This is a genomic window from Methylolobus aquaticus (genome assembly GCF_054172105.1).
Genome location: NZ_JBSYXP010000011.1, coordinates 57,672 through 115,171, shown reverse-complemented (window position 1 = coordinate 115,171; position 57,500 = coordinate 57,672). Strand labels below are relative to the sequence as shown.

The window sequence follows — 57,500 nt, the reverse complement described above, 5'->3', positions numbered from 1 at the left end:
CCCGCACTTGGCAGCCTACGACTGCGGCGCCTGCAGCGGACGCCACGGCGGACCGAACGCGAGAGCCTTCGCGGCCATGGTCAATCGTCCGCAGACCCGACAAAGCCTGGCGGAGCGAGGCATCACGATTCCCGACGGAACCTGGTTCGTCGGCGCCGAGCACGACACCTGCAACGACGCCGTGCACTGGTTCGATGTCGAGGATTTGCCGCCCGTACTGCGCCCCGTGCAGCACGCCTTTCGCAAGGAACTGGACCTGGTCTGTCGCCTGTCCGCCCAGGAGCGCTGCCGCCGCTTCGCCTCGGCACCGCGCACGCCTGATCCCGGTCAGGCTCTGGCTCATGTCGGAAAGCGGTCCGCCGACTTCAGCCAGATACGCCCTGAGCTCGGACATGCGACGAACGCGGCGGCCTTCATCGGACGACGCGCGATGAGCCAGGGCGTTTTTCTCGACCGCAGAGTCTTCCTGATCTCCTACGATCCGACGGCGGACGACGACGGATCGTTGCTCGAGGGAATCCTGCTGGCGGTCGGACCCGTCGGGGCGGGCATCAACCTCGAATACTATTTCTCGACCGTCGCGGCCGATCAGCTCGGCTGCGGCAGCAAGGTACCGCACAACGTAACCGGGTTCTTCGGCGTCATGGACGGGGCGTTCAGCGACCTGCGGACCGGACTGCCGCGCCAGATGACCGAGATCCATGAACCCATGCGGCTGCTGATGGTCGTCGAGCAAAGGCCCGAGGTCCTGACCGCGATCTGTGAACGCCAGGCGCCTCTGCGGGAGTTGATCGCCAACGGCTGGATCGTCCTTGGCTGCCGGCATCCGCTCGACGGCTCGCTATGGCTGTTCGAGGACGGCTCCGGCTTCGTGCACTGGCGGCGACCCCAGGGTCAGACGCCGGTGTGCGCGGGCTCGGCCGATTGGTACTCAGGCCACACCGAGCCCTTGCCTCCGGCCCTGATTCGCGCGGATGCCGCAGCGGCGGAGAACCCGCGCCATGCTTGAAGCCCTGGCTGCCGGCATTCCCCTCTTTCCGCTCGTGGCCGCGCTGCTGATCGCAGCCGGGATGATCTCCGGACGATTGGGCGGAGAAGCCGGCGAGTGTTACACACGCCGCCTTGCCCTGGGCGCCGCGATGAGCTCGGCCATCGCGCTGCTGATCGTCATCGGCCTGCGCACCCGCGTAGCCATGCTGCCGCACCTGCGCCTGGGCACCTGGATCGCCAGCGGCCGGCATCGGATCGACTGCAGCCTCACACTGGACGCGCTCAGTCTGAGCTTCGCGATGCTGATCCTGCTGCTCGGTATCGCGGTGTTGCGCTTTTCGGGCAGCTACATGCACCGTGAGCCGGGTTTCCACCGCTACTTTCTGGTGATGAGCCTGTTCATCGGAGCGATGCTGATCCTCGCTCTCGGCGGCAACGGCCTGTTGACTTTCGCCGGCTGGGAAATTGCCGGCGTCTGTTCCTTCCTGCTGATCGGCTACACCCATGAGCGGCCGGTGGCCGTCGCAAATGCCAGCCGCGCCTTCCTCACCAACCGTGTCGGCGACATCGGCTTCCTGCTCGGACTGCTGCTGGCGGTGGTCTGGATCGGCGATCTGGAATGGCCGAAGCTGTTGCACGCGGCGCGCAAACTGCAGCCGCTCGCCGCCACCGGGCTGGCCTTGTGCTTTCTGCTGGCGGCCGCAGTCAAGTCGGCGCAGTTACCCTTCACTCCCTGGGTCACCCGGGCCATGGAGGGTCCGACCCCATCCAGCGCACTGTTCTACGGCGCGGTGATGATCCACGCCGGCGCCTTTCTGGTGCTACGCCTGCAACCGCTGTTCGAGCACTCGGTGCCGGCCATGTCCTGCCTGGTGGCGGTGGGCGCGCTGACGGCCTGCTACGGCTTTTTGACCGGTCTGACCCAGACCGACGTCAAGTCCTCGCTGATTTTCGCGACGGTTGCCCAGATCGGGTTGATCTTCCTGGCCTGCGGTCTTGGCTGGTGGACCTTCGCCACCGTGCATTTGTTCGCGCATGCCGTCGTGCGCGGTTTCCAGTTCCTGTCGGCACCGTCGTTGATGCACCGTGTCGCGGCGCGTCCAATGCGGCCGGTGCCCGCCTTTCTGGCTCACCGTCCCGGCCTTTACCATGCGGCCCTGCAGCGCTTCTGGATCGAAGCGGCCACCGACCGCTGGATCGTTGCCCCGGTGCAGCGCATCGCCGCCGATGTCGAGCGTTTCGACCGGGAGGTGGTCGAGCGCATCGTCGGCTTGCCGGTACCCGCGCTCGGCAGTTTATCGTCGGCCGCAGCCTGGGAGGAAAGCCGGCTGGCCGCGACGGGCGGCTCGGGACCGGACGCGCGCGAAGCCGGCGGCGTGATCCGCTGGATGGCCCATCAACTCGCGGTGGCGCTGCACTGGTTCGAGGAGAAACTGGTGCTGCAGGGGGTTGGAGCCGACCTCTGGAAGGGTTTCCGGCGCTTCGGTCAGCGTCTACGCGCGGTTGACGAAGCCCTTTGCCGGCCGCGGTATCTGATCCTGCTGGTGATCGCCACGCTGTTGTCCGTGAAGTAAACGAGATGACCGTCGCCGAAATTGGCTGGAAGACCCAGGCCGCATTGCCCGTGCTCAGCGCGCTGATCGCCACGCCCGTGGCCGGGTCTATCGTCGCGCTGCTGACCCGCAGTGGACGCCAGGCCGCGCTCGCCGGTCGGGTGACCAGCGCCGTCGAGATCGGGCTGGCCGTCATGCTGGCCTGGCGTTTCGACCGCTCCGTCGATGCGCTGCAGTTCGTGGAACAAGAGCGGCTCCTCGGACTGTTGCCTTTCCACCTCGGCGTCGACGGCATCAGCCTGCTGTTCGTACTGTTGGCCGCGCTGCTGCCATCTCTGCTCGTGCTCTACGAGGAAATCGTCCACGAACGCCCGCCAGGCCGTTATATCGCGCTGGTACTGGCCTGGCAGGCCCTGCTGATGGGCTTGTTGCTGTCCCTGAATCTGCTGCAGTTCTGGCTGTTGGCCTGCCTCGAAGTGCTGCCGCCCTTGCTCATCCTGAGGCACTGGAGCACCGGCGACGACAAGCGCACGCCGACGCGTCTGTACGGCCTGTTCCAGAGTGGCGGGCTGCTGATGCTGCTCTCGGGAGTGCTGCTGCTCGGCTGGAACCATGTCCGGATGGCGGACCACTGGTCGCTCGATTACCGCGATCTGCTGGCGGTACCCATCGCCGACTCCTGGCAGAACTACGCCTTCGTGCTGCTGTTCTACGGATTTGCCGTGCGGCTGGCACAGTTCCCGTTCCACGGATGGCTGCCACCCGTCGCACAGCACGGCACGCTGGCCACCGTGCCGGTGTTGGTCGTCGGGATCAAGATCGGCCTGTACGGCCTGCTACGCTTCGTACTGCCGCTGCTGCCGAATGCCGTGCTCAACTGGCAGAACTTCGTCGTGGGGCTGGGGGTCGCCGGGATCTTCTACGGTGCCGGTCTCGCGTTGATGCAGTTGGGTCTGCGGCGTCTGCTCGCCTTTTCGGCCATCAGCCAGACGGGCATGCTGCTGGTGGGCGTGTTCACGCTCGATCGGGAGGGACTGACCGGAACGCTGCTGCTGTCGGCCAACTTCGGTCTGGCAGCAAGCGGGCTGCTGTTCGCGACCGGGCTGGTGCACCGTCGCGCCGGATCGACGCTGCTGCCCCGACTGGGGGGCATGTTCGAAGCGATGCCGCTGCTCGGCATCACGTTCCTGCTCGCGGCCTTGAGTACGATGGCCATGCCCGGGACCCCCGGATTCGATGCCGCGCATCTGCTGCTCGACGGCGCCATCGGGGCCAGCGACTGGGGCATCGCCGCAGCGGTCGCGCTGGGGAACGTGCTGACCGCCGCGTTCCTGTTATGGGCTTTCCAGCGTATCTTCCTGGCCGAACGGAAGCGGCCGGCGGCCTGCCGGCCCGGCATCCCGCTGACACGGCCGGAGTGGCTGCTCGCCTCGATCGTGTGCCTGGCGCTGCTCGCCATCGGCTTTCACACGGAGCCCTGGGTCGCCATCGTCAGCAAATCGGTGGGCGGTCTGACAGCCGCTTACGCAGCACCGACGCACGGACCCTTACCGTGAGCGGCGCCCTGAATCCACCGTACGTCAAAGCCACGGATCCGCATTGATGGTTACCGGCTTGCCCCTCATTTCCCTATTGATCGCGTTCCCTTGCGTGAGTGCCGCCGCGCTGCTGCTGGTGAGAGAGCCCCATGCGGCCAGGGTCTGGGCACTCGTCGCGGCACTATGCGAGGTGCTGCTCGCGGGCTTGGTGCTGTTTTCCTTCGACGGCCAGTCGGACAAGTTCCAGTTCGTTGAACAGCACGCGTGGATCCCCAGCCTGCAGATCGACTACCTGGTTGGGCTCGACGGCTTGTCGGTGTTGTTTCCGGCCTGCACTGCCCTGTTGACCGTCGCCGTCATCGTCGGCTCGTGGACCAGCGTGCCCTCGATGGCCCGGCTGTATTTTGCGCTGATCCTGATGCTCGAAGGCATGACGATCGGAATCTTCTCCGCGCTCGACACCGCGCTGTTCTTCCTGTTCTGGGAGCTGAGCCTGGTACCGATCTACTTCCTGGTGAGTCTGTGGGGCTCGGGCCCCCGGCGGCGCTTCGTGGCCACGCAATACGCGCTGTACATGCTGATCGGCGGCATTCCAATCCTCTTCGCCTGTATCATCCTGGCGCTGCAGCATGCGACCAGCGACGATTTGCCCATCCCTGCGGGGCTGACGTTCAACTACCTGTCGCTGTTGTCGACACCCGCGGACACGGTCACTCAGACTCTCGTGTTCGTGCTGTTCTTGCTCGGCTTCGGGATCAAGATCCCGCTCGTGCCGTTCCACAGTTGGCTGCCCGGCATCGCGATGGAGGGGCCCGCCGGGTTGACCGCAATGATCACCGGTATCAAAGTCGGCGCCTATGGATTGCTCCGCCTGGGCATCCCCTTGGCACCGGAAGCCGCGCTCCATTTCGCCCCCTGTTTGACCGGGCTCGGCATCGTCGGCGTGTTTTATGGCGCGCTTTTAGCCTTGCGGCAACACAACCTGCGTACACTGCTGGCCTACGCGAGCATCAGCCATGTAGGGCTGGTTGTCGTCGCGATGTCGATCATGAACCTGTATGGGATCCAGGGCGCGGTGTTTCAACTCGTCAATTTCAGCCTGGTGTCCGGCGGACTCTTTCTGGTCGCCGGGTGCCTGCAGCAGCGTCTGGGCTCGACCGACCGGGTCCATCTCGGCGGGCTGGCCAGCCCGATGCCGCTGCTGACCGGCTTTGCATTCCTGTTCCTGGTGGCCGGGATCGGCATCCCAGGGACCAACGGCTTCATCGCCGAATGGCTGATGCTGCTGGGGATCTTCGAACACCATGGCGGTCTCAGTCTGGCCCTGCTGGTCGGCACCGTGCTCAGCGCAACCTATTCCTTTGGCTTTTTCCGGGTGGCCTTTCTCGGCCCTGGGATTCGACCCGGGGTCAGGCAGGCCCAGGATCTACGTCCTCGCGAACTGTTGCTGTTTGCCGGTCTCGCCGTGCTCGTAATCTGGCTGGGCGTGTACCCGCGCCCGCTGATCGCTACGCTGGATGCCGCGGCCGCGACGTGGGTCAAACAGGTTGGCGGCGGGCTCCTGGAGCAGCCCAGTCAGTTCGCGTCGGCCGCGCTGAACGATTGATGGTTTCGATACGATCCTATATAAAGGACTTTGGACAGCCGCTGTTGCCTGTTGGGATGGCAATACCTCGCAGCATCCGGCGATGCCAAACTGCGACCGGCTCGTAAACTACGGAGAAATCACGTGAAGGCTTTCGAAAGACTATTGCTAGAAAACAAGGCCTGGGTGGACGAGAAGGGCATCCAGGAACCCGAATTTTTCCGCCGACTGTCAAGGGAGCAGCGGCCGGATACGCTGTGGATCGGGTGCGCGGACAGCCGGGTTCCGGCCGAGATCATCGTCAATGCTCAGCCGGGCGAGATCTTCGTGCACCGGAACATCGCGAACCAGATCATCATGACCGATTTCAACAGCCTGAGCGTGTTGCAATACGCCGTCGACGTGCTTAAGGTCAGCGACGTGATCGTCTGCGGGCACTACGACTGCGGGGGCGTCAAGGCGGCGCTCAGCAAACAGAGCCCCGAACTCGTGGTCGTGAACAAATGGCTCATGCACATCAAGGATGTCTACCGATTGCATCGGGATGATATCGAGAACTACGCGACTGACAAGGAGAAAGCCAATCGCCTCGTCGAACTGAATGTCATCGAACAAGTTGTCAAGCTGACGCACACCTCGATCATTCAGCAGGCCTGGCGCCAGCACAATCGCCCCGTTCTGCATGGTTGGGTCTACGGCCTGGACGATGGCATGCTCAAGCAGCTGATCATGCTGCCGCCCGACACCCCGATCGAACCGATCTACCAGTACACCGAGACACTCCTGGCGTGAATGCCGGCGGACTCTGCGCAGCTTACCGAGAGCGGCACTGAGCGCGCGGATGACCCACGACGGTCCTTTGGAGCAAGCCGATGAAAGCGATCGAACGATTACTGCTGGAAAACAAGGCGTGGGCGGAAGAACACCTGTCAGCCGATCCGGAATTCCTGAACAAGCTGGGAATCGAACGGGAATGTGAAATCTTCTGGATCGGGTGTTCGGACAGCCGGGTACATGCCGATGAGATCACGAACAGCGAACCAGGCAGCATCTTCGTCCACCGGAATATCGCCAACAGCGTGATGACGACCGACATCAATCTGTTGAGCGCGCTGGAATATGCGGTCGACGAACTGCGTATCCGCCATGTCATCGTGTGCGGCCATTATGAATGCGGTGGCGTGCGCGCCGCCTTGAGAAAGACCCGTCCCGGACAATTCCTGCTGAACAAGTGGCTGAAGCAAATCAAGGACGTGTACCGCTTGCACCGGGCCGAGCTGGACGCCCTTGCGACGGAACACGAACGACAGCGGCGTCTCGTCGAGCTCAACGTGATCGAGCAGATCCATAACCTGGCGCAGACCTCGACCATCCAGCGCGCCTGGACGACCCGCAAGGCGCCGGAGCTGCATGGCTGGGTTTACGGCCTCGACGATGGCATCATTCGCGAGATCGCCCACATGGATGCCGACACCCCCCTCGATCCGCTCTACGAGTTCGAACTCGGTCCGCTGGCCTGACGCATTGTCCTCATTCACGCACTTTTGCCCTATGTCATACTTGAAACACTCACACTTGCCTTTACTGCCCCTGCTGGGGCTCCTGATTTCAACTCCGCTGGCCGCCAAGGAAACCCCCAAGATGACCGAACCGACCCAAGTCAAACTCGAAACGAGCCTGGGCACCATCACGGTGCAACTGGACAGTGCCAAAGCACCGGCTTCCACCGAGAATTTCATCGCCTACGTGAAGAGCGGGCATTACGACGGCACGATCTTTCATCGCGTCATCCCGGGGTTCATGGCGCAGGGCGGAGGTTTTACGGCCGACTTCAAGCAAAAGCCGACTAATGCACCGATCAAGAACGAGGCCGACAACGGTCTGAAGAACAAGCGCGGCACGATCGCGATGGCGCGTACCTCGGATCCCCATTCGGCCACCGCCCAGTTCTTCATCAACTATGTCGACAATGGCTTCCTGGACTACAAGAGTTCGACCCCGTCGGGGTGGGGCTATGCCGTATTCGGAGAGGTGACCGACGGGATGGACGTAGTCGATCAGATGGCCAAGGTACCGACCGGACCCGGCGGACCGATGCCAACCGATGTACCCAAGACAGCCATCGTGATCCAGAAAGCGACGGTCGTCACGCCCTGACCGTCCCTCCCTCTTGCATTCCTTCGCACTAGGCGTTGGTCCCCGAGCGGGGTGGTGACCCGGCTCAAGTCTTCGGCCGGCGCGCCGCCCATCGCAGGGTGGCCCCGGCCGTTGCCCTTTACCCGATCTACCGTCTTTGCTTGCGTGCGGTCGACGAAACTGCTATTTATACGCAATTTTTCGAGGCGCTTCAGGAGTCGAGCATGTCGAACGGTAACGCAACAGCCCCTCAGGTGGCTCCTTTCAGCTGTGTTCCGTACCAGCCGTCGGAAGGCGAAGAATATATGAGCGAAGGGCAGGTCGAGCATTTCCGCAAGATCCTGCACCAATGGAAAGACGAGTTGATGCGTGAAGTCGACCGTACCGTCCATCACATGCAGGACGAGGCGGCCAACTTCCCGGATCCGAACGACCGGGCAACGCAGGAATCCGAATTCAGCCTCGAACTGCGGACGCGGGATCGCGAGCGCAAGCTGATCAAGAAGATCGAGGAATCGCTGGAGAACCTCGAACGCGGGGAGTATGGCTACTGCGAAACGTGCGGCGTCGAAATCGGCCTGCGGCGCCTCGAAGCGCGTCCTACCGCGACCCAGTGTATCGACTGCAAGACGCTCGACGAACTGCGCGAACGACAACTTGGTTGATCAACGGCAGCCGCCCGGCTGCCCTGCACCATCCCGCTGCAAACCGCCACTCGCCCTCTGACCACCCGTTATCTGGGACGTTTTGCGCCCTCGCCTTCCGGACCTCTTCATCTAGGCTCCCTCTATACCGCGCTGGCCAGCTTCCTGCAGGCGAAGAGCCAGGGCGGGCAGTGGATGCTGCGCATCGACGACATCGATCCGCAGCGATCCCGGGCGTCGGCGGCCGACGCCATACTGCGAACCCTGGAAAGCTTCGGTCTGCTGTGGGATGGGGAGGTGGCGTTCCAGAGCCGGAACACCGGGCGCTATGCCGAGGCCCTCACGCAGTTGCAGGCGATGTCGCTGCTTTTCCCCTGCACCTGTTCCCGCAAATCCCTGACGGCGAATGCTGACTTGGCCGTCTACCCGGGGCATTGCCGAAGCAAGACTCTGGACGGGACGGAGGGCGCGTTTGCGCTGAGAATCAGGGCAGCCGATACGACCGTCTCGTTCATCGACCGTCTGCAGGGGCCCTTCGAACAAAATCTGGCGACCGACGTCGGGGATTTCGTGGTCAGGCGCCGGGATGGCGTCGTCGCCTACCATCTGGCGACAGTCCTGGACGACCATGAGGCCGGCATCACCGACGTCATGCGCGGCATCGACCTGCTGTCGTCTACCCCGCGACAGATCTACCTGCAGCGCTTGCTGGGGCTGTTCAGCCCGGCCTATTGTCACGTCCCGATACTCGTCGACCACCAAGGCCGAAAACTGAGCAAGAGCACCCGCGCGACGGCCGTCGACCTCCGTAGCCCGGGGCCGACCTTGCACCGCTTGCTGTGCTGGCTAAATCAAACGCCTCCGGCCGAACTGGCGCGCGAACCCGTCGGAGTGATCGTCGAATGGGCCCTGCAGCATTGGGACCCGACCCTGCTGACCGGCCGGGTGTTCATCGCACTGGAGGACCGGGCGCCCGAGGCGCTTTAGAAGTCCGAGACCCGGACGATCATGCGCAGACAACGCGTTAGCCGTTGCTGTCTCCCGGCGGCAACAAGCGCAGCAGGCGCTTCTCCAGATCGCTGGAAGCACGGCCCCGGCATAGCGCGTGCGGCAAAACGGTGATTCCCGGTGCGCGCCAGCGTGATCGCCGTGGCTTTGTACTGACCAAATCGCTCATCCGGAGCTTAGTTGCCGGCCACCGTCATCGTGTCGATAAGAATCGATCCAGTCCGCGTGTTGCCGCGGGCGTCGACGTCGCTGCCGATCGCCTGAATGCCCTTAAACATCGAGCGCAAATTGCCGGCGATCGTGATTTCCTCGACGGGATACTGGATCACGCCGTTCTCCACCCAGAACCCGGCCGCACCGCGCGAGTAGTCGCCTGTCACGATGTTTACGCCCTGCCCCATCATCTCGGTTACGAGCAGCCCGCTCCCCATTGCCTTCAGTAACTCGGGCAGGTCCAACGCCCCTGGCTCGACCGTCAGATTGTGCACGCCCCCGGCGTTGCCCGTGCTCTTCAGGCCAAGCTTGCGCGCGGAGTACGTGCTGAGCACGTAGGATTGCAACACGCCCTGCGAGACCAGGTCGCGCGGGTAGGTCGCAACGCCTTCCGAATCGTAGGGCACGCTGCCGAGCGCCCGCGGCAGATGAGGCTGTTCGTGAATCCGCACGAATTCGGGGAAAATCGGCTTGCCGAGACAGTCCAGCAGGAAACTGGATTTGCGATAAAGGTTGCCGCCGCGTATCGCTGCGATGAAGTGGCCAAGCAGACTGCTCGCGATGTCCGCCGCGAAAACGACAGGACACTGCCGAGTCGTCAGACTCCGCGCGCCGAGACGACCCAGCGTTCGCTCGGCGGCCTTGCGGCCGACCTCCGCCGCGGCTTCCAGATCCTGCGGGGCACGCGCCACGGTCCACCAGTCATCGCGCTGCATCTGGCCATCGCGCTGCCCGATCACCGAGCAACTCAGACTGTGTCGGCTGCTGGCATAGCCGTGCATGAAGCCCAGCGTATTCCCGAGCATGCGGACGCCCTGAAACGTGTCGAGGCTTGCCCCATCCGAGTTGCTGATTTCGGGATCGAAGCCACGCGCGGCATTCTCGCATTCCGTGGCGATACGGATGGCGCCATCGGCATCGAGGTTCCAGGGATGAAACACGTCGAGTTCGGGAAACTCCCGCGCCAGTGTGTCCGCATCCGGGAGACCCGCATAGGGGTCCTCCGCGGCATACTGTGCGATGCGACACGCGGCTGCGACAGTATCCGCGACGGCCTTCGGGCTCAGGTCGGTCGAACTGGCCGAGCCCTTGCGATGACCGAAGTAGACGGTCACGCCGAAGCCCTGACTGCGGTGATATTCGATCGTCTCCACCTCACCCATACGCACCGCGACCGAGAGCCCGCGATCCACGCTGACGGCCGCTTCGGCACCGCTCGCGCCACGCTCTGCGGCGCTGTCCAGCGAGCGTCCGATCAGTTCAGCCAGTTCATCGAGCCGCTGACTTTCGGTGCCGGGCCCCGCATCGCCCTTCAATTCCTGACGTCCGACGCTCAAACCGAGGTCCCTCCCACGGTAAGTCCGTCCACCCGCAGCGTGGGCTGGCCCACCCCGACCGGCACGCTCTGCCCGTCCTTGCCGCAGGTTCCGACACCGCTGTCCAGGGCCAGATCGTTCCCGACGAGGCTGACCCGGGTCAGCACGTCGGGACCATTCCCGATCAAAGTGGCGCCCTTCACGGGCCGGCCGATCCGACCGTTTTCGATCAGATAGGCTTCACTGGCGGAGAACACGAACTTCCCCGAGGTGATGTCTACCTGCCCGCCGCCGAAATTCTTCGCGTAGAGGCCATGTTGCACCGACTCGATGATCTCCTCCGGCGGCGTTGCGCCTGGCAGCATGTAGGTGTTGGTCATGCGGGGCATCGGCAGATGAGCATAGGATTCCCGCCGCCCATTGCCGGTGGGGCGCACTCCCATCAGCCGCGCGTTCAGTTTGTCCTGCATGTAGCCGCGCAGAATACCGTTCTCGATCAGCGTGGTGCACTGCGTCACCGTACCCTCGTCGTCGATGTTCAGGGAGCCGCGACGACCGGGTAGTGTGCCGTCATCCACCACGGTGCACAGGGGCGACGCCACACGCTCCCCTACCCGACCACTGAAAGCCGAGGTGCCCTTCCGGTTGAAATCCCCTTCCAGACCGTGCCCTATGGCCTCGTGCAAAAGCACGCCGGGCCAGCCCGGACCGAGCACGACGGTCATCGTCCCTGCCGGCGCCTCGCCGGCTTCCAGGTTCACCAGTGCGAGTCGTACGGCTTCCCGCACGTAGCCGGACGCGCGGTCACCGTCGAGAAAGTACCGATAATCGGCCCGGGTACCGCCGCCGGAGGATCCCTGCTCGCGGCGACCGTCCTGCTGCACGATCACACTGACATTCAGACGCACCAGGGGGCGAACGTCACCGTGCATCGCGCCGTCGCGATCCAGCACCAAAACGGCGGAACTGCCGCCGGATAGACTGACGATGACCTGCTCGACCCGCGGGTCTAGCCGGCGCGCTTCGGCATCCAGACGCCGCAGCAGGTCAATCTTGTCCTGCTCGCTCAGGGAAGGTATGGGATCGATGGGCAGATAGAGGCGCGGCGGCGTTTCCCGCGCTTCGACGCGACTGGGACCGCTGGCACCGGCAACCGCAATCGCCCGGGCGTTGCGCGCGGCCTCGATCAAGGTCGGCAGGGCAATTTCGTCGCTGTAGGCAAAACCGGTCTTCTCGCCGGAGACCGCGCGCAGACCGGCGCCTTGATCAATGCTGTGCGAGCCCTCCTTGACCATGCCGTCTTCGAGCGCCCATGACTCGTATCGCGACTGCTGCAAGTAGATGTCGGCATCATCGATAGCCGCACCCAGCATGGTCGCCATTACGCGATCAAGGTCACTTGCACCGAGCGCAAGCGGGTCGAGGATCAGTCGCCGGGCGACGTCGAGAGATTCGTTGGTCATGCGCAAGAGGGGTCAGCTAAGGGAATGGGGAGCAAGAACCGGAGCCCGCGTCAGCGTCATCACAATCGCCGGTGCGTCAGAACGGGGAACGCGGTGCGGACCTTTTCGAGGCGTTCGCGGTCGATTTCAGCACAGACGACACCCGAACCGGAGGCCAGGGAAGCGAGCGTCTTGCCCCACGGGTCGACGATCATGCTGTGACCGTAGGTCTCCCGGCCATTGACGTGGAAACCGCCCTGATTCGCGGCGATGGTGTAGCAGAGGTTTTCGACCGACCGCGCGCGAACCAGCAAGTCCCAATGCGCGGCGCCCGTCTGCGCCGTGAAGGCGGCCGGGACAACCAGCAGGTCGAGGCCGGTCTCGGCCATTTGGCGAAACTGCTCGGGAAACCTGAGGTCGTAGCAAATCGCCACGCCGATACGCCCGAACGGCGAATCCAACACCACAGAATTCTGCCCGGCATCGATAGTCGACGACTCGCGGTAGCTTTCGTCGGAACCCGGCAAGTCAACATCGAACAGATGGATTTTGTCGTAACGTCCCACACGCTGGCCGCGATCGTCGTAGACCAGACAGGAGGCCCACACCTTCCCTGCGCTAGCCTTGATCGGCATCGTACCGCCAAATAGCCAAATCTTCAGCCGTTCCGCGGTGCGGGACAGAAAGTCCTGAATCGGCCCTTTGCCAGCCTCCTCGGCGACAGCGAGTTTGTCGGTTTCCGACATCCCCATCAGCGCGAAATTCTCCGGTAGCACGACGACCCGGGCTTTCTGCGCGGCAGCCGACTCGATCAGACGTTCGGCCTCCAGTAGATTCGCGCCGACGTTCGGGCTCGACGCCATCTGCACCGCGCCACATATCACTCGCTGCATTGATCAATCCTCTCCTTCACATGTTCCCCGACCCGCCGTAACCCATGTTGTGGCTCGGGCCGAACGATTCCTTTGGCCGATGCGCCGCCACGCCCGACCCGTTTCCAGAAGAACTGGACCGGGGCTTAAGGCTTTCCGGTTAGGTTCTTCCTGCCGAGTGTAACATCCCAAACTCAGGCCCCATCGCATGAACGCCGAAGGGCAACCAAGGCGGTTCACCACAGCGCCCGCTTCCTGCTTGGCGGCATGCTTAACGTCGAGTCTCGCTCGGCTCAGGGAACCGCCGGAACTGACCAAGCTACTTTTCCCGGCCCTTCGCTTAGAGCAGGACGACGTCGTACTGTTCCTGCGTATACTGGCTTTCGGCCCGGAACTTGATTTGCACGCGGAGAAACGCCTCAAGTTCCGACAGCATGTCGGCTTCTTCATCGAGCAGGCGCCCCACGACTTCGTTCGACGCCAAAACCAGCAGTTCCTGTACGTTGTACTGGCGGACTTCGCGGATGATCTCGCGGAATATCTCCAGGCAAGTCGTCTCTGCCGTCTTCAGCACTCCACGACCGCTGCACGCGGGGCAGGTTTCGCAGAGGGTGTGTTCCAGACTCTCCCGTGTCCGTTTGCGGGTCATTTCGACCAGACCGAGGGACGACACCTCGCTGATGGTATTCTTCGCGTGGTCCTTCTCCAGGCTTTTCTCGAGCGCCTGCAGCACTTGCTGCTTGTGCTCTTCGTCCTTCATGTCGATGAAGTCGATGATGATGATCCCGCCGAGATTGCGCACCCGCAATTGCCGCGCGATCGCTTGTGCGGCCTCGAGATTGGTCTTGAAAATGGTTTCCTCGAGATTCCGACCACCGACGAAGGCGCCCGTGTTGACGTCGACCGTCGTCAGCGCTTCGGTCTGATCGAAGATGAGATAACCGCCCGACTTCAGCGCAACCCGCCGTTCCAGCGCCTTCTGGATCTCGCTCTCGACCCCGTACAGGTCGAATAGTGGACGTTCGCCGGCGTAATGCTCGACGAGCGGCGCCATCTCCGGCGTGAACTCCCGCGCGAACTTCACCATGCGCGCGAAACTCTCGCGCGAATCGACGCGAATCTTTTCCACTTTGGCGCGATGCAGATCCCGGAGCACGCGCATGACCAGCGGCAGGTCCTCGTGCAGCAAAGTCTTGAACTTGGCTGTACGGGCCCGCTGTGCGATCGAGTTCCACAGTTTGATCAGGAACAGCATGTCGGCGCGCAGCGCCGCTTCGTCGACGCCTTCGGCCGCCGTGCGGGCGATGAAGGCGCCAGTGCCATGTTCTTTCTGGAAGGTTTCGACACAAGCCCGCAAGCGAGCTCGCTCGCGCTCGCACTCCACGCGCTGGGATACGCCGCAGGTCTTCGCATTGGGCATATACACCTGGTAGACGGACGGCAGCGAGATGTCCGTCGTCAGTCGCGCGCCCTTGGTGCCAAGGGGATCCTTGACCACCTGGACCACCAGTTCCTGCCCCTCCTGGAACACGCGCTCGATGGCATCGTCGACAGCGCGTTCTCGTTCGGGCTGGCTCAGGTCCGACAGGTGAAGAAATGCAGCACGTTCGAGGCCGATATCCACGAATACGGCTTGCATGCCGGGCAAGACGCGGCAGATCTGCCCCTTGTAAATGTTGCCGACCAGCCCGCGTTTGCGCCGTCGCTCGATCAGAACCTCCTGCAGAACGCCGTTCTCGACGATCGCCACGCGGGTTTCGGGCGGCGTCACGTTGATCAGGATCTCGTCGCTCATGGGCCATAAAGCTCCGCGCCCAACAGGACGCATGATGCGATGCCGACCTCGGCCAGCAGTGCAGCGGTTTCGAAAAGGGGCAGTCCCATGACTCCGGAGAAACTTCCTTCCAGACGGCGGATGAACAGGCTGCCACGTCCCTGGATCGCATAGGCCCCGGCCTTGTCGACCGGTTCTCCGCTGGCCCAATACGCTTCGATCTCACCGTCCGTCAAGTCGCGAAATGCAACGTTGCTTTCGCTGAGTGCAAGCCAATGGCGCTCACCATGTCGCAGCGACACCGCGCTCAACACCCGGTGGGATCGGCCCGACAGACGCCTGAGCATGGTCCGCGCGTGCTCGAAATCGGCGGGCTTGCCAAAGACCTCGTCATCGAGCACCACCTCGGTATCCGCTCCCAACACCGGCAGTCCATCCCCGTAAACATCGAGCCCCGCGCGAGACTTGTCAGCCGCCACGCGCGCAACATAGTCTTGCGGGACCTCATCTAAGCCCCGACGTTCTTCGACGTCGACTGCGACCGTCCGATAACGCACGCCAATCTGGGCCAGCAGTTCCCGGCGCCGCGGTGAAGCCGACGCCAGCACGATCATCGGATCGCTATGGTGCAAGGGTTGCTTCGTCATGATTCGTATAGGCAGGGGCGTTTCTCGTTCCTGGCGCTCGCGCGCACTCGGCAATCAACCTTTTAGGCTTCAGGCTGGACTGGTGGCGAACGACCGCCGCGCAAGCCCCACGCGTGAAAACTAGGCGCGGTGATAGGGATGGTTCTGCAAGAGGCTCCAGGCCCGATACAATTGTTCCGCGACGATGACCCTGACCAGCGGATGGGGAAAAGTCAGCGGCGACAGGCACCAAGCCTCGCGCGCCCGCGCCAGGCACGGCGCGGACAAGCCATCAGGACCGCCGCACAGCAGCGATACTCGATCGCCTGCAGCGAGCCATCGCTGGATCGCGCTTGCCAGTTGCTCCGTACTCCACATGCGACCGCCGAGGTCCAGCGCAACGACGTGATCAGCCGGCGCAAGCGCGGCCAGGATCCGTTCGCCTTCCTGTTCACGCCACTGCGCGGCATGACCGGTCTTGCCGCGCTTGGCCGGGGATAACTCCCGCAGGGTAAGCTGGAACTCCCGCGGCAATCGCTTCGCATAATCGGCGTAGCCGGCCTGAACCCAGGACGGCATGCGATCACCTACGGAAACCAGTTGTACTTCCATGCCGTCCGGCGCCCGTGGCTAACGCGCCGACCACCGACGGGACGCGGAATGCCGCGTCGGCGCTGAATCGACGATCATCAAGCCGCGGGAATTCCCTTCTTCCGCCCTACGAACGGCCCAGGAGGGGTCTCGATCATCGTGGCACTCGGATAGGACGCGGGCAGCGGACAACTTCATACGGTCTGCTTCATCGGTCAAGGTCACCAAGTCGCGATCCTGAACAACTGCCGTATCACGAAGTCCAGAACCATCGCATTGAATACGCCCCTTGATCGTCCCCCGTGTGAGCGGACTCCCTGCGTCATTGCCTAGACCCGCTCTTCGCTACCAGTTATCGTACCCCATGGCTCGGCAATCACCGACGGGCCTGTTGAAGGTCCAATCAGCCGGTTGGAGCACGAGCATCTCAGACCCTTTCTGCAGCGCGTCGTGCGGCGGAGGGATGCTGGCGATACCCAGAAAGGGTGTGGACACAAGCAAGGTGGCGCCTCCCAGCAGGGTCCCGATGGCCCCGATCGGACGAAAAATGAGCGCGTCGACGATGATGTCGGCGGCACCGTACTCGCCGTTGGTCGAACACAGGGCCCAAGCGCTGGTGACCTGCGTTAGCAAGATCACGCAAAGGACCCGCCGCATCTTCCTCATAAGCCTCGACTCCGAAATCCAGGGTGACGGGGATGGGCCGCACACCGACGAAAAGCTGGCAGAATAACCGATCCGACAGGCGGCATGAAACGGGGCGGGCGGCGAAACGGTGCCGTACGACTCCACGGGACCCGGAGAGTGAAACGATTATGTTCCCGATCGAGCGTCAACGATCCCCGACACCGACCATTTTCGGCATCGGTCGGAACTATGCGCAGCATGCTCGCGAACTGGGTAATCCGCTGCCCCCGGAGCCGGTGGTATTTCTGAAACCTGGCGGATCGCTGCTCGACAGCGGGGGCACCATCGCACTGCCGCCGCAGAGTGCCGACGTCCAGCACGAGGTCGAAATTGTATTGCTGTTGGGATCCGGCGGTCGACATTTGTCGGTCGACGAGGCCTGGTCAGCGATTGCGGGCTACGGGGTTGGTATCGACGTCACCGCTCGCGATATACAACGCAAAGCGCAAGCAACCGGTAGTCCCTGGGCGATAGCAAAGGGCTTCGACACATTTGCACCCGTCAGCAAATTCGCCCCGGCGGCATGGGTGCGTGACCCGCGGGCTCTTCGTTTCGATCTGACGGTCAACGCCGAAACGCGTCAGCGCGGGAACTCTGCTGACATGCTCTTCAGTTGCGGGGAGTTGGTATCTTACCTGTCATCCGTCTTCACATTGAGTGCAGGAGACTTGGTATTCACCGGCAGCCCGGAGGGAGTCGGCCGCATCTATCCAGGCGACCGCCTGGTCGCGAGGTTAACCGATTTCAACATATCGCTCACAGTGGATGCGGCGGACGCAGCACCATAAGCCGCCACCGACTATCTACGCCAACCCGCTCTGCGATACTGGTAAGGTTTGAAGACGTAACTGTTCACGTCCTCCTCGCGGGAGCGGTCCGGGAGGCCGAGACACGCCGTGCATCCGTCCCTGGAGGCTAGCCTGCGGGTTCCCTCCTGCAGACGGTCTCGCCCTCGCAGCTCGCTCCCACTACCCAACACGTCAGCAGGATGAATGGTTACTTTGAAGACGCCGACCCACCAGAACCCTCTTACGGCCTCGCACCGCGACCGCAAGACCGTGAGAAGACACGGTTGACGTGATTAGCTCTGTTGTCTCCAGCGATAGTGGACTTCGCCATCGTCGCAGCGGTATCCCGACCCGTGGCCGATCCGCTCCTTCGCGACACTGACGCAGTGATGCTTTTTCGCAAATTCCTGCCAATCCGCTTCGCCTTCCGGCGCGACGAAAATCATGAACGCGACAACCAAGCCGGCCACGCCCAGCGAGCCGAATGCCAGGATTTCCCAAGGTTTCCAGCCACCCGATTTGAACATCCGCAGTCCTCCCCTGTTACTGTCTAAAGATCCGAGGCAGACGGATCATGCGGCGCCGGAACATTAACCGCTTCGCCTGCTCACGTCGCCCAAACGGCAGCGGGTGTACTCCCGCTTAGATGCTTAGACAATCTATTGCGAATTTTGTTTACATCTCCGCTAGGTTTTTGGATGCGAAGCCCTCTGTCCGGCGGCAAGCCTGCCGGGAGGACACAATACGACTGTGACGCGCCCGATGAGGAGGAGAACAGTCAATCGACGGTGCAGAACTGACAGGCGAACGGCGCCTGCTTACTTGGCAGACCGCCAAAGCGACAGATCGCGACCGATGACGTCTTCCGTTCTGTCTATGACCTCCTTGAATCGGACCTGCGCCTCCGCCCTCTCTTCTGGCGTCAATTTCACTGCCTTCAGGTTCGCCTTGCGAAGCCCGCTCAAGGACTTGACGATGAAACTGGGGAAATAGGTCTTAAGACGACGCACTGTTCGGTTGTTCAACAACTTGAACAATAATTTGTTTTTCGGCACACCACCGGGATTGAAAACGGCGGATACATCCGGCGTGAAATCAGGATCAACTTCCAGAAACTCGAACAACTCTTTTACGACGCCGCTGGCGTCCTTGACCATTTGCTCGAAAAAAACCACTTTAATCTGTTCCTTCGGAAACAGGCTGTAGTAGCGCTCGAGGTGCGAGGCATAACCACCCAGCAGGCGCGGCTCTGACTCCAGAGCTTGAAGGAAGGTCATTCCCTTGAAAAGACCATGCTCGCGCTGCCGCATCTGATACAGTGAATACGCCCTGTCGACAGGATTGCGCAAGGAGGCAATCAACTTCGCGTGGGGAATCAGCTTTTTGATCGCCGTCGCCGCATGCGGGACAACCAGATAGTGTGGCGAAGCCTCACCAATTGCCGTCTCGGTTGTGACTTCATCGAAGAGACTCTCGTATTCTTCGAGTGTCTTGACGTTGATTCGGATACGGCCATCTTCTGTTCCGTCATAACAGAAAAATCGCGCCTCCTTCAACTTTGTCGGCATGAACACGGCGGGGTGCTGGTTGAGGTACCGATAAAGGGAACTGGTACCACACTTCACATCGCCGATGATAAGAAAGTTTGGCAACGTCATGTAATTGGTCTCACTCCGTCTTTTCATCAATGATTAGGCTTGCATTACCGATAAGACCTCTCTGACCCAAAGCCACGCTGGCTTGCGTCAACGCTCTCCAAAAAGGAGTCTTGATAGAAAGTCAATCGGAAATCACATGATGTGACACGTCCGCCCATGGCCCCGGTGTCGCCCGATGAGAAGCCCTGGGTCAAATGCGCCAATCGCTGATCGGCGACCAACGCCAGCCAGATAGGGCGGGTGAGCCGCTGCATCGCGGCGCAGGACTCGAACGCGCCGCTACGACTGCGTGTCTCTATTCGCGTTTAGGATACGCAAGTCGTGCTGGAGCGGCAAACCGCGCATCCGCGAAAGCGAAGTCCGTAGCGCGGACCATTGGAGTCAGGAGAGCAGGCCCAGAGGTTTGAAGCAGCGACCAACCGACAGCGAGACGGCTGCCGAGTTCACTGAGTGGAGCGGCGACCGGATCACCGACGCGGTCACTGCGGTGCCGGCCGCTGTCCTGGGGCAGCTGAACAAAGGCCTTACCAGCGTCGTTCAAGGCCGTGGAGGCAGGGCGCGATTTCACCTCACCTATCGCATAAAACGTGGATCAAGATCCGATCGTGGCGACGCCTCCCTCTAGCGCTGCAAGCCCCTGAATAAATCAGTACCGCCATGGCAAGTCACCGCTTGCGAGCGCGACCGCAAGGCAGACATGCGCTCCGAAGAAAGCGGGCTCTCGCGTCCACGCTGACTCCCGGGCGCTGCAGGGCCCGATCATCTGGCATTAGTCGCGCGGCTGGCACCGGGATTGGTCGGGCAGCGCACCACTATACAGACGGGAGCCCCCGGGCCTCGCTGGATCATTAGTATCTCAAGTGTGCGAGCAGCCGGCAGGCAGCCGATCCCGCTGCCCGCTCGACAGGTTGCTCTATTGAAAGGTCTCACGGAAGGAGGACACGACCCTGGACGGCTCGCCGGCAACAGTCGAGGTCACAGGGAACCCGTTCGCCAACTACTAGGTTATCCCTTTCCTGGAAAGAGCCCCACCGACCCCGGTTTGAGTCGCTTGCACGACACGACCACATCCTCAACATGGCACTGGTACTTTCCCTTGTCGACGCCGCTACATTCCTCACAAACCAATTTACCCGTGTCCTTCTTTTCGGACACATGCCAGCCATACCCCTGAGACTCGCAAAAGATCTTGGCATGTTTATCGATGTTGTAGGCATCGACAGCTACCGATTCGGCTTCCGTTTGTGCCTTGCATCGATTAGCGGGAAGCGTATTGCCCATTAGATCCCGGAATACATACTCCGAGGCCGATGCCGCCCCCGACAGTCCGCAGACCAGAACGAGCGCGAGTATACCGATTGCATTCCACCTTAATATCATCTTCATGGCGCTTATTGCTCTTGCGAAGAAAAACCCACCTGAGTCAATCATCACCCAGACGTTGCTCAATTCAAGACGCGAATATTCATTTTCGCGGCTTCCTCACTCAACTGAGCTCGAATCGGATCGTATTTGTCGTTCTCGCTGAGCTTGACCATAGCAATTATCCCAACCAGGGCGATGGTCACGCAGACCACGTAAAGCCAGAAATAATCCCTTTCTCCAGTGGGTTCTTGAATCTGCTGAATACTCATATCATGCTCCTCCGCGTTCTTTGGACCCCGTGGGGCCGTATTTTTTGGCGAGACCCGGACCGAGCGGCTGGATGTGCATACGTCTCGGTCCTCGTTCGGACCGACACCCAAGGCAGTCGTATCGATCCGATAGTTTCGAGTCTAAACGCTGCCAGCGAAGCTTGTCAACCTGCACGCGGACCGTTGAGGATTTGCCCCAACATCCGCCCTAAAAGCCGCTCTGGCAGGAGGACTGCACTGCGAGACAGGGACCCGCACCTCCCCACCAAGTGGGATGCGATCTGGACTACACTGAGGCCGTGGCTGACACCGCGCGCACGAGCCGAGTCGGCGCGTCCGGGAGGACACCCGCGGCACCGCCTCCACGACTCTCATCGCAAAAACCCACGACACGGCCGCTCCGTGAACAAACAAGTCCTGCTGATCTTCGTACCGATCGCGCTGGCCCTCGACTGGGCGCAAGCGAGCCCGACTCTGGTCTTTTCCGCGACCGCGCTGGCGCTCATTCCACTCATTGGTCTCATGAGCAAAGCCACCGAGCAGCTAAGCGGCTATGTCAGCCCCGCGACAGGCGGCCTGCTCACCGCCTCTCTCGGCAACCTGCCGGATCTGATCATCGGACTGTTCGCACTGCAGAAGGGGCTGCACGAAGTGGTCAAGGCGTCGATCAGCGGAGCGATCCTCGCCAACATTCTCTTCACGCTGGGACTCGCGATCTTTGTCGGCGGCCTTCGCCACTCGACGCTCAAATTCGATCCGAGTGCTGCAGGCCTTAACGCCGGAATGCTGCAGCTTGCTGCGGTCGCGTTGTTGATTCCGGCGATTTTCAACGTCTCGGTGCAACAGACCGAGGAAGATTTGAGCCTCGAGATCGCCGTACTGCTGTTCTTGGTCTATCTGGCGGGCTTGATCTATACGTTCACGCGCTCCGCGCAGAACGAGCATGGGACCACCTTGACTGTAGACCAGCGCAACGGCAGCAAGCCTGCCGAGTGGTCACAGCGGCAAAGCCTCAAGGTTCTCGGACTGTCAACTGGCGCCCTCGCGGTGCTCAGCGAAACCCTCACCGACGCGATCGAGCCGATGGCCGCGCAACTGGGCCTGACCCCGATGTTTGCCGGGATCATCCTGCTGGCGCTGGTCGGCAGCATCGCTGAATTGTCGAATGCCATCGTGTTCGCTCGCCGCGACCAGTTGGACGCGACCCTCAACATCGCCGTCGGCGCGAGCCTGCAGACTGCCTTGTTCGTAGCCCCCGTGCTCGTCTTCGCGAGCTATGCCTTCGGCCGCCAGCCGCTGGATCTGCTGTTCTCGCAGTTCGAAATCGCTGCAGTCGTCCTAGGCACCTTCATCGCATTGCGTGTTCTGGCCAATGGCGAGACCAACTGGATCGAGGGCGTGATGGCCGTGGTGGTGTATCTGATGCTCGGCTACGCGTTCTATTGCATACCTGGCTGAAAGGAACGGATCAAGTTCCGGTGTCAATGGCGCCGCGCTGCGCAGCCGCCGCGAGTTCGGCCAGTTCCGTGTCGGTGAAACCTGCCTCACGGCGGGCCTCGAGATTGTAGGGACCGCGGAGCGCCCCCCGCAGATGAAGCCGCAACTGACGGCGGTACTCGTCCTCCGGTGCGACGCCGCGCTGCTCGCACACCCAGCGGAACCAGCGGCTGCCAAGGGCGACATGCCCGACCTCATCGCGCAGGATCACCTTGAGGACTTCGCAGCTTTCGACGTCACCGACCTGCGCGAGCCGGGCGATCAGGCCCGGCGTCACATCCAGTCCACGCGCCTCCATGCCGCGCGGCACCAGCGCGAGGCGAGCCGCCAGATCATGCGCGGTGTCCGCGGCGACGTCCCAGAGGCCCCGATGCGCCGGAAGGTCACCATATTCGGCGCCGAGCGCGTTGAGACGTCGACGGATCAACTCGAAGTGTTCCGCCTCCTCTCCGGCGACCCGGAGCCAATCGCGATAGAACAGGTCAGGCAGACCTCGGAAGCGGTACAGGAGATCCCAGGCCAGCGAAACGGCCGTGAACTCGATATGGGCCACGGCATGCAACAGGGCGATCCGGCCTGAATCGGTCTGCAGGTTGCGACGGGGCAATTGTCGGGGATCGACTAAGTTCGGCCGATTCGGGAATCTGGCGAAAGTGATCGGCGCGGGCGGTCGCCCGTCGTCGGCGCCATTGGTCGAGCCCCCATCGAGGAAGCAGCGCACGGCCCAGCGTGTCTCGGCAATCCTGGCATCAACCGATGTGGCGGTGAGGACCCGTTCCGCGGCTTCGAAAACCGATCGGGGTACGTTCATGCGTGCCGGGTGAACGGCGTTTTCTGCTGAGTGGCAACTGGACGCCGTAGAGCGGCGCGAGACCGACAGCCCAGGCTACATAAGCCAAGGCTGCCGGTTATGGCTGCGAGGACGAAGGCTTTAGAACGCCTTGACGATCCCGATGAAATCACCTGCCTCGAGCGATGCGCCGCCGATCAGGCCGCCATCGACGTCCGCATTCGCGAACAGCTCACCTGCATTGGACGGTTTGCAGCTGCCGCCGTACAGGATCGAGATTTCGTTGGCGACGGCCGCACCGTACTTCTCGGCCAGCACGCCACGAATGTAGTGGTGCATTTCCTGCGCCTGATCGGATGTCGCGGTGACACCCGTGCCGATTGCCCAGACCGGCTCGTAGGCGATCACGATGCGGGAGAACTGCTCTGCCGAAAGATGGAACAACGCATCGGCCAATTGGGTCTTGACCACACCGAGGTGCAGGTTCTGTTCCCGTTCGCTGAGGACTTCGCCGCAGCAGAAGATGGGCGTCAGACCGTTTGCCAGCGCCAGATCGACCTTCTTCGCGAGAATGGCATCGGTTTCACCGTAGTATGCCCGACGCTCGGAATGGCCGAGGATCACATACTCGATTCCCGCCGACTTCAGCATGGCGGCGGACACTTCCCCGGTGTAGGCCCCGCTGCTCTCGGCGGCGCAGTTCTGGGCGGCAATCGAAACCGTCTTGAGCACCTTCTTGACCTCGGTCAGGTGCAGGAAGGGGGGCGCCACGACCACCTGTGCACCGCCGCTCAGCGCGGAGGCCATCTGCTCCACGGCCTGCGCCAGAGCCACGCCTTCCTGAAGGGTCTTGTTCATCTTCCAGTTGCCAGCGACGATTTTCTTTCTCATGCGATTTTTCCATTGAGTAGAAGGAATTGCGGCAGGGCGGGCGCCGCGACCAGCCGGCAAAGATGCGCTCGCGCCGGTTGCTTGTCAACCGGCAACGAGGCTCCCCGGACCGCCGCCGGCGCTGGATTTGCCGGTGTCGCCCCCGTTACACTGCAGTGTCGAAACCCAACCCGCTTATCTCGCCAGGAGCATCGCATGGCACTGTTTCTCGATTCCGCCAGCGCGGACGACGCGCGCATCGCGATGACGCTCGGCTTCGTCGCCGGCATCACGACCAATCCGACCTTGATGGCCCGTGTACCCGGTCATCCGGAGAACATCGTGACCGAACTGGCCGACATCTGCCCGGGCCCCGTCTTCTATCAACTAACCGGAGGCAGCGTGGAGGAACGGGAAGCGGAAGGCCAACGCCTGTTGGAGCGCCGTCCGAATATCGCCCTAAAGATCCCGATGACGACCGAGAATCTGGCCCTGGCGACCCGATTCGCGCGCGCCGGGGCGAAAGTCGGCATGACCGCCAGCTACAGTGCCGCACAGACGTATCTTACCTGCGAAGCCGGCGTCACCTATTCGATTGCTTATGTGAATAGGAGCACTCGCCTGCAAGGCGATGGGCTGGCCCTGGTCACCGCAATGCGCGATGTGATCGACGCCTGCGACACGTCGACCACGCTGATGGTCGCGAGCCTGAAGTCCGCCGCCGAGGTGGTTCAATCCGTCATCGCCGGCGCTCATCACGTGACGATTCCCCTGCCCTTGCTGCTGGAACTCGGCAATCATCCACTATCCGATCAAGCCATCGAAGACTTTGCCCGTTCGGCCGCGCCCCACTGAACGGGGGGCTTGCACCGTCGACCCGTAATGCGCCCTGACCGCCCAGACGGATGCCCCTAACACAGACGATCCGGCCCCCATTGTGTTACTGTCTACGGGGTTTTGCCCCAAAATACGGCTGACCGACCGACTCCGCCCCGACCTTCAACCGGACATCCCACGGAACTGTCCGCTGCACGCGTGATTTCCCTATGACGACTGACCTGTCCGACGCCATCGACAACCCGATCGACAGCATCGAACGTTCCGAAGATCCCGTCACCGGCGCGTCCCACGGGGACGGAGGCGCCGTTCCGGAACTGCCGCGCAGGCGACAAGTACGCACCGTGGGCCCGAACGGCAATTTCTGGTATGTCGTCGAACTCGGCAAGAATCTGAAGCCCGGGGATGTCCGGCGAGTTCGGTTCTGGAAGCAGGACATCGCCGTGTTCCGCGATAGCGACGGTGAATTGCATGCGGTGGAAGACCGGTGTGCGCACCGGCAGTTGCCGCTGTCATCCGGTTTCGTGGACGGCAAGACACTGGTCTGCACTTATCACGGCTGGAAGTACGGCGGATGCGGCACCTGCATGGACATCTCGCACGAGTTGGGGAAGGGCCGCACGCGCCTCCCCAAGATCCGGATCCGCAGCTACCCGATCAAGGAGCAGTGGGGCTTGGTGTGGCTGTTTCCTGGCGATCCCGACCGGGCTGGTGACGTGCCGCTGCCGACCATCCCCCAGCTGGAAGGCGACCAGCCGTGGCCGTTCGTGCCGATTGTGGCGACGATCAAGGCCCATTTTTCGATGATCGTCGAGAACGTCTGCGACTTCAATCACGAATATCTGCACCGCCGCAAGCAGCCGTTCGTCAAGCCGACCCTTCGGGAATGGAAGCGTGAGGGCGACTGCATTCGCGTGCACTACGACACCGAATTCGAACACAGCGCCGTGGCCAAGCTGTTCATGGAAGGCGGAGCCAAGGACCTGAACGACATCGAGATTTGGTACCAGTACCCCTACCAGGGATCGGATATCGGTGGCAAATACATCCATTGGCTGTTCATGCTGCCCGAGGATGAACGCACGACGCGCTGCTTCTTCGTGTTCCTGTTCGGACCGATCCACCTCCCGTTGCTCAATCGCAAGATGCCCGAGTTCCTCCGCAAGCCCATCCTGTGGATCACCAACAAGCTGTACATCGAGCCGTTACTGGGCGAGGACAAGTGGGCGCTGGAACTGGAACAGGAGGGTTTCGATCGTCACCCCGATGCGGCCCAGATCGAACTGAACCCGGCGTTGCTCCATTTCCAGAAGATGTCGCTGGAGAAATGGGAGGAGTACACGCAGCCCCCGGCACGCAATCGCCGACAGGCGCGCATCGGTTGAACCGGCAGTAATGACGACCCTCGTAACCGGGGCGACTGGTCACCTTGGCGCCAATCTCGTGCGGGCGCTGCTCGACCGGGGCGAGCGCGTACGGGTCTTCGTGCGGCCGCAAAGCGACCTGACCGGACTGGACGGTCTGCCGGTCGAGCACGCCGTCGGCGACCTGAAGGATCGGCGTTCGATCCGCGCGGCACTCGACGGGGTGGAACGGCTCTACCACACGGCCGCCTTCGTCAGTATACGGGACGGCGACCGGCAGGAACTGTTCGACGTCAACGTCATCGGCACCCGCCACCTGATGCAGGAAGCGCGCCGGGCCGGCGTGCGCCGCGTGGTGCATACCAGTTCCTTCGGCGCCGTCGGCATCAATCCGGCCGGCGCCTCCAACGAGCGCTGGACCGTCAGCCCATTCGAACTGGCGTCCGATTACGAGCGCACCAAGGCGGTGTCGGAACACGATGTCATTCTGGAAGCCCTGCGCGGCCTCGACGTCACGATCGTCAATCCGGCCGCAATCGTCGGCCCGCATGACTTTCGCCCCAGCCTGGTCGGCCGCACGATCCTCGATTTCGCGCACGGACGAATGCGGGCCTACGTACCCGGTGCCTTCGATTGGGTCCCCATGCGCGACGTCGTGGCCGCCGAATTGCTTGCCATGGAGCACGGAGTGCGCGGCGAGCGTTACCTGGTGACCGGAGAACACCGCTCGATCGACCAGATCCTCGACTGGCTGCAGGAACTGACCGGCACTCCGCGCCCTAGAGCGGCCATTCCGCCGCGCCTGATGCAGACGCTCGCGCTGCTGAAGGATCCCCTGGAAAAAAGGCTGATGCCCGGCAAGGCGCCGCGCTTCAATTATCACTCCATCCGCTTGCTGAATTCAGGCAAGCGCGGCGACTGCACCCGTGTGCAGCGCGAACTGGGCCTGGAACCCACGCCCACCCGTCAAGCCTTTGCCGACGCCGTGGCCTGGTTCCGCGAACGCGGCTCGATCTAGTCCCAACCGACGACGTCGGGCCCGCCGCGGCCCGGCCTCCCCATTCCGCCGCACATCCGGACTTTGATCCGCGGTAAGGCTGATATACGCAAATTTACGTATTGTCTTATTGCATACGCGCGTGTTATCAAACGCCACGCGCGGCAGTGCGCCCCGCGAGCTCCGGAGACCTCGTCTCTGCCGTATCGGCAATAATCAATAATCAAAAAGGATCAAAGATATGCGTCTAACTGTTAAGCTCACGGGGATTAGCTTGGCCCTGTTCGGCCTGGTTTCGGGAACGGCATACGCCACCGGTTGCGACGGATTGCCTGATCATGCGGCGCTCAAAACCGCACTGGACGCCTCCGGGGCAACGAACAAGGACATGAACGGGGGGTTTGGCCTCAATATGTGGGGCACGGTCGTGAACCGCGACGGCGTCGTGTGCGCCGTCGCCTTCACTGGTCAGAACCGGGGCGACCAGTGGCCTGGAAGTCGCATTATTTCCGCCGCCAAGGCGTACACAGCGAATGCCTACAGCCTCCCGGGACTTGCCCTTTCGACCGCAAACCTCTACGGCTCCGGTCAGCCCGGCGGAAGCCTTTGGGGGCTTCAGTTCAGTCAGCCGACGGGCGTCGGCGCCAGTACCGATGCCTACAAGGGTCCGGCCAAGGATTTCGGCCAGCCGAATGACCCGCTGGTCGGCAAGCGCGTTGGCGGGCAGATCGTCTTCGGCGGTGGCTTTGCTCTCTACAACGCCGCCGGCAAGATCGTCGGAGCACTCGGCGTGAGCGGCGATACCTCATGCAAGGACCACAACTTCGGGTGGCGCGCGCGGCACGAACTCCAACTGGATCACGTACCCGGCGGCGTTAGCGGAGACCCGGCGCGACCCGACAACATCATCTATGACATGGGCGCGGCATCGCAGGGCAACGTGACCAGCCCAAGCGGCTTCGGACATGTGGACTGCGGCCTCGGCGAGAAGGCCATCAGCGCCAATCTTCCAGTCGTACCCTAGTCTGATCGGCGCGGCACTCCGTCAGCCGACGCGACACTGAAGGCATGCCGTCGCCCGTTTGGGCGATGGCCTTGCCGATCGAGACCGGCCCAAGTCCTACCGGCCTCCCCGCTCGGCAACCGTCAGCCCGGTGGCCGTTGCGTGACGCGACGAGCCCTCTCATCAGGCTGGGCCGTCGGAAACAACCTGTTTACGCATCCACCGTCCACACGCCATGCTGCAGCCGCACAATGCGGTGATAAGGCGGTACAATTCCGCATCCAAGAATAGGGCCGACCCGCGGGAGGAAACCGATGCCGTCCACGCCCAGTGACATGAAGACCATCGCCGACATCGTCGCGCGACACGATGCCGATCCGACGCGGCTGGTGCAGATTCTGCGCGACGTCCAGTCGACCTTCCGCCACATACCGGCGGCGGTCATGGATCGGCTTGCGGCACAGTTGAGCATCGACCGCGCTCAGGTACAGGCGGTCACGGAGTTCTACACCTTCTTCTCAACCGAGCCGCGCGGCCGCTTCGACATTCTGATCAGCGATTCGATCACCGATCACATGCTGGGTAGCCGTGAAATCGCGGCGTATCTGTGCGAGCGCCTTGGCGTCACGCCGGGACAAACCCGCGCCGACGGGCAGGTCAGCGTCGATTTCACCTCCTGCACCGGCATGTGCGAGCAGGGTCCAGCCGGACTGGTCAACGGTTATACGTTGACCAACCTGACTCGCGACCGGGTCGAGCGCATCGTCGAACTGGTCAATGACGACACTCCCGTCAGCCAGTGGCCCCGCGAATTCTTCGCCGTCAAGGACAACATCCATCGCGCCGATCTGGTGCTGGGTACCAAACTCCAACCCGGTTCGGCCTTGCGCTGGATGTTCCAGCGAGGCCTCGATTCCACGCTTGACGAGATCGCGAAATCCGGACTGCGTGGCCGCGGCGGCGCCGGTTTCGGCACCGCGATGAAATGGAAGTTCTGCCGAGAGGCAACAGGCTCGGCAGAACGCTTCGTCGTCTGTAACGCCGACGAGGGCGAACCCGGCACCTTCAAGGACCGCGTACTGTTGCAGAGCTATGCGCATCAGGTATTCGAAGGCATGACCGTCTGCGGCGCCGTGATCGGCGCTCGGCGCGGTTACCTCTACCTTCGGGGCGAGTATCTCTATTTACACGAGCCGCTCAACGCCGTGCTCGCCGAACGGCGCCGCGCCGGACTGCTTGGATCCAACATTATCGGCCGCCCCGATTTCGAGTTCGACATCGAGATCCGTATCGGCGCCGGCGCCTATATCTGCGGCGAAGAGTCAGCCCTGATCGAGTCAATGGAAGGCAAGCGCGGCGTGCCCCGCAACCGCCCACCCTATCCGGTTACCAACGGCTACCTCGATCAACCGACGGTGGTCAATAACGTCGAAACCTTCGCCGCAGCGGCCTTGATCGCACTGAAGGGCGGCGCGTGGTTCAGCGCCGCAGGAACCGAGAAGTCCAAGGGCACCAAGATTCTCAGTATCGCCGGCGATTGCGCCCGACCGGGAATCTACGAATACCCCTTCGGCACGACCATGGCGCAGATCCTCGCCGATTGCGGCGGCACCGGGGCGATGGGTCTGCAGATCGGTGGGCCCTCCGGTATCTTCATCGGCGCTCAGGAATTCGAGCGCGTCCTAGGTTTCGAGGATCTGCCCACTGGTGGTTCATTCATGATCTTCGACCAACGCCGAGACGTGCTCGAGATCGTCCGCAACTTCACGCATTTCTTCGCGCACGAGAGCTGCGGATTTTGCACACCATGCCGAGTCGGCACTTCGCTGCTGAAGAATCAGCTCGACAAAATCTGCGCAGGCCACGGCGGCAAGGCCGATTTGGCGGAGCTCAAGCACATTTCCAAGCTGGTGCGGGCGACCAGTCACTGCGGCCTCGGGCAGACCGCGGCCAACCCCATCCTGAGCACGCTCGAGCGCTTCCCGGAACAGTACGAGCAACGCTTGAAGGCTATCAGCTTCGAACCCGGTTTCGATCTGGACGGCGCCCTTGAAGTCGCTCGCCGTATGTCCGGACGCGACGACGCGCACGCTCATCTCGCACAGGAGGCCTAACCGTGACCGAGCACATGCTGACAATCGATGGCCAGCGCATCCCGTTTACCGAGGGACAAACCATCATCGAGGCGGCGACGGCGGCCGGGGTCTACATCCCGCACCTGTGTCACAACCCCGAATTCAAGCCACACGGCAGTTGCAAGCTCTGCACCGTCAAGGTCAACGGCCGGAACTGCTCCGCCTGTACCTTTCCGGCTGCTGATGGCCAGGAGGTCCTGAACAACACGCAGGAACTCAACGAAACGCGCCGAACCATCACGCAGATGTTGTTCATCGAGGGGAACCATTTCTGCCCGTCCTGCGAAAAGAGTGGCAACTGCCAACTGCAGGCCGTCGGCTACTACCTCAACATGCTCGATGCGCACTTCCCGTTCTTCTACCCGAGCCGCGAGGTCGACGCCTCCCATCAGGAGGTCATGCTGGATCGCGACCGCTGCATCCTGTGCGAGCTGTGTGTGCGGGCGAGCCGGGATGTCGATGGGAAGAACGTGTTCGCTCTGTCCGGGCGGGGGATCAATTCACACCTGATCGTCAACTCGACGACCGGAAAACTGAAGGACACCGACATCAGCGTCGACGACAAGGCGGTTCATGTCTGCCCGGTAGGCGCCATTCTGATCAAGCGCAAAGGGTTCGAGGTGCCGATCGGCGAACGGATCTACGACGGACAGGATATCGGGCAAGTCAGTCTTGAACACGAGATGCCGATCGTCGAGGAGGCGGAACATGGCCGGTAAGATCAAGGTTGCGACGACGTCGCTGGCTGGCTGTTTCGGCTGCCATATGTCGTTTCTCGACATCGATGAGCGGATCCTGGCCCTGGCCGAAATCGCGGAATTCGACCGTTCGCCGCTGACCGACATCAAGCACTGCAGCGATCAGGTCGACATCGGCTTAGTCGAAGGCGGTTTGTGCAATGCCGAGAACGTCCACACGCTGCGCGAGTTCAGGGAGTCCTGTAAGATCCTCGTGGCCGTGGGTGCCTGCGCGATCAATGGTGGTTTACCGGCCATGCGCAATCACATCCCCTTACAGGAGTGCCTCGAGGAATCCTATCTCGACGCGGTTGGCGTCGAGAACCCGCAGATCCCGAACGATGTCGAGCTCCCTCTGTTGCTCAACAAGGTTCACCCCATCCATGAGGTCGTGAAGGTCGACTACTTCCTGCCCGGTTGCCCACCGTCAGCCGATGTGTTCTGGAAGTTTCTGACCGATCTCGCATCTGGGGCCGAGCCTAGCCTGCCCTACGAACTCGTTCACTACGATTGAACCCGGCTTCTTGCGTCCCGCCCGACACGTTCGCCGGGACGCCACCAGTCGCCAGTCCGACCCACACGTAGCGCTTCCCGGCGGCAGCGGCTCGGCGATGCTGTCTCTGTCCCACTCCCTTTTTGTCACCGTAACGCTTTCATCCTTATGGAATGGACCGCTTATATCGATGCGCTGATCCTCGGCATCGTCGAAGGACTCACCGAATTCCTGCCGATTTCCAGCACCGGACACCTGATTCTGGTCGGGGAGTTGCTGGGCTTCAACAGTGAGAAAGGCAAGCTGTTCGAAATCTTCATCCAGACCGGCGCAATCCTCGCCGTGTGCTGGGAATATCGTGCGCGCCTGCTGCATGTCGCGACCAGCCTGACCAAAGACCCTGCCGCACGGCGATTCGTCGCGAACCTGTTGATCGCCTTCATCCCCGTGGCGGTGCTGGGTCTGCTGTTCGGCAAGGCCGTCAAGCACCACTTATTTCATGCGGTACCCGTTGCGACGGCCTTCATCGTGGGCGCACTGGTGATCCTCTGGGCCGAGCGACGGACGCACCGAATCACCGTGGAAACCGTCGATGACATGACTTGGCGCGACGCCTTGAAGCTGGGGCTGGCACAGACCTTCGCGTTGATTCCCGGCACCTCGCGCTCGGGCGCGACCATCATTGGTGGGTTGTTGTTCGGACTGTCGCGTAAGGCCGCTACCGAGTTCTCGTTCTTTCTGGCGATCCCGACACTGTTCGCGGCGACCGCCTACGACCTCTACAAGACCCGCGGCCTGCTATCGACCGATGACATCGGCCTCTTTGCCGTCGGCTTCGCTGCGGCCTTCATCAGCGCGTTCGTTGCCGTACGCGCGCTACTCCGCTTCATCGTCCGTCATGATTTCACTGCATTCGCGTGGTACCGGATCGTGTTCGGCCTGCTCGTGCTCGCGACCGCCTACTTCGGCTGGGTCGACTGGAGCAGCACTTGACGCGAGGGCAGCGGCGCGACAGCGCTCAGGGCTGACGTTCACGGCGTCCCGCGGCGCAAACACCGCAGGGAACACCAGAGCGGGCTATGCGAGGCTCGTAGCTCCCCCGGACAGTTCCGGGTCCGGGCCCGGCTGCTCGCCCTCAAGCCAGCGCCAGTGCCATCCGCCATCGACGCTGATTTCCAGAACCGCGTCATAATGCTCAAGAAGATCATTGGGATCACCGATCGCAACGTAGGTGATGGAATGATCCGAAAGCATTTTCTGGATCCTCTGGATTTGCTCGGCGCTGAGCGCGGTGCAGACGCGGTCCAGAAACGCAAACTGGGGCTCGGCGAGAACCAGACGCGTGAATGCCAGCAGCTGCTCCTCGTCGAGCGACAGGATTCTCGCCCAGTCCTGCTCCGTGTCCAAGCCGCCAGCACGCTGCAATACACCCTCGAGATGCAGCGCCTCCAACACACCCAGGATTCGCTCATCGGAAACGTCGTGCTCGTCGCCGCTGCGCACCAGTAATTCGCGCAGGGTCCCCGGGTATAGATAAGGCCGCTCCGGCAAGAACCGGATATGGTCGAAGCCGGGACGAATGATCTTGCCGGACCCGGTATCCCAGATACCGGCAGTCGCACGGAATAGCGCAGCCTTGGCGGCCTTGTTAGGGCCCAGGATCAGCAGACGAGTACCCCGCGGCACCGAAACCGTGAGTTCCTTGAGCAGCGGTCGCCCATCTTCCGGAGAAATCAGCGTGACCCGCTCGAATGCGATACGACCATGATCCTCCACCACCTCGATGGTCGGCACGTCTGCGGTGTGTGTCAGTTCAATAGCCTCACCGAGCACGTCGAGCCGCGACACCACCGCGGCAAACGATGCGATCGACTGGAACTGCGTCACGATCAGCGAAAAAGCCCCGACGAGCTGCGCGAACGCCATCGATGACTGGGTGATGATTCCGAACTCGGCCTGACCATTGATGAACAGCGGCGCCACGACCAACGCCGGAAGCAGAAGCGCCAGATAGTTGTAGCCGGTGCTGAAGAAGCCGAGATTGCGGTTGACCCGGATAATCTTCTGAAGATTTTCCGCCCATTCATCGATACCGCGTGACAGGCGGCGCCGCAGGCGGCCCTCGCGTCGGGACAGGGCGACCGGCTCGGCATTCTCGCGTACGTAGATCAGATCGGATCGGAAATTGGCTTCCTTGTCCAATTGAGCGGAGTTCAGACCGACCAGCGGGCGCCCCAGGAACACCGCCATATAAGTCCCTCCGGCTGCATACACGACGGCGACCATGAACAGCAGCGGGCTGATCGACCACATGACGCCGGAGAACGCGGCAACGGTCAATAGCCCATTGAGGGTCATCAGAGCAAAGGACAGCGTAGTGACTGTGAACGAGCGCACATCGTCAGCGATGCGCTCGTCGGGATTCTTGATGTCGCCGTTAACCTTTAGGCTGTAGTAGGTGCGGTCATTGATGTACTCCGCGACCAGACGCCGCGTCAGCTGTTCCCGCCACATGAGACCCAGCCGCTCCTCGGTGTACCGATACAGCACGGCAATGACGGTGGTCGCGCCGAGCACACCGATGTAGATCAGGGCATGGTGGATGAACTCCGACATACTCCGGTGCTCGATCGCCGTCATGAAGTCCCGGCCAACATAGCTGTTGACGACATTCAGGCCATTGATCAGCAGCAGAAAGACCAGCAGCAACGCGAACAGAGCGATGAGGACCCCGCGGAACTCAGGCCCGGCGAAGGTTTGCATGACCCGAGCGAAGCGGCCCCAGTTCAGTTGATCGAAGAGCGGGCGATACATAGAAGCTCCCGGATTATTCTTGTGTTTCCTTTAGGACCGCCGCAGCGCCGAGTCCCCTGTCTTCAGTGCCTTCCGGCACCGGCCGAGCCGACCCGAGCCAAGTCCCGGCCTAGACCAGCAATTCCTCCAACACGGCCTGGTAAAGACTCGACAGCCTCTCGATGTCGGCCACAGGGATACACTCGTTGACCTTGTGTATCGTGCCATTCAAGGGCCCCAGTTCCACGACCTGAGCGCCGGTCGGTGCGATGAAGCGGCCATCCGAGGTACCTCCCCCCGTGTCGGGACGCGGCGGCATGCCGACGACTTGGGTCACCGCACGCTGGACGGCTTCCACCAGCACCCCACCCTCCGTCAGAAAAGGCGCGCCTGACAAACGCCAGTTCAGTTCATACTCCAGGCCGTGGCGATCGAGCACCGCTCGCACCCGCTGCTTGAGTTCGTCGGCCGTCGTTGCCGTGGAGAAGCGGAAATTGAACTGGGCCTCGAGACGGCCGGGGATGACGTTCTCGGCACCGGTGCCGGCGCGCAGGTTCGATACCTGGAAACTGGTCGCCGGAAAATAGTCGTTCCCATGGTCCCAGACCGTCGCGGCAAGTTCGGCCAGGGCCGGCGCAAAACGGTGGATGGGATTGCTGGCCCGGTCCGGATAGGCGACATGACCCTGGACCCCAAAAACACGCAGTTCGCCGCACAGCGATCCGCGGCGGCCTACACGAATCACGTCGCCGAGCTGCTCGAAACTCGAAGGCTCACCGATCAGACACCAGTCGATTTTTTCTCCCCGGGCCTCCAGTACCTCGACCACCTTGACGACGCCATCGGTCGCCGCGCCTTCCTCATCACTGGTCAAGAGCACGGCGACCGAGCCCTCATGGCCCGAATGTGCGGCGACGAAACACTCCAGCGCGGTCACCATCGCCGCAACGCCGCTCTTCATGTCGGCGGCGCCCCGCCCGTACAGGACGCCGTCGCGAATCTCCGGCTCGAACGGCGGTGACACCCAGTCCTCCAGCGGACCGGACGGCACGACATCGGTATGTCCCAGGAATGCCAGCAGCGGCGCTGCCGTTCCGCGGCGCAGCCAGAGGTTCCTGGTGTTTCCGAAATTCAGCCACTCGGCATGAAAACCAAGCGGCTCGAGACGGGCCACGACGAGATCCATACAGCCGGCGTCGTCGGGGGTCACCGAGACTCGACGCATCAATTCGAGGGTGAGGTTCAGGGTATCGGACATGATTCGGTTCACAATTGAACGTCGGCGCGGTGGAGCGCAGTCCCCAAGGCACGGAAGCGACGGTGGAAACGGGTATTGATGGCGCTCATCCCAGGTCCAGATCATCAAGGCTCGAGATATGCGGCTCCCGGCGGCCATCGCCCTGACCTTCCTGGACAGGACCGGGCCGCAACGCGGTGAGGACTGCTTCACGCAAAGCAGCCGTCTCGTAGATTGGCGCCGCTTCGACTTCGATGAGCGGCAGACCCGCGGCATCGCAGACGCCTCTTAGCGACAAACCCAACGAGTGTGCACGGCCGGCCGCGCGCTCACGCGGGACTACGACCACGGCGGCCAGTGCCGTCAAATCGCTGGGGCGACACAGCACGAAAGCGAACGGTTGTGCCGCAGCGTCCGCGAAGACAGCGGCCGACGCCCGGCTGATCGTGCCCCTGACGGGCGTTATCAAGTCGCTAACCGCAACATTGGGCATCAGTTCGAAGCGCTCGCCTACCGCCTGCTTCAGGGACTGGTACAAGGCGCAACGCTCCGGCGGCAGGGCGGTCTTGTGCCGTTGATAAGCCGGCTTACCGGCTCGGGCGCCGCGGCGGAAAAGCAGGAACAGCACAATGGGCACGATGACCAGAGCGGATGCAACGATCGCGATAAGCCCATTCATCGGCGTGACGGTTTGCAGGGAGATGGAAGCCGGTCGGCGGGCACCTAGCCTCGATGGGCCATAGGCGACGAGGCGAAGCGGATTATATCGGAACGGCTAACCTCCTGCGGGCCCTTTGGCGGCCCGGCCCCACCGCCCGGTGCCGGGCGTTCGATACGCTGAAGCCCGGTCCGCTATGGCGATCATTAAAGGCGAAGGGCAAGGTCACACCTCAATCGTCCATGATGTGCAGACCATCCGCGGCCTTCGCGAACTGGTCGATCGCACCATCCTGTCCCAGCTTGATCATCAACCGCACTTCGTTCTGCGAATCGGCCGAGTGGAGCGCGTCCTCGTAGGAAATCTTCCCGGCCCGATACAAATCGTAGAGTGCCTGATCGAAGGTCTGCATTCCGTGCTCGCGGGACTGCTTCATCAGCTCCTTGAGTTTATGGACTTCTGCCTTGCGGATCAGGTCGGAAGCCAGGGGCGTATTGATTAGGATCTCGATCACCGGGTAGCGCCCGGCGCCATCCGAGCGTTTGACCAATTGCTGGGCGATGATGGCCTTCAGGTTAAGCGACAAATCCATGAACAACTGACTGTGCATGTCCTCGGGAAAGAAATGCAGGATACGATCGAGCGCCTGATTCGCGTTGTTTGCATGCAGCGTGCTGAGACACAGATGCCCGGTTTCCGCAAAGGTGATCGCATGCTGCATGGTCTCGCGGGCCCGGATCTCGCCGATCAGGATCACGTCCGGCGCTTGCCGGAGTGTGTTCTTCAGCGCGACTTCATAGGATTCGGTATCGATCCCGACCTCCCGCTGGGTGACGATGCACCCGGCGTGCGGATGGACATACTCAAGCGGATCCTCGATCGTGATGATGTGCCCCCGCGAGTTCTCGTTGCGGTGCTTGATCATTGCCGCCAGCGAGGTCGACTTGCCGGTGCCGGTGGCACCTACGAACAGAATCAGCCCGCGCTTGGTCATCGCAAGCTCGCGAATGATCGGCGGCAGATTCAGTTCCTCGGTGTCGGGAATATGGGTCTCGATCCGTCGCAGCACCATACCGGGTGCGTCCTGCTGGAAAAAGGCGCTGACCCGAAAGCGCCCCAACCCTTCCGAACTGATCGCGAAGTTGCACTCCCGACAGTTATCGAACTCGTCGCGCTGTCGCTGCGTCATGATGCCATAGACGATCTCACGCGCCTGTTCACGTGTGAGTTTGGTCGCGGACAAGGGCTGCAGTGCGCCGTCCACCTTGATGGACGGCTCCCGCCCGACCGTGATGAACAGGTCGGAGGCCTTCTTGTGTGTCATCAGCATCAGCAGGGACTCGAATTCCATCGTCGTCACTCTCCCGACCGTCAGAACGCGGTCTTGTTGACCGCATACTCGCGCGCCGTCTGCTTCGCGACGACGCCCCGCTCAACCAATTCCTGCAGATGCTGATCCAAGGTCTGCATGCCATCGCGCCGCCCGGTCTGGATGGCCGAATACATCTGCGCGACCTTGTTCTCGCGAATGAGGTTGCGGATCGCGGGCGTGCCGACCATGATCTCCCAGGCGGCGGTTCGGCCACCCGCCGTCTTCTTCAGCAATGTCTGCGAGATCACTGCCTGCAGCGATTCGGATAGCATCGCACGGATCATGTCCTTCTCGGCGGCCGGAAACACATCGACGATACGGTCGACGGTCTTCGCCGCCGAACTGGTATGCAGGGTCCCGAATACGAGGTGCCCGGTCTCCGCCGCAGTGAGGGCGAGTCGGATCGTTTCGAGATCGCGCAATTCCCCCACCAGGATTACGTCCGGATCCTCGCGCAGCGCGGAACGCAGGGCTTCATTGAACCCCAGGGTGTCGCGATGAACCTCGCGCTGGTTGATCAGACACTTCTTGCTCTGATGCACGAATTCGATCGGGTCTTCGATCGTCAGGATATGCGAATAGTCATTGGCGTTGACGTAGTCCAGCATTGCCGCAAGCGTGGTCGACTTGCCGGAGCCGGTCGGGCCCGTGACCAGGATCAGGCCGCGTGGCTGCCGCGTGACGTCTTCGAAGAAGCGCGGGCAACCGAGGTCGTCCAGCGTCAGGACCTTCGATGGAATACTGCGGAACACCGCCGCAGCCCCGCGATCCTGATTGAATGCGTTGACCCTGAACCGCGCAACGCCGGGGAGTTCGAACGAGAAGTCGGTCTCGAGGAACTCCTCGTAGTCGCGCCGCTGCTTGTCGTTCATGATGTCGTAGATCAGCGCGTGGACTTCCTTGTGCTCCAGTGCCGGCAGGCTGATCCTCCGGATGTCCCCATCGACCCGGATGATCGGCGGCAGACCCGCCGACAGATGCAGGTCGGAGCAGCCGTTCTTGACGGCAAAAGCGAGAAGTTCGGCGATGTCCACTGCAGCATTCCTTCAATTGGGATTGCAGACCACGGATAACCCATCGAAACAGGCGGACTGATGCGACCGCGGCATCGTGCTGGGGATTATCGACCCGGCCAGAGCGGCGCGTGCTTGTCCGCCAGCACCCGGGGATGTATGGAAGTATAAGGCAGTGCGTCGATGCGACGACCTCACCCGATCGAACGGGTATCAGATCGCCCATAAAAAAACGGGACGCTTCGCTACGGAGCATCCCGTCATGAGAGGAGGATTTACGTACTCGCCGCGCTGATCTGCTGAGGATTTCAGTAAACGAGTGGTCATATGCTACAAACCGTAAGCATCTGATTCAATGTGACACTTTGTCGCACTGACAGTGAGGGAAATGCCACTTTGCGTTGCGGCTTTTGACTCATGGCCGGGGCCATACGAGGAATGACCGCCGACGAGGAGTAACGGCTTTGCATGCTCGTCGACGCACGACAAGCAAGGACCGTGAATTGTCATCTTGCATACGCTGTCTTCGTTATTGGTTTTGGTACATTTCACGGTAAGCGGCGCGCTTTCCTCGGTCGGAACGGACTAACGCCGGTTCTTCACTCTGCTGATTGGTGCGACGGCGCTTCGCGGCGCGAACTCAGCCGCATCCAGGCGGGCTGAACGCGATTGGCCGGAATGTCGACAACTCACTTTTCCGCGGGAGCCGATTGCCGTTCAAGGGATCTACGAGTCAACCGGCCGTTGCCCAATGCAGAACCAAGGTCAACATCGAGTCTGACCAAGGCATCGATTTCGGCCTGCTCGACTGCAAAACATGCCATCCGGAGTTTCCGATCGTCGCCGGCGTTCTGATCACGAACGGTCCGGACGATTTCGTGGATATCCGCGACGAAGTCTCGGAGACCCGTGTCGACAATGGCGCCAAACCGCGTTTGCTGTGCGAGTTGCTCGCAGCGGACAAGCCGAGCGAAGCTTTCAGTCTGCTGCTGAGGCCCGGTCGGCCCACACCGAACTTTCTGGCCGTCCCAAGACTGGCAAAGCGCGGACCGAGCCAAATCGAGATCGGAAGAGTGCGCCGTAGGCCGCTACACGAACTCCGTCCGGCACGACGCCTACAGGCTCTTGCCTATAAGTCCGTGCGAGGAAGGTTGACGGGCTGGACTTGCCGCCGCGCAGCCGATGTGCTGTTGAAGCGCCGCGAACGGTTGTCGGCGATGGACGTGATCGACTTCTACTACCGAACCTTTTCGCTCAGCGAGGTCGCAAATTACTTTGGCTATCGCTTCGGCCAACCGCGGCACCTGTCAGGATTGCAGCTTGCTTCGCATCTTCGGGCTCGCGGCGGCCCCACCATAGGCCTGCCCTGCGGCGCCGGGCATCTGACGCACCACTTTTCCTACCGCGCCGAAACGGCCGGCCCGGTCATCGGCGTCGACCGGGACTACTTCCGACTCTATCTCGCCCAGAATTTCGTCGCGCCCGATGCCGACTTCATTTGCCAATAGGTCGATCGCCCCTTGCCATTCCCGAAGGGTAACTTCGACAACATCTTCTGTTCCGACGCCTTCCACGTCATCCTCAAAAAGAGCGGATTCCTGCGAGAAGCTCGCAGGCTTATGTCGGAAGCCGGGGTGCTGGCCCTGGCCACGTTCGGCAACCGTGCCGTTCGGCCGCAGGAAGGATACGAACTGACCGCGGAAGGCTACCGCGAGCTCTTCCGCGATTCGCCCCATGTCATTTTGGGCAAAGACGAATTGCTGGGGTCCTACTTTGCAGGCACCGGCCCCGACTTTCGCCCTCGGTCGGACTTCCCGCCCGAGTTGCATGAACAGAAGTGGCTCAACGCCTTGTTAACGAATCGGTCAGACGATCTCCGTCAATACGGACGCAACACCCGACGGCCGCATCTCCTCGGCCGTATCGGAATCAATCCGATTCACCAGCCCGAACAGTGTACCCAGGATGGAGTGCTGAAGCTCCGCTTCAAGTTCCCTTCCGAGTGGTACGCCCACGGAGACCGCAAGTACACACGCTACGCCCCAAAATCGGTCGAACTGCCGCCGGCATTGCTCGACGCCATCGAGCACGGCACCGTAACCGAGGTATCCGAGTTTCTGGCGAGTCAGCTGGTCTTGGTGGGTTTGCCCGATCGCTATCTCTGAGCGGGCTACGGATCTCCATGCTCTCCCCTCAGGGCGCTACGTCGGCGATGAGGGGAAACAGACCGACAAAGCGTATCGGCCGACCCGGCACGCTCCTTTGGCAGCCCCCACGGTGAGTCTGCCGCCAAGCTCACGGTCGGTGTCGCGGCAGCAGCGGACGTCCGGGCTCGGCGCACGCCCATGCGACCGACTGCGGGAGGCTTCACGCCTGTCTGCAGTTCAGTGGATAATCTGTTGCGGGTCCACGAATGGATCGCCCATAGGTCACTCCCTCCGCAATCCCATTTCTCCCCTCGACGCGAAACCGACTCATGTCATCGCTGGGAACGCGCCTAGACGCACTCCATGAACGCATCAAACTGGCCACAGCAGCAGCCGGTCGTCCGGCCGGCGCCGTGCGTTTGATCGCAGTCAGCAAGACGGTGCCCTGCGAGCAGATGCTGATCGCCTATCGTCTGGGGCTGCGCGACTTCGCTGAGAGCTACGTCCAAGAAGCCCTACCTAAACTGGCTGCGCTGGCTCACTGCGACATCACCTGGCATTTCATCGGGCCCATACAGTCGAACAAGACGCGACCGATCGCGGAGCGCTTTCACTGGGCACACAGTGTGGACCGCCTGAAGATTGCCGAGCGTCTGCACGAGCAACGTCCGCACGGCATGCCACCTCTGAACATCTGCCTGCAGGTCAATGTCAGTGGCGAGCCGACGAAAGCCGGCGTAACGCTTGACGCTCTGCCACTGCTGACAGCAGCCATTGCTCGCCTGTCGAACCTCAGACTGCGGGGACTGATGGCGATTCCCGCCCCCGGTCAGTCCCCTGATGCGCAACGTGCAGCATTCCGTTGTCTGCGGGAGGCCTTGCTTGGCCTGAATCTTCCAGAGCTGGACACGCTGTCCATGGGAATGTCCGATGACCTGGAAGCGGCGATCATGGAGGGCGCCACGCTGGTACGCATCGGCACGGCGTTGTTCGGCCCGCGGCAGGCCGGATCCACCGCCGCGAGCAGTCAGAACCGCGCTCCAGTATCATAGGCCTTTCATCGCAACGGACCGACAGCCCGCCATGAAACATCCCACCATCGGCTTCATCGGAGCCGGGAACATGGCCTCCAGCCTGATCGGAGGCCTACTGGGGAACGACTACCCCAAAGATCACCTGCGCGTCTCGGACGCCGACGCCGAAAAGCGCGTTGCGGCCGAGGCCCGTTTCGCCGTGCAATCCTGCTCGGACAACCTCGAGCTGACAGCGCAGTCGCAGGTGCTTCTACTCGCAGTAAAGCCGCAGATCCTGGCCAAAGTCTGCCGCGAAATCGCGCCGACCGTCCAGCAGCTGAAGCCGCTCGTGATATCGATCGCGGCCGGCGTCGATGAAGCGGCGATCGACCGGTGGCTCGGCGGACACACGGCACTGGTGCGGTGCATGCCAAACACCCCCAGCCTGGTTGGGGCGGGCGCGACAGCCCTGCACGGCAACGACCGAACGACGGCCCAACACCGGAACTGGGCCGAGATGATCATGCGCTCGGTCGGGATCACCGTCTGGGTCGAGCGCGAGGAACTGCTCGACGCCGTGACCGCCCTATCGGGCAGTGGGCCGGCCTATTTCTTTCTGCTGATGGAAGCCATGACGGAAGCTGCGGCACAAATGGGCCTTGATCCCAACACGGCGCGCCTGCTGACGCAACAAACGGCGCTGGGTGCGGCACGCATCGCGATCGAATCGGAAGAACCCCCGGCGGAGCTTAGGCAGCGTGTTACCTCGCCCGGCGGAACCACCGAGCGGGCGATTGCAACCTTTGATGCGGCGGGCTGGTCGAAGACGGTCGTGGAGGCGATGCGCGCAGCGCGCGATCGCGCCATCGAACTTTCACACGAGTTGGGAGAAGCGTAATGGATTCGGGTTATTGGGTGCAGCCAGCCGTCTTTTTGATCGACACGGTCTTCGGGCTATACCTGTTCGCGTTGATCCTGCGTTTCCTGTTCCAGTGGGTCAACGCGGACTATTACAACCCAATCTGCCAATTCATCGTCAAGATCACGCATCCGCCATTGCGCCTGTTGCGGCGGTTCGTGCCGCCGATCGGGCGCGTTGACACCTCCACGTTGCTGCTGATGCTGGTGCTGCAAATCTTGGCGTCCTATCTGGTGCTGACGCTACAGGGCTTCAGCCTCAATATCGCGGCGCTGGCGATCCTGTCTGCGTCGCAGTTGCTGGAGCTGATCCTGAATATCCTGATGTTTGCGGTGATTCTGACCGCGGCGATGAGCTGGCTGCATGCGAGCCGCCATAACCCGGCTGTCGCATTGCTGAACAGCATCACGGCGCCGATGTTGAAATGGAGTCGGAGACTGCTGCCGCCCATGTCGGGCATCGACCTGTCACCGCTTATTCCCATCATCGGAATCCAGGTTCTGAAGATGTTGGTACTGCCCCCCATCGAACACCTCGCCCGCCTGATGGGTTGATCTCAACCCCGTTGGACAGTCTCGACTGTCATCCCACAGCACAGCGAGGTTTCCCTTCGGCCAATAACCGAGCTGCACTCCGGCACCATTGCGAGAATTTATTCATCAGGCGCGGAAGTGATCCTTTCGGTGTCGGATCTCGGCAAAGACATCGGCGTCGCTGGCGCGGCTGAGACCGATCGCGGCTTTCAGAGACGCATTGTCCGCGCGCAAAAACGGATTGGTGGATCGTTCCTCGCCGAGAGTCGATGGAACGGTAGGTTGCCCACGACGGCGCAGCGCATCGATGTGCCGGGCGCGTTCCCGAAGCGCCGCGTTCAGCGGATCAACCGTGAGGGCAAACCGGGCATTGCTCTGCGTGTATTCGTGCGCACAGTAGACGCGGGTGACCTCCGGCAGACTTTTGAGCTTTGCCAGTGAGGCCCACATCTGCGCTGCCGAGCCCTCGAAAAGCCTTCCGCAACCCAGGGCGAACAACGTATCCCCGCAGAACATGACTTCGTCCTCGGCGAACCAGAAGGTGATGTGTCCCAGTGTGTGGCCCGGTACCTCCAGCACCCGCGCTACCGACTCGCCCAAGGCTACCGAATCGCCTTCGCCCACGGTCCTGTCGATACAGGGGATTCGCGCTCGATCGTACTCCGAGCCGACGATCAGGCAGCCAGTCCGTTCTTTCAGCAACCGATTCCCTCCGACGTGATCGGAATGATGGTGAGTGTTGAGAACGTGGGATAGCCGCCAGCCCCGCACATCCAGCGCGCGCAGCACCGGCTCGGCCTCGGCCGGATCGACCGCTGCCGTTTGGCCCGACCGTGGCTCATGGATCAAATAAATGTAGTTATCCGCCAGCACGGGCAACTGCAGAATCTCGATCATCGCGACCTCAGGCATTGCCGGTCAGATACTTCGCGATATCGTCCTTGGAGAATCCAATCTTCTTCGCGATGCGGTCGGCATGGCTGACGCGTGAAATGCCCTCAATCAGCCGGTAGGTCGGCAGCTCGTTCCGGAACTCGACCTGACGCGCCTGCCCGACGCCACGACGCTGGTAGAAGTCGACCAGTTCGTGATTGTGCGTGATCAGTACCGTGCTGTTGCCCTTCTCCTTGAATCCGTCGAGGATGTTGACGGAGATTTCGAGCTTTTCCTCATTCGTCGTGCCCTCGGACAACTCGTCCATGATCACGAGGCTGCGCGACGTAGCCGCCAGAAAGATGGCTTTCGTGCGCTTTAGCTCGGTGCCGAAGCGTCCCTCCCCATCGGTAAGATGGCTGATCTCCGGCACCTGATAGAAGATCCGATCGGCCACCGTCAGCGTCGCGCGCTCGGCCGGAATGTAGCAGCCGATCTGGGCCAGCACCTGAATTTGGGCCAGCGTCTTGCAAAACGCCGTCTTGCCGCCGCTGTTCGGGCCGGTCACGAACGTCAGCCGCTCCTCGTCAAGACTCAGGTCATTGGCGACATATGCCGGATCCTCCTTCGCCAGCACCGGATTGCGCGCCTTTGCGACGGTCAGCCTGTGGCACCCAGCCGACGCATCGATCGCCGGCAGGCAGGTCGGGTGCACGAACGCCTCACGGTAGCGACAGAAGCCCATCAACTCGTCGAGCTGCCCCAGCGCATCCAGGGTCCGCTGCACGTCCTCGCTCTTCTTGAATGTCTCGCGTAGCGGATAAATACAACCGTCCCGATCGAAGCCGCCGACGATCGGAATGTAGACCAGACTGAGCGGCAGCAGAAACAGCCAGAACACCGGCGTGATGGAGGCCGCCATTTCCAGAGCGAACGGCACGAATTGGAATATCAGCACCAGGAGTACGAAAGCGATAGTCAGGCCGACGGGCTTGAACAGGGTTGGGCGGAACTTGATGGCCGGAGTCAGCAAACCCTTTTCCTCGCGGGTCATTAGACGCTTCTCGGAGCGGTAGACGGGCCCTCTCATCAACGCGTACGAGCGCGTTTTGGCGAAACCGCGAAGCGTGTCCACCAGACCGCGCAGGTACGGGCTGCGGGGCGTGGGAAGTTTGGCGGAAGCGTCCACCAGATCCAGCATGAACCGCGTGCCCTTGATATAGGTCTCGTAACCGAAGCCGGCAATTTCCCGCGGGTGCGACGGGGCTCCGAGCATGCCCAGAAAGCGCCCGAACAAGAGATCGTAAAAGTCGCTCTCGCGCTTGTGGGCCTGATGTAGCAGTGTGTCGAGATCGGCCTTCAACTGCCGGTTGCCCTCGATTTCGCGTACGCTGTCCTGCTTGAACCGTACGCTTTCCGAATCCGTTAGCGGCTGGGACAAGGAACGGTATAACACGGCGCTGCCGATATCCGTGGTGGCATGATCGACCGCCGCAAATAACTCGTCGATCTCGATGACGCGGAAAGTCTGCTCATCCAGCACCGCCTCTCCGGTCGCGCCGGCCGTAGCCGATGGAACGCGTGGCGGCTCCTTGGAATCGCCCTGAAGAATCGTGCGGTAGTGGGGTTGCGACGCAGAACTCATTTCCGACTCCCGGTTGTTGTTTGAAAGATCGCTATGCCTTTGTAACGCTGCGCGGCACCAAATGCCAAGCGCTTTTGCTTCGATCACGGCTTGACATAGGTGTTCCCGCGGGACTCGGCCTCCGGACACCCTCAGGGGCAACTCAACCCCAGCCGAGAAGCGGGATCGCGCGCGCCATCGGTGACCCGGCGGATTCCGGACGGTAGAATGCCCCCAGTCGCCACCGCTGCCTGCACCGCATCTCCGCGGGCGGTCATCGCGCGTTCCCGGCCTAGGCTGACCCGGCCACCCCGCACTGAGCCTGAACCGACCACGTAACCATCCGATGTTTCCGAGTCTGCTGAATGCTGTCCGACGCGGTCTGACGCGTCCCGTTCCCGCCATCGGGTTGGGTTGGTTCCGCCTGTTCTTCGCTCTGGTCGTACTCGGCGAAGTCCTGTTCCTCTATTACTTCCGCCATCTGATTTTCGATCCAGTACCTTACCTGGACATCGCATCGCCCTCCGTGCATCTGTTCCTGGTGTTCTGGGGAGTGACTGCGGCGTGCCTGGCCCTCGGCTACCATACGCGTGCGGCAGCCGTCCTGAACTACGCGTTCTGGCTGGTGTTCACGGTCTTCACCCCGATGTGGAAGGACTTCGACGGCGGTTTCGATCAGCTGATGCTGGGCTCGAGCTTCCTGCTGATGTTTCTGCCGAGCGAACGCGCGTTGTCGCTGGACAATCTGCGGCTCAAATGGAAGCTGTCGCATCCCGGTCAGCACTACCGGCCACCCGAGCAGGTCTCGGTGCTGGCCTACTACATCCCGCTGTTGCTCTCATTGGGGCTGATCTACTTCGACTCGGCGATCCACAAGCTGTCGGCCGAATTCTGGCGGAACGGGCTTGGACCCTGGCTGCCCTCTTCACTGCCGTATTACATGTCCGCCCTCGACATGTCCCCGCTACTGGAGATCGAGCCGCTACAGCGCGCCTTCGGCTACGCGATCCTGGCGTTCCAGTTCCTGTTTCCCTTCACCCTCTATTTCCGTCCGTTCCGACTACCGTTGCTCCTCATGGGAATCGGGCTGCACGGCGGCATCATCCTGTCGCTGAACATCTATCCGTTCGGATTCGGCATGCTGGTGCATTACTTCCTGCTGGTTCCGCTGGGGTGGTGGCGCCGGATGGACGGCTGGCTGAGGGTCGCCACGCCCGGGCTGACGGTCTATTACGATGAACAGTGCCCCTTGTGCAATCGAACGGCTATTTTCGTCGAGCACTTCGACATACGCCGGGCCGTCGCGTTTCGGGGGCTCCAGACGCATGCGCGCGACTGCGCCGCCCTCGCGGGCATTCCGGAGGCAGAGCTGTTGAAGGATTTGTATGCCGTCGATCGCGGACGACGGGTTGTCTCGGGACTCGACACCTACATCCGGATCCTGCAGCACATGGGCTATACCGCGCCGCTCGCGCTGATGCTGCGCTTGCCCGGCCTCTACCAACTCGCCGCCCGGGTCTACCGGCAAATCGCCGATACCCGCGCGCGGCTGGTTTGCGACGCCGGCTGTGCCCTCGGTGGATCGCCCCTGACTCAAGCCACGCCGCCATGGGGCGGCCTGATCGAACATCTGGCACCGACTGACCGACAGAAGGCCAACCGTATCGCGAAGTTCTTGGTCATGGTGCTCGTGCTGCAGCTCAACTGCACGATTCACTATGCAATCCTCTACCGGATCGGCCTTGACCCGAAGAACAGCGAGGCAGGCCAGATCGCGGCCGCGCTCAGCAACGGCTTGATCACACTGTCGCACACCTTCCTGGGTATCACCCCGCATGCCTTGTATCTGCACGATCACTTCGAGGGGTACGAGCATATCCTCGCGCTGACGTATATCGACGATTCAGGCGAGGAACGCTGGCTGCCTTTCATCGACGAACAGGGCCGGATGCTCGCGCCCTACTGGGGCAGGGTCCATTCCATGTGGGCGAATGTGGCAGTAACGCGGAACATCGAACATCGCCGGCTGAGGAAGTTCGTCGAGAAGGTCACCGCCTATCTCGGTGGCGAACTCGGCATCAGCCTGACCGATCGCACGTTCGTGTTGAAGCTCAAGGAAGTCCGTGCGCCCATGCACTGGGTGGCGGATCTGCGTCAGCGTAATCTCGGCGGCGCATGGCGTACCGTTGGTCGCGCGGTTTGGCATGACGGGCAGATGCGACTCGATCTCTATCAGAATCTCGGGCAACTCTCACGCGGTGTGCAGTCGGAAAGCAGCCCGCACATCGCACCGTAAACTACCGCCGCCCCGCCGCGTATCCCACCTCGAACCGTATCCTATACTCGGTTCGAAGGCTCAATCCGGATCAATTTCCTATCCGAAGAGCCCTGGCTCAGGCCCGACCGCCCCGGCCTCTTTACCCCACCGCCGAACCCAAAGGTGACTGTCATGGACCGCCCCGTCATGCTGCCGCAGAGCGCCAGGAAGGACGAATCGCCCGACAGCGGCTATCGCCCGGTCGCGACCTATATGGAACTGCGCGACATGGTATTCGCCAGCGACCCAGCCAAACTGGGATGCCGGAAACCGGATACGCGCGATCTGGTCTGGGGCATGGTCATCGAAACGGGTTACCCGGATGCCGTAGCCACCATCATCGTGCTGGCGGATGGCACGATCAGCCTGTACTTCAGCTCCGGCGGGGGACTGGTTGGCCTAGGTGATTACGAACACATCGCGGAGGCGGGTCACAGACTGCTGAGCCTGGGTGATTTGCTGACCCCGAATTTCGATCAGGCCAGCGATTATTCCCTTCCAAAGAGGAGCCACACGCGGGTCTATCTGATGGCCTTCAGCGGCTTCCTTGCCGCCGAAGTCAGCCTGAACGCACCGTGGAAACAACCCGGAATGATGGCGCTGGCAAACCGGGCGCAAGAGCTTTTTGCGATGATTCGCGAACTCGCCGATCAGATAGCCGAGCAGCGGGAAGGCAGGCAGGTCGCCCAGCCACAGCGCATAAACTGAGAATACCCGCTCCCGGTGTCCGACAATACGCGCGTCGATCCGGCGTCAGCATGACCTACGAATCGTGCCCGTCGTCAGCCTGCAGGGTCGGACCGGGCGCCGAGCCGGACTGTCCGAGCTCGACCGGGAGACTCTCCACCTGCCCCAGCTTCCGGCTGATCTGGCGGGTTCGCGTTTCGGCCTGATCGATGGTCGAGCGTACCTCGTCCAGTTTCTTGCGGGTCTTCTCAAGAATCCCGCCGAAGCGCTGAAACTCGGTCTTGACCTCCCCCAGCGTTCGCCAGACCTCGCTCGATCGCGCCTCGATCGCCAGCGTCCGAAAGCCCATCTGCAGACTGTTCAGTATGGCCGTCAAGGTCGTCGGACCGGTCACGGTGATGCGGTATTCGCGTTGGAGCACATCGCTGAGCCCTGGGCGGGACATGATCTCGGCGTAGAGCCCCTCAATTGGCAGGAACAGCAAGGCAAAATCGGTCGTGTGCGGAGGTTCGACGTATTTTTCGCGGATCGCGCGCGCTTCGGAGCGGATGCGGGCCTCCAGCGACCGGCGGGCTGCTTCAACCACAGTGGAATCGCCCGCTTCCTGGGCTTCCATCAGACGCTGATAGTCTTCGATCGGGAACTTGGCGTCGACCGGCAGCCAGACGACACCCCGCGCGCTGTCGCGTCCCGGCAGCCTGATCGCGAACTCCACGCGGTCGCTACTACCAGGACGGGTCACCACGTTGCGGTCGTATTGCTCGCTCGTCAGCAACTGCTCCAACAATTGCTGCAGCTGAACTTCGCCCCAGGTTCCGCGCACCTTGACGTTGGTGAGGACCTTTTTCAGGTCACCGACGCCGGCCGCGAGCACCTGCATCTCGCCCAGGCCCTTGTGCACCTGCTCCAGCCGGTCGCTGACCTGCTTGAACGATTCGCCGAGGCGCTGCTCCAGCGTGTGGTGCAGTTTCTCGTCGACGGTCTGTCGCATTTGCTCGAGCTTCTGCTGGTTATCCGACTGCAGCGCCACCAGCCGTTCTTCGATCGTGCGCCGCAGTCGATCGAGCGTCTGCTCGTTCCCTTGACTCAGCGTCGAAAGCTGCGCGGCAAACTGGCCGGACACCCCTTCGAGCTGGTTCCTCAACAAGCCACCCACGCTATCGAGTTGCTCCTTCAGGAGTTCACCAAAACGGCGCAGCGCATTCCCCATTTCTTCCCGACTCTCGCGGGCATCGGACCGGGCACTGCCCAACTGCTCATGAACTACGGCGCGCAGCGCATCGGAACGACTGGCCAGGTCCCCCTGCAAGCCCCTCAGGGTCTCGGCCATACTGTCGCGTAGCTTGTCGGACTGCTCGGTGCTGCGTTCCGTCAGGTCATTCAGACAGCCGAGCACCATCTGGTTGAAGCGGTGAATGGCATCGGTTACTTCCTCGCGGTCCTCCCGCGCGTTCTGGGCTGATTCCACCCGGTTCCTGGCCAGTTCGTCGCGGATCAAGCGTCCCAAGCGCTCGTCGCTGTCTTCGAAACGGTCCAGCCGGTCAGCGAGCGACCGGAGCCGGGAGGATTGCCGTAGCAGCGCGACCAGGGCTATCGCGGTGAAAACCGCGATAACCATCAGCAGCAACCCGGCAATCGCCGTCAGCGGCGGGATCGCAACGCCCCCAAACGTCACCAACTGAGCATCAACTCCCGGAACTGGGAAGCGGACCTGCCTGTCGGCCAAAGCGGGATAGAGGCAGCAGCCGAAAACAAGCTGCCGCCCGCATCAACGGGACAGGCAAGGAGCAAACGGGCGGGTAAGTCAGAGAATCTTGACCTCGGGAATGGGCACGACGAACTTGCCGCCCCACTCAGAGACATAGCTGCCTAGAGCCGTAATCTCATCCTTCAGGTTCCACGGCAGGATCAGTATGTAGTCGGGTTTGGCCTCGCGAATCGCTTCTGGCGCAAGAATCGGAATCCGCGTACCGGGAGTGAATTTGCCTTGCTTATAGGGATTCGCATCGACGGTGAAATCGAGAAAATCGGTACGAATACCGCAATAGTTGAGCAGCGTGTTGCCCTTCCCCGGTGCACCGTATCCCACGACCCGCTTGCCGCGATTTTTTGCGTCGATAAGGAAGGCCAGCAGCTTGCGCTTCGTTTCCTTGACCTGCTCGCCGAAAGCCCGGTAGCGCTCCACCGTCAGAAAACCGTCGGCAATTTCCCGGTCGCGCAGCGCGATCACCCGGTCGCCGACTGGCAAATCGCCGTTTTCGGCATGCCGCCCGTAGATCCGCAGCGACCCGCCATGGGTCGGCAACTCCTCGACGTCGAACAGCGTGATGCCATGTTGCGCAAAAACCTTCTCGACCGAGACGAACGAGAAATAGCTGAAATGCTCGTGGTAGATCGTGTCGAACTGGTTCTCGGCCATCAGCCGCTGCAGATGCGGAAACTCCATCGTGATCACGCCGCTCGGCCCCAGCAACAGCTTCATGCCGGCCACGAAATCGTTAAGGTCGGGAACGTGGGCCAGGACATTGTTGCCCAGTAGCAGATCTGGCTGACCGTGTTCCTCCCTGATCGCTTTGGCGGTCGCGATGCCGAAAAATCGACTCGTCGTCGGCACGCCTTTCGCGATCGCGACTTCGGCTACGTTGGCCGCTGGTTCGATGCCGAGCACCGGAACACCGGCGGCAACGAAATGCTGCAGCAGGTACCCGTCGTTGCTTGCGATCTCCATGACCTTGCTGTGCGCCCCGAGCCCGAAGCGCGCGCAGGCCATCTCCGCATAGCGTCGCGCATGCTCCACCCAACTGGTCGAATACGAAGAGAAATAGGCGTACTCGGTGAATATTTCCGTCGGCGAGACGAATTCCTGCAGCTGAACCAGAAAGCACTGGTCGCAAACATAGGCATGCAACGGAAAAAACGGCTCCATCTCATGGAGTTGGTGCGGCGCAATGTGCGTCTGACACAACGGCGACATACCGAGATCAACGAAGGAATGCACCAGCGGCGCACCGCAGAAACGGCATGCAAACCCCTGTGTAGGCTCGCTGCCTTGCGTGCCGCTACCAGTCGTTTCGTCGTCCATCGTTACCTCCATTGCCTTCTTCTGGGTCCGGGTTCAAAAAGTGGGGAACCAAGCCGCTCGCCGTGTGGGCTACAGCAGCACCGCGTAATGGGACTGCGGAACGGCTTAGGGACCGATGACGAAGCGAGCCGGCGCGCGGTTGTTCGTATAGCCGTGATTATAGGGCTGATCCTTGTAATCTAGGCTGATTTCAGCCGGACGGCCGAGCACGACCGTGAACGGCGGCTTGCCACTGATTAGCTTCTCGGATCCTTTGCTGCCGAGTTCATACAGCAAGCGGCTGCCGTCGGCGTCCACGATGCTGACCCATGAGTCGCCCAAAAATCGAACCCGTAGCGAAGGCGGTCCGGCAGCCTGCACCGGGACTGCACTCACCGCAGGTTGCGACGGCGCCGGTACCTCCGGTGCCGGGCCCATCGTCTGGCCCGTGCCTCCTCCGGCGCTGCCTCGCTCGGTTTCCACGGGCTGCGACGAGGCGGCTGTCGGCGCCGCCGTCGTGACCTGAGGAACCGCCGCTACGGTCTCGGGCGTGTCGACTTGTTCGCGGGCGACCCGATAGACCCACCAGCCGAGCCCGATGAACGCGGCCAGGCCGAGCAAGACCAGCGCCGGACCGAAGCGCGACTCCTCCGGGACCGGATCGAGCGCCGTCACGCGCGACGATTCGGGCAGGGCATCGCGACCGCCCAGGCGCTCATATGCCTCCACGATCTGCTTGGGGTCCAGGCCGAGAAGCCGCGCCAGATTCTTCAGATAACCGCGGATGAAGATCGCCGGGGGAAGACCGGCATAGTCATCGGTCTCCAGGGCCCTTACTGTCGGGACGGCGAGGTGGAGCTTGCCGGCCACCTCCTCGATGCTGAGGCCTCGCGCCACCCGCGCCTCGCGCAAAGCCCGCCCCGGCCCTGGCCCGGAGCACAGGCCTTCCTCTTCCAGTCCATTTGAGTTTGTTGCATTCAAGCTCATGCCGGCATCTCAGTGCGCTGACGATCGTGCGGTCATCAGATTACCACTCGCGACGTCCGCCGCGAGTTCGGCCGATAGCACGCCGGCCAGCAGTACGTTTCAGTCGGGCAAACCTTCGGGCAAGCGCTCGCCGAAGGCGGCCTTTACCGCCGCCAGACGTTCCTTGCAGATCTTGTACGAGGCCAGCGCCTTGTCGACCATAGGAATCAGCGCATCGATGTCGGGCTCCTGCTGCGTCCGAAGACGTTCGGCAACTTCCCTGAGGACGGCATAGTGGGCCTTGAACGTATCCGCTTGCTTACTCATTGGTGTCACCTTTCAACGGTCTTGGTTCAACGCGGGCCCGGATGTGGCCGTCACGGAATTCGATGTCGAGCACGCCGGCTTTGTCGGCTTCGGCCACGGCACTGACCACTCCCCCACGCTCATTCCTCACCAGCGCGAAACCACGCTGCAAGGTGGCCTTGGGCCCCAGGCCCAGTAATTCCCTTGCGAGCGACTCGATGGCGAAGTCCGCTTCCGAGAGCCGCTGCCGCGCGAAATGCTCAATCGTGGCAAGCAAGGTCCCAAGCTGCTGGTCGGCCTCGCCAAGACGGCGCAGGCTGGTCTGCTCGAGTTCATGGCGATGCAGTTCCAGTGCGTGTTCCGCGACCTGAAGCCGGCTGGTTGCCTGATGGCGGAGTTCCAGCATAAGGCGCCCGACTTCATGCTCCACCTGGGTCAACAGACGCCGACCGGACGCCTCCAGTTCCGTCCGTAGCAGTTCAATGCCGCGCTCATGGATCGCGATGGCGTTGCCGGCGGCCCGGAGAATCCCCAGCATGTTCTCGATCGCCGCATTCGCATTCGCGGCGATCGCTCCGGCGATGAATCCGATCACCTTCGATGGCGTATCGCAGCGGCAATGCGCGATGTCGTCCAGCACGGTATTGTCGCGTTCGTGGCCGATGCCGGTGAATATCGGCAACGGCATGCGGCATACCGCGCGGGCGAGTTCCAATTCGTTCAACCAGTACAGGTCGGTCACCGAGCCACCGCCGCGAATGATCGCCAGTGCGTCGAAGCGCGCGCCACGCTCGTAATCGCTGCGCACCCGGTCCAGAGCCGCGAGCAGGCTTGACGCGGCGGCCTGTCCCTGGAACTTCGCCGTGTAATAGTCGAAGCGGCAGAGGCCTGCGGCCTGAAGGTGATCGGCATCGCGTCGGAAGTCGCCGAGGCCGGCGGCGTCCTGCGGGCTGATCACGGCGACGTGGCAGAACTCCGCAGGAGCAGGCAGTCCTCGGTTCAATCCCGCGATGCCCTCCCGAGCCAGGGTCTCGCGTATGGCTTTCAGCTTGGCTTCGATATCACCCAGCGTGTAGGCCGGATCGATATCTTCGACAATCGCGCGAAGGCCATAGGCGGGATTCAGCTCAGCGGAGAGTTGCAGCAGCACCTTCAGGCCGACCGCCAGTTCGGCACCGGTGCCCTGCGCAAATTTTCCACACACAGTGCCCGCGCGCGAAGACCAGACGAAGCTCTGCAAGCGGGCTAAGAGGCGTGCGTCCGCGTCGTGCTCGACGAGTTCGATCGCGAGGTGGCCGCCATTGACCTGCCGCAGTTGGCTGATCTCGGCCCGGACCCACTGGGACCGCCGTACGTGAACGGCAACGGATTCGGCCACCTGTGCCAGAAAGGCGCTCAAGGCGACACCGCTTTCCGGCACGGCCGTCAGGGCATCGGACCGCGTGCCGGCAAACAGGTCGCTTGGAGCTCCGGGCGGCAGCCATTCCTGGAAAGGTTCCAGCGGCGATCTCTCTGAAACATACCACTTCCGGACCACCGGATCCCAGCGGGCGCCCAGACCCTTGGCCCGTTCCTTCGCGGGAAACGGTACGTTCAGGTACACCTTGCTGCTGGAATCCGGAACCGACACGTCACTGAACGCTTGAAATCATCGGGAACATGAAACGGATGTCACGCCAAGCCGAATGCTACCACGCTGCGGGTGATGTCCGGCAGCAAGCGACCGAACGCCGCTGCCCTGACGAAGTTTGTCTCGATGCTCGCCAGCCGCTTGCAGCGGGGGTAGTAATATATGCGCATTTTCCAATCATGGACTCGGCAACTCGATACGAGACGAGAGCATGTCCCATTACCCACCCGACGGGTTCGCAGCACCGTACCGACCCAGACTGGCTGCCGCGGCCGAGATGCACTGCTCGGTCGCCGACGGGGAATTACTGCTCATTGAGGGCTTCCTGACCCCGGCGGAAGCAGCAACGCTGTTCCAATCGCTGCGGTCCGAACTCGACTGGCGGGAAGAAGTCCTCGTAATTGCGGGCCGGCAGGTCATGGTGCCGCGGCTGGTCTGCTGGTACGGAGACCCGGGAAGCCGTTATCGCTACTCCGGGGTGTCGCACGAACCCATGCCATGGACGCCGGCGCTGGCGGAAGTCAGAGCAGCCGTGGAGGCGCGAAGCGGCAGTCGCTTCAACAGTGTTCTCGGCAACCTCTATCGCAGCGGCCAAGACTCGATGGGATGGCACGCCGACAAAGAGAAGGAACTCGGCCCGAACCCCGTCATCGCCTCACTCAGCCTGGGCGCGACCCGTCGCTTCCTGCTGCGGCACAATCGGACACGGGAACAGATCGAACTTGGCCTGACCGCCGGAAGCCTGTTGATCATGGGCGGCCGCCTGCAGCACGAGTGGCGTCATTGCGTACCGAAAGCGCCGCGGGGCGCGGAAGCGCGCATCAATCTTACTTTTCGCCTGATCAAGGAGCCCTGAATGCCCCAAAGTCACGCCTCGCACTCAGAATGGCTGGAAGTGGTCGATGGCGATGACCGCGTGGTCGACCTCCGGCGCCGCGCGGATATCCATCGGCTAGGCCTCAGGCACCGGGCCACACATGTCCTGCTGTTCAACCGGCAAGGACTCATATTCCTGCAGCGGCGCTCTCAGCAAAAGGACATCAATCCCGGGCTATGGGACACCTCGGCCGCCGGGCACGTCGATCCCGGCGAAAGCTATGACGACTGCGCGCGGCGCGAGCTGTCGGAGGAACTCGGCATACACTGCACCGCCGATGCACTGGAGCTTCTCTTTAAGCTGCCGGCCAGCGAGACCACCGGCTGGGAATTCATACATGTCTACCGCACCGTGCATGACGGCCCGCTGCAGTTGAATGCCGAGGAAATCGATGATGGCATGTGGCTGCCGCCGGAGGCGATCGATCACTGGGAAGACCAGGACGACCGCCGCCTGTCAGCGACCTTCAGAAGTCTCTGGGCCTGCTTTCGAGCGCGTTAGTCTGTAGCAGGCTGAACCGCCCTCGTCAGAGCCGGTAACGCGCCGAACGGCGCAGGGACAGGGACAGGTGCTGGTTCAGGTAGGCCGGCTGGTAGATCAGCTTGACCAGCAGAAAACCGGCCGCGAAACCGCCCACGTGCGCCCAGAAGGCCACGCCTCCGCCGGCACCCTGCAACGACGGCAGACCGCCGGCAATCTGGATGACAAACCAGTAACCCAGCATGGCCAAGGCCGGAACCGATACGGTCGTAACGAAAAAACCCAGAAATATCAGAACGATCACATGCGCTCTGGGGTACAGCCGGGCATATGCCCCCATCACCCCGCCAATGGCCCCGGACGCGCCAACCATCGGCACGGCCGCACCCGGGTCGCTAAGGATCTGGGCGCCTGCAGCGGCAAGGCCACAGATCAGGTAGAACGCGATGAACCGCAGCCAGCCCATCGCATCTTCGACATTGTCACCGAACACCCACAAAAACCAGAGGTTGCCGATGATGTGAAACCACCCGCCATGCATGAACATGTGCGTCAGCAGCGTCAGGTGCGAAGTGTTCCCGTCGAGCACGCAGCTCAGCCCTTCGCCGAGCGGGATGGCCGTGTTCAACGGCGCGAGCCCGAACAACTCGCCCGAGATTAGACCGTAGGCGCACAGCGATTGCGCCATGGTCACGCCATTTCCCATCCCCTGCACGAAGATCCACGCAGCGATGTTCAATGCGATCAATGCGAACGTTGCCAGCGGCCGTCGGAACGTCGGGTTCTCGTCACGCAAAGGAAACATCGGGACCTCATTGGGTGAGAAAAACGAGCGCCAGCGTGCGCGCAAAAGGATCTGCCAGCCAACGCCACTTCCATCGTGACCTCTTCAGCGCGGCAAACATCAGAATCGAAAACGACCGCAGGGCCCGCGCACCGGCATTGCAGCGACCTTAACGAATGGACCCTGCCTGGCGTCGATCGACGGCTGTGCCGCAAAGACCCCGTCAGCGTCGCAGCGACCCGAAAGGCACGTCCAGCACACCGTACTCCGGCCAATCCCGGAAATCGTAATGCCACCACTCCCGCGGATGCACGGTGAAACCTTCGGCAGTCATCGCCGCACGCAGTCTGTCGCGATAACGGCGGGATTCAGGCGTTCCGCCGCCGTAATCCGGGTAGGCCCGGGTGGTCATCTCATCATAATCCGTCGGCA

General features: G+C 62.1%; 56 protein-coding genes (2 of these 56 cut by a window edge). 28 read left to right on the top strand and 28 right to left on the bottom strand.

Annotation, left to right across the window (positions count from 1 at the left end):
- The 9 genes from ACW73L_RS15425 to gluQRS form a co-directional block, all read left to right on the top strand.
- Positions 1-1,009 carry the end of a DUF2309 domain-containing protein gene (locus ACW73L_RS15425; protein WP_498923269.1) on the top strand. 2,276 nt of this gene lie to the left of the window's left edge, so 1,009 of the gene's 3,285 nt are visible here — the last part of the coding sequence; the start codon falls outside the window, past its left edge; it ends in the stop codon at positions 1,007-1,009.
- Positions 1,002-2,564, top strand: coding sequence for an NADH-quinone oxidoreductase subunit 5 family protein (locus tag ACW73L_RS15420; protein WP_498923268.1), 1,563 nt, complete (start codon positions 1,002-1,004; stop codon positions 2,562-2,564). Before ACW73L_RS15425 ends, ACW73L_RS15420 begins: the two co-directional genes overlap by 8 nt.
- Before the next feature lie 5 nt (positions 2,565-2,569).
- Complete coding sequence (locus tag ACW73L_RS15415) at positions 2,570-4,099, top strand: complex I subunit 4 family protein (protein WP_498923266.1); 1,530 nt, start codon at positions 2,570-2,572, stop codon at positions 4,097-4,099.
- Between the two features lie 46 nt (positions 4,100-4,145).
- Complete coding sequence (locus ACW73L_RS15410) at positions 4,146-5,687, top strand: complex I subunit 4 family protein (protein WP_498923264.1); 1,542 nt, start codon at positions 4,146-4,148, stop codon at positions 5,685-5,687.
- A gap of 123 nt (positions 5,688-5,810) precedes the next feature.
- Positions 5,811-6,458: a carbonic anhydrase gene (locus ACW73L_RS15405; RefSeq protein ID WP_498923262.1), complete on the top strand. Its 648-nt coding sequence runs from the start codon at positions 5,811-5,813 to the stop codon at positions 6,456-6,458.
- 80 nt (positions 6,459-6,538) lie between these two features.
- Positions 6,539-7,186 carry a carbonic anhydrase gene (locus ACW73L_RS15400; RefSeq protein ID WP_139558936.1) on the top strand — a complete coding sequence of 216 codons (648 nt, stop codon included), beginning with the start codon at positions 6,539-6,541 and terminating at the stop codon, positions 7,184-7,186.
- Between the two features lie 121 nt (positions 7,187-7,307).
- Complete coding sequence (locus ACW73L_RS15395) at positions 7,308-7,823, top strand: peptidylprolyl isomerase (RefSeq protein ID WP_129884656.1); 516 nt, start codon at positions 7,308-7,310, stop codon at positions 7,821-7,823.
- A 203-nt stretch (positions 7,824-8,026) separates the two neighbouring features.
- Complete coding sequence (dksA, locus tag ACW73L_RS15390; RefSeq protein WP_129884657.1) at positions 8,027-8,467, top strand: RNA polymerase-binding protein DksA; 441 nt, start codon at positions 8,027-8,029, stop codon at positions 8,465-8,467.
- Between the two features lie 18 nt (positions 8,468-8,485).
- On the top strand, positions 8,486-9,433 hold the full coding sequence (gene gluQRS / locus ACW73L_RS15385) for a tRNA glutamyl-Q(34) synthetase GluQRS (protein WP_498923348.1): 948 nt from the start codon (positions 8,486-8,488) through the stop codon (positions 9,431-9,433).
- A 197-nt stretch (positions 9,434-9,630) separates the two neighbouring features.
- Here gluQRS and pmbA read toward each other — a convergent pair whose 3' ends face one another.
- The 7 genes from pmbA to ACW73L_RS15350 all read right to left on the bottom strand — a co-directional run bounded on the left by pmbA (position 9,631) and on the right by ACW73L_RS15350 (position 16,954).
- Positions 9,631-11,004 (bottom strand): metalloprotease PmbA, encoded by a 1,374-nt coding sequence (gene pmbA / locus ACW73L_RS15380; RefSeq protein WP_498923260.1) that lies wholly within the window; start codon positions 11,002-11,004, stop codon positions 9,631-9,633.
- Positions 11,001-12,446, bottom strand: a complete 1,446-nt coding sequence (gene tldD / locus ACW73L_RS15375) for a metalloprotease TldD (protein ID WP_498923258.1) — start codon at positions 12,444-12,446, stop codon at positions 11,001-11,003. Before tldD ends, pmbA begins: the two co-directional genes overlap by 4 nt.
- A gap of 59 nt (positions 12,447-12,505) precedes the next feature.
- Positions 12,506-13,318 (bottom strand): carbon-nitrogen hydrolase family protein, encoded by an 813-nt coding sequence (locus ACW73L_RS15370; protein WP_498923256.1) that lies wholly within the window; start codon positions 13,316-13,318, stop codon positions 12,506-12,508.
- A 319-nt stretch (positions 13,319-13,637) separates the two neighbouring features.
- Positions 13,638-15,092 carry a ribonuclease G gene (rng, locus tag ACW73L_RS15365; protein WP_498923254.1) on the bottom strand — a complete coding sequence of 485 codons (1,455 nt, stop codon included), beginning with the start codon at positions 15,090-15,092 and terminating at the stop codon, positions 13,638-13,640.
- Positions 15,089-15,703, bottom strand: coding sequence for a Maf family protein (locus ACW73L_RS15360; protein ID WP_498923346.1), 615 nt, complete (start codon positions 15,701-15,703; stop codon positions 15,089-15,091). The genes rng and ACW73L_RS15360 overlap by 4 nt, the downstream gene beginning before the upstream one ends.
- A 135-nt stretch (positions 15,704-15,838) precedes the next feature.
- A complete protein-coding gene (gene rlmH / locus ACW73L_RS15355; RefSeq protein WP_498923252.1) occupies positions 15,839-16,309 on the bottom strand; it encodes a 23S rRNA (pseudouridine(1915)-N(3))-methyltransferase RlmH in 471 nt (156 codons plus the stop codon).
- Between the two features lie 324 nt (positions 16,310-16,633).
- On the bottom strand, positions 16,634-16,954 hold the full coding sequence (locus ACW73L_RS15350) for a hypothetical protein (RefSeq protein ID WP_498923251.1): 321 nt from the start codon (positions 16,952-16,954) through the stop codon (positions 16,634-16,636).
- Between the two features lie 149 nt (positions 16,955-17,103).
- Between ACW73L_RS15350 and ACW73L_RS15345 the strand changes: the two genes are divergently transcribed.
- Positions 17,104-17,763 (top strand): fumarylacetoacetate hydrolase family protein, encoded by a 660-nt coding sequence (locus ACW73L_RS15345; protein ID WP_498923249.1) that lies wholly within the window; start codon positions 17,104-17,106, stop codon positions 17,761-17,763.
- 293 nt (positions 17,764-18,056) lie between these two features.
- Here ACW73L_RS15345 and ACW73L_RS15340 read toward each other — a convergent pair whose 3' ends face one another.
- The 4 genes from ACW73L_RS15340 to ACW73L_RS15325 form a co-directional block, all read right to left on the bottom strand.
- Complete coding sequence (locus ACW73L_RS15340) at positions 18,057-18,290, bottom strand: hypothetical protein (RefSeq protein WP_498923248.1); 234 nt, start codon at positions 18,288-18,290, stop codon at positions 18,057-18,059.
- A 291-nt stretch (positions 18,291-18,581) separates the two neighbouring features.
- On the bottom strand, positions 18,582-19,421 hold the full coding sequence (locus ACW73L_RS15335) for a sulfotransferase domain-containing protein (protein ID WP_498923246.1): 840 nt from the start codon (positions 19,419-19,421) through the stop codon (positions 18,582-18,584).
- Positions 19,422-20,426: 1,005 nt separating this feature from the next.
- Complete coding sequence (locus ACW73L_RS15330) at positions 20,427-20,870, bottom strand: hypothetical protein (RefSeq protein WP_498923244.1); 444 nt, start codon at positions 20,868-20,870, stop codon at positions 20,427-20,429.
- Positions 20,867-21,055, bottom strand: a complete 189-nt coding sequence (locus ACW73L_RS15325) for a hypothetical protein (RefSeq protein ID WP_129884666.1) — start codon at positions 21,053-21,055, stop codon at positions 20,867-20,869. The genes ACW73L_RS15330 and ACW73L_RS15325 overlap by 4 nt, the downstream gene beginning before the upstream one ends.
- Before the next feature lie 402 nt (positions 21,056-21,457).
- Here ACW73L_RS15325 and cax point away from each other — a divergent pair, with 402 nt between their 5' ends.
- A complete protein-coding gene (cax, locus tag ACW73L_RS15320; protein ID WP_498923243.1) occupies positions 21,458-22,513 on the top strand; it encodes a calcium/proton exchanger in 1,056 nt (351 codons plus the stop codon).
- Between the two features lie 10 nt (positions 22,514-22,523).
- Here cax and ACW73L_RS15315 read toward each other — a convergent pair whose 3' ends face one another.
- Together ACW73L_RS15315 and tpiA are read right to left on the bottom strand one after the other, a co-directional pair.
- A complete protein-coding gene (locus tag ACW73L_RS15315) occupies positions 22,524-23,363 on the bottom strand; it encodes a ferritin-like domain-containing protein (RefSeq protein ID WP_498923241.1) in 840 nt (279 codons plus the stop codon).
- A gap of 120 nt (positions 23,364-23,483) precedes the next feature.
- Complete coding sequence (tpiA, locus tag ACW73L_RS15310) at positions 23,484-24,233, bottom strand: triose-phosphate isomerase (RefSeq protein ID WP_498923239.1); 750 nt, start codon at positions 24,231-24,233, stop codon at positions 23,484-23,486.
- Between the two features lie 195 nt (positions 24,234-24,428).
- Between tpiA and ACW73L_RS15305 the strand changes: the two genes are divergently transcribed.
- The 8 genes from ACW73L_RS15305 (at position 24,429) to ACW73L_RS15270 (ending at position 32,771) form a co-directional block, all read left to right on the top strand.
- On the top strand, positions 24,429-25,067 hold the full coding sequence (locus ACW73L_RS15305; RefSeq protein WP_498923237.1) for a transaldolase family protein: 639 nt from the start codon (positions 24,429-24,431) through the stop codon (positions 25,065-25,067).
- Positions 25,068-25,258: 191 nt separating this feature from the next.
- Complete coding sequence (sdmA, locus tag ACW73L_RS15300; RefSeq protein WP_498923235.1) at positions 25,259-26,434, top strand: 4beta-methylsterol monooxygenase; 1,176 nt, start codon at positions 25,259-25,261, stop codon at positions 26,432-26,434.
- A gap of 10 nt (positions 26,435-26,444) precedes the next feature.
- Positions 26,445-27,431, top strand: a complete 987-nt coding sequence (sdmB, locus tag ACW73L_RS15295; protein ID WP_498923233.1) for a sterol demethylase protein SdmB — start codon at positions 26,445-26,447, stop codon at positions 27,429-27,431.
- Positions 27,432-27,651: 220 nt separating this feature from the next.
- A complete protein-coding gene (locus ACW73L_RS15290) occupies positions 27,652-28,434 on the top strand; it encodes a GlcG/HbpS family heme-binding protein (protein ID WP_498923231.1) in 783 nt (260 codons plus the stop codon).
- Between the two features lie 293 nt (positions 28,435-28,727).
- Positions 28,728-30,527: an NAD(P)H-dependent oxidoreductase subunit E gene (locus tag ACW73L_RS15285; protein WP_498923230.1), complete on the top strand. Its 1,800-nt coding sequence runs from the start codon at positions 28,728-28,730 to the stop codon at positions 30,525-30,527.
- A gap of 14 nt (positions 30,528-30,541) precedes the next feature.
- Entirely contained in the window at positions 30,542-31,267 is a 726-nt protein-coding gene (locus ACW73L_RS15280; protein WP_129884735.1) for a 2Fe-2S iron-sulfur cluster-binding protein, read from the top strand.
- The gene (locus tag ACW73L_RS15275) at positions 31,257-31,799 is read left to right on the top strand and encodes an NADH-quinone oxidoreductase subunit B family protein (RefSeq protein WP_129884674.1); all 543 of its coding nucleotides are present in this window, start codon (positions 31,257-31,259) and stop codon (positions 31,797-31,799) included. Before ACW73L_RS15280 ends, ACW73L_RS15275 begins: the two co-directional genes overlap by 11 nt.
- 147 nt (positions 31,800-31,946) lie before the next feature.
- Positions 31,947-32,771, top strand: a complete 825-nt coding sequence (locus tag ACW73L_RS15270) for an undecaprenyl-diphosphate phosphatase (RefSeq protein ID WP_498923228.1) — start codon at positions 31,947-31,949, stop codon at positions 32,769-32,771.
- An 84-nt stretch (positions 32,772-32,855) separates the two neighbouring features.
- Here ACW73L_RS15270 and ACW73L_RS15265 read toward each other — a convergent pair whose 3' ends face one another.
- The 5 genes from ACW73L_RS15265 to ACW73L_RS15245 form a co-directional block, all read right to left on the bottom strand.
- Positions 32,856-34,592, bottom strand: a complete 1,737-nt coding sequence (locus ACW73L_RS15265) for an ABC transporter ATP-binding protein/permease (protein WP_498923226.1) — start codon at positions 34,590-34,592, stop codon at positions 32,856-32,858.
- 109 nt (positions 34,593-34,701) lie between these two features.
- On the bottom strand, positions 34,702-35,829 hold the full coding sequence (gene dapE / locus ACW73L_RS15260) for a succinyl-diaminopimelate desuccinylase (RefSeq protein ID WP_498923225.1): 1,128 nt from the start codon (positions 35,827-35,829) through the stop codon (positions 34,702-34,704).
- A gap of 85 nt (positions 35,830-35,914) precedes the next feature.
- Entirely contained in the window at positions 35,915-36,487 is a 573-nt protein-coding gene (locus ACW73L_RS15255) for a DUF2726 domain-containing protein (protein WP_498923224.1), read from the bottom strand.
- Between the two features lie 211 nt (positions 36,488-36,698).
- Complete coding sequence (locus ACW73L_RS15250) at positions 36,699-37,817, bottom strand: PilT/PilU family type 4a pilus ATPase (protein ID WP_498923222.1); 1,119 nt, start codon at positions 37,815-37,817, stop codon at positions 36,699-36,701.
- A gap of 20 nt (positions 37,818-37,837) precedes the next feature.
- The gene (locus ACW73L_RS15245; RefSeq protein ID WP_129884680.1) at positions 37,838-38,872 is read right to left on the bottom strand and encodes a type IV pilus twitching motility protein PilT; all 1,035 of its coding nucleotides are present in this window, start codon (positions 38,870-38,872) and stop codon (positions 37,838-37,840) included.
- A gap of 689 nt (positions 38,873-39,561) precedes the next feature.
- Between ACW73L_RS15245 and ACW73L_RS15240 the strand changes: the two genes are divergently transcribed.
- The 5 genes from ACW73L_RS15240 to ACW73L_RS15220 all read left to right on the top strand — a co-directional run bounded on the left by ACW73L_RS15240 (position 39,562) and on the right by ACW73L_RS15220 (position 43,484).
- Positions 39,562-40,359 carry a hypothetical protein gene (locus ACW73L_RS15240; RefSeq protein ID WP_498923220.1) on the top strand — a complete coding sequence of 266 codons (798 nt, stop codon included), beginning with the start codon at positions 39,562-39,564 and terminating at the stop codon, positions 40,357-40,359.
- 12 nt (positions 40,360-40,371) lie between these two features.
- The gene (locus tag ACW73L_RS15235; protein ID WP_498923218.1) at positions 40,372-41,016 is read left to right on the top strand and encodes a methyltransferase domain-containing protein; all 645 of its coding nucleotides are present in this window, start codon (positions 40,372-40,374) and stop codon (positions 41,014-41,016) included.
- A gap of 311 nt (positions 41,017-41,327) precedes the next feature.
- Positions 41,328-42,050: a YggS family pyridoxal phosphate-dependent enzyme gene (locus ACW73L_RS15230; RefSeq protein WP_498923216.1), complete on the top strand. Its 723-nt coding sequence runs from the start codon at positions 41,328-41,330 to the stop codon at positions 42,048-42,050.
- Positions 42,051-42,081: 31 nt separating this feature from the next.
- Positions 42,082-42,909: a pyrroline-5-carboxylate reductase gene (gene proC, locus ACW73L_RS15225; RefSeq protein WP_498923215.1), complete on the top strand. Its 828-nt coding sequence runs from the start codon at positions 42,082-42,084 to the stop codon at positions 42,907-42,909.
- Positions 42,909-43,484, top strand: coding sequence for a YggT family protein (locus ACW73L_RS15220; RefSeq protein ID WP_498923214.1), 576 nt, complete (start codon positions 42,909-42,911; stop codon positions 43,482-43,484). Before proC ends, ACW73L_RS15220 begins: the two co-directional genes overlap by 1 nt.
- 105 nt (positions 43,485-43,589) lie before the next feature.
- Here the strand turns inward: ACW73L_RS15220 and gloB are convergent, their stop codons facing one another.
- Positions 43,590-44,360 (bottom strand): hydroxyacylglutathione hydrolase, encoded by a 771-nt coding sequence (gloB, locus tag ACW73L_RS15215; RefSeq protein ID WP_498923212.1) that lies wholly within the window; start codon positions 44,358-44,360, stop codon positions 43,590-43,592.
- Between the two features lie 7 nt (positions 44,361-44,367).
- Positions 44,368-45,981 (bottom strand): MutS-related protein, encoded by a 1,614-nt coding sequence (locus tag ACW73L_RS15210; RefSeq protein WP_498923210.1) that lies wholly within the window; start codon positions 45,979-45,981, stop codon positions 44,368-44,370.
- A gap of 325 nt (positions 45,982-46,306) precedes the next feature.
- Between ACW73L_RS15210 and ACW73L_RS15205 the strand changes: the two genes are divergently transcribed.
- Together ACW73L_RS15205 and ACW73L_RS15200 are read left to right on the top strand one after the other, a co-directional pair.
- Positions 46,307-48,256, top strand: coding sequence for a DCC1-like thiol-disulfide oxidoreductase family protein (locus tag ACW73L_RS15205; protein WP_498923208.1), 1,950 nt, complete (start codon positions 46,307-46,309; stop codon positions 48,254-48,256).
- 153 nt (positions 48,257-48,409) lie between these two features.
- Positions 48,410-48,985: a hypothetical protein gene (locus ACW73L_RS15200; RefSeq protein WP_498923206.1), complete on the top strand. Its 576-nt coding sequence runs from the start codon at positions 48,410-48,412 to the stop codon at positions 48,983-48,985.
- A 55-nt stretch (positions 48,986-49,040) separates the two neighbouring features.
- Here ACW73L_RS15200 and ACW73L_RS15195 read toward each other — a convergent pair whose 3' ends face one another.
- From ACW73L_RS15195 to ACW73L_RS15170, 6 genes are all read right to left on the bottom strand, one after another.
- Positions 49,041-50,639 (bottom strand): DNA recombination protein RmuC, encoded by a 1,599-nt coding sequence (locus ACW73L_RS15195; protein WP_498923343.1) that lies wholly within the window; start codon positions 50,637-50,639, stop codon positions 49,041-49,043.
- 129 nt (positions 50,640-50,768) lie between these two features.
- Positions 50,769-52,046 (bottom strand): methyltransferase domain-containing protein, encoded by a 1,278-nt coding sequence (locus ACW73L_RS15190; RefSeq protein ID WP_498923204.1) that lies wholly within the window; start codon positions 52,044-52,046, stop codon positions 50,769-50,771.
- A 105-nt stretch (positions 52,047-52,151) separates the two neighbouring features.
- Positions 52,152-53,012: a RodZ domain-containing protein gene (locus ACW73L_RS15185; protein ID WP_498923202.1), complete on the bottom strand. Its 861-nt coding sequence runs from the start codon at positions 53,010-53,012 to the stop codon at positions 52,152-52,154.
- 99 nt (positions 53,013-53,111) lie between these two features.
- Complete coding sequence (gene xseB, locus ACW73L_RS15180) at positions 53,112-53,318, bottom strand: exodeoxyribonuclease VII small subunit (protein ID WP_498923201.1); 207 nt, start codon at positions 53,316-53,318, stop codon at positions 53,112-53,114.
- A complete protein-coding gene (xseA, locus tag ACW73L_RS15175) occupies positions 53,311-54,900 on the bottom strand; it encodes an exodeoxyribonuclease VII large subunit (protein WP_498923199.1) in 1,590 nt (529 codons plus the stop codon). Before xseA ends, xseB begins: the two co-directional genes overlap by 8 nt.
- Before the next feature lie 68 nt (positions 54,901-54,968).
- Entirely contained in the window at positions 54,969-55,097 is a 129-nt protein-coding gene (locus ACW73L_RS15170; protein WP_498923197.1) for a hypothetical protein, read from the bottom strand.
- A 41-nt stretch (positions 55,098-55,138) separates the two neighbouring features.
- Here ACW73L_RS15170 and ACW73L_RS15165 point away from each other — a divergent pair, with 41 nt between their 5' ends.
- A complete protein-coding gene (locus tag ACW73L_RS15165; protein WP_498923195.1) occupies positions 55,139-55,783 on the top strand; it encodes an alpha-ketoglutarate-dependent dioxygenase AlkB family protein in 645 nt (214 codons plus the stop codon).
- Positions 55,784-56,305, top strand: coding sequence for an NUDIX hydrolase (locus ACW73L_RS15160; protein WP_498923194.1), 522 nt, complete (start codon positions 55,784-55,786; stop codon positions 56,303-56,305). It abuts the gene before it with no gap.
- A 25-nt stretch (positions 56,306-56,330) separates the two neighbouring features.
- Here ACW73L_RS15160 and ACW73L_RS15155 read toward each other — a convergent pair whose 3' ends face one another.
- Positions 56,331-57,089, bottom strand: coding sequence for a rhomboid family intramembrane serine protease (locus ACW73L_RS15155; protein ID WP_498923193.1), 759 nt, complete (start codon positions 57,087-57,089; stop codon positions 56,331-56,333).
- Positions 57,090-57,291: 202 nt separating this feature from the next.
- Positions 57,292-57,500, bottom strand: partial view of a M15 family metallopeptidase gene (locus tag ACW73L_RS15150; RefSeq protein ID WP_498923192.1) — the end only. 433 nt of this gene lie beyond the right edge of the window; the window shows 209 of its 642 coding nt (coding positions 434-642); its start codon lies beyond the right edge, outside the window; the stop codon is at positions 57,292-57,294.

Bases quoted from the DNA above. Each gene is read 5' to 3' on its own strand.
- ACW73L_RS15420 (WP_498923268.1), top strand. From the start codon at position 1,002: ATGCTTGAAGCCCTGGCTGCCGGCATTCCCCTCTTTCCGCTCGTGGCC.
- ACW73L_RS15415 (WP_498923266.1), top strand. From the start codon at position 2,570: ATGACCGTCGCCGAAATTGGCTGGAAGACCCAGGCCGCATTGCCCGTG.
- ACW73L_RS15410 (WP_498923264.1), top strand. From the start codon at position 4,146: ATGGTTACCGGCTTGCCCCTCATTTCCCTATTGATCGCGTTCCCTTGC.
- ACW73L_RS15400 (WP_139558936.1), top strand. From the start codon at position 6,539: ATGAAAGCGATCGAACGATTACTGCTGGAAAACAAGGCGTGGGCGGAA.
- ACW73L_RS15395 (WP_129884656.1), top strand. From the start codon at position 7,308: ATGACCGAACCGACCCAAGTCAAACTCGAAACGAGCCTGGGCACCATC.
- dksA (WP_129884657.1), top strand. From the start codon at position 8,027: ATGTCGAACGGTAACGCAACAGCCCCTCAGGTGGCTCCTTTCAGCTGT.
- tldD (WP_498923258.1), bottom strand. From the start codon at position 12,446: ATGACCAACGAATCTCTCGACGTCGCCCGGCGACTGATCCTCGACCCG.
- ACW73L_RS15370 (WP_498923256.1), bottom strand. From the start codon at position 13,318: ATGCAGCGAGTGATATGTGGCGCGGTGCAGATGGCGTCGAGCCCGAAC.
- rng (WP_498923254.1), bottom strand. From the start codon at position 15,092: ATGAGCGACGAGATCCTGATCAACGTGACGCCGCCCGAAACCCGCGTG.
- rlmH (WP_498923252.1), bottom strand. From the start codon at position 16,309: ATGGAAGTACAACTGGTTTCCGTAGGTGATCGCATGCCGTCCTGGGTT.
- ACW73L_RS15350 (WP_498923251.1), bottom strand. From the start codon at position 16,954: ATGAGGAAGATGCGGCGGGTCCTTTGCGTGATCTTGCTAACGCAGGTC.
- ACW73L_RS15345 (WP_498923249.1), top strand. From the start codon at position 17,104: ATGTTCCCGATCGAGCGTCAACGATCCCCGACACCGACCATTTTCGGC.
- ACW73L_RS15340 (WP_498923248.1), bottom strand. From the start codon at position 18,290: ATGTTCAAATCGGGTGGCTGGAAACCTTGGGAAATCCTGGCATTCGGC.
- ACW73L_RS15335 (WP_498923246.1), bottom strand. From the start codon at position 19,421: ATGACGTTGCCAAACTTTCTTATCATCGGCGATGTGAAGTGTGGTACC.
- ACW73L_RS15325 (WP_129884666.1), bottom strand. From the start codon at position 21,055: ATGAGTATTCAGCAGATTCAAGAACCCACTGGAGAAAGGGATTATTTC.
- ACW73L_RS15315 (WP_498923241.1), bottom strand. From the start codon at position 23,363: ATGAACGTACCCCGATCGGTTTTCGAAGCCGCGGAACGGGTCCTCACC.
- tpiA (WP_498923239.1), bottom strand. From the start codon at position 24,233: ATGAGAAAGAAAATCGTCGCTGGCAACTGGAAGATGAACAAGACCCTT.
- ACW73L_RS15305 (WP_498923237.1), top strand. From the start codon at position 24,429: ATGGCACTGTTTCTCGATTCCGCCAGCGCGGACGACGCGCGCATCGCG.
- sdmA (WP_498923235.1), top strand. From the start codon at position 25,259: ATGACGACTGACCTGTCCGACGCCATCGACAACCCGATCGACAGCATC.
- sdmB (WP_498923233.1), top strand. From the start codon at position 26,445: ATGACGACCCTCGTAACCGGGGCGACTGGTCACCTTGGCGCCAATCTC.
- ACW73L_RS15290 (WP_498923231.1), top strand. From the start codon at position 27,652: ATGCGTCTAACTGTTAAGCTCACGGGGATTAGCTTGGCCCTGTTCGGC.
- ACW73L_RS15285 (WP_498923230.1), top strand. From the start codon at position 28,728: ATGCCGTCCACGCCCAGTGACATGAAGACCATCGCCGACATCGTCGCG.
- ACW73L_RS15280 (WP_129884735.1), top strand. From the start codon at position 30,542: ATGCTGACAATCGATGGCCAGCGCATCCCGTTTACCGAGGGACAAACC.
- ACW73L_RS15275 (WP_129884674.1), top strand. From the start codon at position 31,257: ATGGCCGGTAAGATCAAGGTTGCGACGACGTCGCTGGCTGGCTGTTTC.
- ACW73L_RS15270 (WP_498923228.1), top strand. From the start codon at position 31,947: ATGGAATGGACCGCTTATATCGATGCGCTGATCCTCGGCATCGTCGAA.
- ACW73L_RS15265 (WP_498923226.1), bottom strand. From the start codon at position 34,592: ATGTATCGCCCGCTCTTCGATCAACTGAACTGGGGCCGCTTCGCTCGG.
- dapE (WP_498923225.1), bottom strand. From the start codon at position 35,829: ATGTCCGATACCCTGAACCTCACCCTCGAATTGATGCGTCGAGTCTCG.
- ACW73L_RS15255 (WP_498923224.1), bottom strand. From the start codon at position 36,487: ATGAATGGGCTTATCGCGATCGTTGCATCCGCTCTGGTCATCGTGCCC.
- ACW73L_RS15250 (WP_498923222.1), bottom strand. From the start codon at position 37,817: ATGGAATTCGAGTCCCTGCTGATGCTGATGACACACAAGAAGGCCTCC.
- ACW73L_RS15230 (WP_498923216.1), top strand. From the start codon at position 41,328: ATGTCATCGCTGGGAACGCGCCTAGACGCACTCCATGAACGCATCAAA.
- proC (WP_498923215.1), top strand. From the start codon at position 42,082: ATGAAACATCCCACCATCGGCTTCATCGGAGCCGGGAACATGGCCTCC.
- ACW73L_RS15220 (WP_498923214.1), top strand. From the start codon at position 42,909: ATGGATTCGGGTTATTGGGTGCAGCCAGCCGTCTTTTTGATCGACACG.
- gloB (WP_498923212.1), bottom strand. From the start codon at position 44,360: ATGATCGAGATTCTGCAGTTGCCCGTGCTGGCGGATAACTACATTTAT.
- ACW73L_RS15210 (WP_498923210.1), bottom strand. From the start codon at position 45,981: ATGAGTTCTGCGTCGCAACCCCACTACCGCACGATTCTTCAGGGCGAT.
- ACW73L_RS15205 (WP_498923208.1), top strand. From the start codon at position 46,307: ATGTTTCCGAGTCTGCTGAATGCTGTCCGACGCGGTCTGACGCGTCCC.
- ACW73L_RS15200 (WP_498923206.1), top strand. From the start codon at position 48,410: ATGGACCGCCCCGTCATGCTGCCGCAGAGCGCCAGGAAGGACGAATCG.
- ACW73L_RS15190 (WP_498923204.1), bottom strand. From the start codon at position 52,046: ATGGACGACGAAACGACTGGTAGCGGCACGCAAGGCAGCGAGCCTACA.
- ACW73L_RS15185 (WP_498923202.1), bottom strand. From the start codon at position 53,012: ATGAGCTTGAATGCAACAAACTCAAATGGACTGGAAGAGGAAGGCCTG.
- xseB (WP_498923201.1), bottom strand. From the start codon at position 53,318: ATGAGTAAGCAAGCGGATACGTTCAAGGCCCACTATGCCGTCCTCAGG.
- ACW73L_RS15170 (WP_498923197.1), bottom strand. From the start codon at position 55,097: ATGCGCATATATTACTACCCCCGCTGCAAGCGGCTGGCGAGCATCGAG.
- ACW73L_RS15165 (WP_498923195.1), top strand. From the start codon at position 55,139: ATGTCCCATTACCCACCCGACGGGTTCGCAGCACCGTACCGACCCAGA.
- ACW73L_RS15160 (WP_498923194.1), top strand. From the start codon at position 55,784: ATGCCCCAAAGTCACGCCTCGCACTCAGAATGGCTGGAAGTGGTCGAT.
- ACW73L_RS15155 (WP_498923193.1), bottom strand. From the start codon at position 57,089: ATGTTTCCTTTGCGTGACGAGAACCCGACGTTCCGACGGCCGCTGGCA.